Genomic DNA, 57,671 nt, shown 5'->3' on the forward strand with positions numbered 1-57,671 from the left:
TATAAATCAGAGCCTAAAACTCAGCGTGAGATCATGGGAGTGCCCACAGTGTCACACAACACATGATCGAGATATTAATGCAGCTATAAACATATTAACCGTTGGGATGGCGGGGCTAGCTTAGGGAGCGACTGGATCGGGGAGTGTGGCTATGCCAGACTCTAGTGAAAGCGTGTTGAACTAAGAATCTCCTTCCAGAATCAGCTTGCTGATTTGGTGGGAGTTATTCAATATTCGAAGGGCATTGTGCCAAGCCTACAGGCTTTTCAACAACAAACTATTCTCTAAATAATTACTATTTAGCTGTTTATTAATCAGTTTCGAAACCTCTGTCGTCATATCAAATTCATTAGCAATACCCGCAAAAGAGTGTATCGCATCAACCACTTCACAAAGCACTATTCTAGCCTGTTCCCAGTTTGCAAAATTGGCTTGTGCGGCCAGTTTTTGCATTACTTTTAAACTTGGCTGCCGACCAAAACCACCAAAAGCTGTTGCATGCTCACCGTAGGAAGAAGGGCTAAACGTTACATCATAAAATGGAGCTAATTGCCACTGCCCACAGTCCTGTTGTAAAAAAGCCCAGTTCTTACTATGATCGTCCTGGTTCAAAGCAAACAAATTAAATGCCATTCTGCGAAACATTGTTTGACCTGCGGCGGGACTGCGACAGATTAAGCTGCTTACTTTAATTAAATCTTCATAATCTAAACTTGGCATTCGATAATCTGCATCCAGTAAACCACTTGCACTGTGCATATGTAACCGGCCTTCATTACCATGCCTATTTTTGATCAGATCAAAACGTTTAACAGCCAACCACTGTCTTGCACCTGAAGCATTAGGAGCATCTAATAGCTTCCATTGTGGGACATCAATACCTGCTTGTTTTGCCATACTTAAATAAGCAGCTTCACATACTCCTTCATCATGGCCAAGCGCTAATTGTGAAGAGGTGAATTTAACTAAAAATGCTTCGCTATCATCTCTAGGAGTGGTGCTGCATAAATCATTGCTCTGGTTCAAATATAGCTGAGCTTTGGGCCTTGCTCCCCCGGAACTACCCGCATTAATTAATGCTTGCAACACTTCGGATGTTTGCCCATCAAAAATAGCTTGAGCCTGTAGCCCTAGTTGTGCGATTGATAGCGACTCCTGTTCTGTATTTTTCTTTAAGTCTGAAACAGGTAAATAAGACAATGCTCCCATACCACCTTTACCTACAAACGAAAGCCTATCCATCGCTGTAATTTGTGCTGGTAACATATTTTCTTTTCTAAAAACCCTATCCATCAACAGTAAGCCCCAACCATCGGGAAGAGAGTCTGAAAATGCGCCATGCAAAGCATTATGGGGCCGGTTAGGTGCGAGCTGTAGTGATGAATCAAAGTTAAGGTTAAAAGGAGATAGATTATGGTATTGTTGCAAATAACTTGCATCGTATTGAAAGTAAACGCCCTGCCTATTTTGCGCTAAGGTACCAACAGCAACATTAGTACCATCCGATAATTTACGAAAAACCTCTAATTTACTGATACGCCCATAGCCCATTATCTCAACACCTCTTCAATTGAGGTAGGGGCAGAATGCACAATTTGTTTTTGGGTAAGAGAGTTTAAACGAGATAAGTCATCCAAACTCTGCCAAAGCAAAATAAATTGACGAAAAGAGATTTGATCGGTGGTTTCAAACTTTTTAATCGTAGAAGCAGGTACCGTACTTAATTTAGCAAGTTGAGCTCTAGAAAGTTTAGCGCCCTTTCTTCTTGCAATAAGCCACTCGCATAGCCCTGACTGAACTTCATTAGCAGACAACAAAGACAACTTATTCATAAACCACCTAAAATAGACAACATGGTATCCATTATACAACAATATGAAACATTTTGGACACAATAGTAGCCACAAGGAATTAGCTATGTAAACTTTCTGATGATTAATAGAGATCATTCCTTCCATCGTGCTTCGCTGTTGCGGTCTTGCCAATACGACGCTTACCAACAACTACGCTCAGTTTCCCTTTGCTGTCAGCTATGTTGGCAGTGACACGTTGTAGCTCATTAAGCTCTGTTTCTCTATTGTAAATTTTTTGCATAATAATCCCCTAAATTACTTTAGTTGATTATCGTGCCCCACCTAAGTTAAGTTAAGTTAAGTTAAGTTAACTGAATTTAACTTAACTTAGGTTGCGACCTCTTTTTTTTACTCCACAGAATGAATAAGTGAGGAGGTTAACCATAAGTTAACAACACAGAAGTACAACAGAGCCAATTATATACAGCGCATTTTTTACAAGCGCGTAGTTGCTACGCAACTATGCCTTACATCCTAGCCATGAATGACGAGTTTTTTTTGGCTATAAAATAAACTTTAAATACGCGCCCTAATCATTGATTCTCATTTGGTAATGTCCTTAATCATTGCAATATGTCCTTAACAAGGATAATCTACTTACATTAAGGACAATTAATGAGTAGGCTATGAAACAAAATTCACTCACAATTGAGCAAGAACTTAAATTAGTTAAAAATGTTATTGATGGTGCACGGAAGCCCCTATCAAGAAGTGATATCAATAACTTATTGTCGATTGATATCACTGAAAAAACACTACAAAGACGCCTAAAAAATCTTGTTGTTAATTTGCAGGTTACTACAGCAGGCCAAAGAAGTGCCCTTAAATATATGTCCTTAGTCGAGAGTAAGGAGGTGTTATCTAAAAATATAGAAAATGCCCCGTTGAGTGACAACCTCATTTTATCTCAAGAGTCCTTAGAAAAGCTTACTGTCCTTGATAGCCCTTCTTATACACGTACTAAAGTCCCCTATGACATGACTTTGCTTGAGAATTATGTCCCTAATAAGACTCGCTATGTACCTGAAGAGACAGCATTCAAACTCAGGGCATTAGGCAAACGCTTTAACAATAAACTTGCAGCGGGAACCTACGCTAAGGACATAACACAAAGGCTGCTCGTCGACTTGTCCTTCAACTCTAGTCGACTGGAAGGGAATACATACTCAATTCTTGATACAGAGAAGTTACTGCAAATGGGTGAAGCAGCTAATGGTAAGTTCGATGAAGAAACTATTATGATCTTAAATCATAAAGAAGCGATCCTTTTTCTAATTGAAAATGCAGAAGAGATTTCCGTGACTCCCTTTGTGATCAGGAATCTACATCAACTTTTGTCGCAAGATTTACTCTCAAATAGCTCAGCATGCGGTAAAATAAGACAAATAGAGGTCAAAATAACCAAGACTTCATATATGCCGTTAAATGCTCCACAGCAACTCGAAGAGCTATTTATATTGCTACTAAGAAAGGCCAATAAAATTGAAGACCCGTTTGAGCAAGCATTCTTCTTGCTTATGCACCTATCATACCTTCAAGCGTTTGAGGATGTGAATAAACGTACTGCTCGCTTGAGCTGCAACTTACCTTTCATTCAAGAAAACTTGTGCCCATTAAGCTTTGTGGATGTCCCTAAAGATGACTATGTTAAGTGTTTAATTTATTTTTATGAGACAGGTGACCATATGCCTGCATTAGATGTATTTATTTGGGCTTACGAGCGTTCTAGCCACCAGTATGAGGTCGTTGAGAGATCTATTGGTGTAATCGATTCGTATAGAATCAAATACCGTAGTGAACGCAAACAAGCTATCGGAAAAATCATCAGAGGAATGATTGTGGGGGATGAGGTACAGGTTCAACTCGAGCAGTTTTGCGTTGAAAACCTAATTCAAAATGCAGATAAATTCATTTCTATTGCGACGGTTGAACTTGATAAACTCCATAGTGGAGCGATTGTGTCACTCGGTGTAACAGAGAAGTTGTTTCTTACTTGGAAAGACAAATTTGACGCGACTAAATAACGTAATTCATAATCTATGATGCAGTTTATCAGGCAGAGTGTAGTGGTTTAATACTACCGGACACTAGTAAAGACTTCAGTTAATATATCTAGTCGAGGTAGATTATGAATAAGAAAACAACACGTCCAATATTTACAGTAGAATTTAAACAAAGCGCAGTAAAGCTAGTTACAGAACAAGGATACATTAGGCAGGAAGCAGCCAACAACCTAGGTGTATCACTGAGTGCCATTACTCGTTGGGTCAGAACTGAAACGCAAACGGACTCAAAGCCAGGCGCTCGGGAAGGTAGAAAAACCAAAAAACCTTCAAATTTGAACCCACTATTCAAAAAACACAAAAGTGCCAAATATAAACCTAGAACCAATCATAACAATCAAAACAATCAAAACAATCAAAACAGTCAAAAATAAAACAAAAACTTTAATTTAATTAAAAAAAAACCTTATTTGAACCATTTCTATTTAAGCAATCTCTTATTTAAGCTAATATATGTTTATATACTAAAAAGAGGTCATTTATGATTAATAATTCAATTCTAAAAATGCGGAATGAAATTGATGAACTACACAAGTTACTTGTTGAAAAAGTTGACGAGCTAGAATTAAAATCCACTAACCCGAACGATGGCGTGGATCTCAATGAAATGAATGAACTAGCTGCACTAATGAAATATAAACGGAAAGAACTTGAAATTTCAATGGAAGACTTAGAGCTTCAAACCAGCCTTTCATACTCAACACTCAAACGTATTTTTTCTAACCCTTCGAGCGCCCGTTTTTCAAGCGTTATCATGGTACTAAAAGAACTAGGAATAAAATCATGGGCAGAAAAGTAAATGTTTTTATGTTTGGTGTTTTTGCTGGAATGCTCGAAGAAAAAGCCGATAAATATGTTTTCACTTACGATGAAAACTACAAAGGAAAACCTATTTCGCTAAGCATTCCTACCTCCACTCTTTTGCATGTAAGCAAAGAGTTGCACCCGTATTTCAAAAGCCTTACGCCTGAAGGTTGGCTAAAGAAAAGGTATTCAGAAATCCAGAAGATTGATGAAAGGGATACATTCGGATTTTTAATAGCAAATGGAACTGATCTCCTAGGCGCAATTACAGTTGAGTCCGTAACTGAGTAGTTCGGAACACAAAATATTAATGAAGCTAAATACTTAAGAGAAAACCATGAATTTAGATAGATGCCTAATTACGCTAAAGCCACTTAAAGGGAAAAAAGAGCTCGCGGAGGGATATACCAAAAAAGGTGTTAAATACCTGACAGGAAGCACCACTACAGACACCACGCTACCTTTCACTAGAAGGGGGTTTATTGAAGTGGGGCCAATTAACCAAAAAGGCATGAGCATATCTGGCTACCAACCAAAATTATCGCTATGTATCATAAATGACCAGTTTAATGTTGTGAAAAATAGTGCAACTTACATCCTAAAGCCATCTCCAGAGCAGTTCCCAATGCTTGCAGAAAATGAGCACGCAATAATGCTTGTTATGCAACAATTAGGATTTGATGTGCCCCCTTTCGGTCTTGTTGCGTTTTCAAAGGAGAAAGATGAAGATTCTGTAGAGTATGCTTTTATTATTAAACGCTATGATAGGGTTAACGAGTTAGAAAAAGTCCACCAAGAACAGTTAGACGCGGCGATGAACGTTGCTGATAAATATGGAAAAGTAGATGGTGTTGCAAAAGTTAGTTACGAACAAGCATGTAAGTTTTTAATTAATAACATCAACTCAAGCCTAAAGTTCAAACAAGACATTTTCTTGCGAATCATCTACGCTTACGTGCTTGGGAACAACGACCTACACTTGCGTAATTTTGGAATACTAGTGCCTAAAGTTGAGCCTGAGAGTTTAGCACCTGTTTACGACTATGTATCAACCATTCCTTACTTCGAAGGCGATCCACTCGCTTTACCGTTGTTAGCTCTAGAGGAAAATGAAACAGATTTAGCACCAGGCTTTAACACCGAACATGGCACCTACATAGGATATGATTTTATTTTATTTGCCAAGGCAATCGGTATTAACGAGAAAATGGCATTAAAACTACTTCATCGTGTAACCACCAAGAGTGCTTCCATCATTCTAGATACCATTAACGCCAGTTACATGAAAAATGAGCACAAAGTTAAAGTGCTCAGTTGTGTCAATATACGATTAAAAGCGATCAAAGAAACTGAGTACCAACCTCTTTAGAGAATTTAGCTTATTCGGTGGAAATTTCTACGCCACCGACGAAATGCAATATAGTTAAGCAATATTGGCCACAATACTTTGTAATTTTTTAACTCGAAATGATAAAAATAGGAGCAGTATTTCAAAGAAAATATGGATACAAGTAACACCATCTAGGTTTTGTGTTCACTCACAATATAGCGGTATTGACTTACATTCAAATAACAGCGTTTTTTCAATTAAAGATGAAATAGGTAATGTGATAACTCGACGAAAATTACCTAACGATTTAAGCCAAATTGACTAAAAAATGTCTTATGGCTGCTTAAGACATGTCTTATTAGGTGATTAATAGGTTGTTTTTAAAGAGGTTTTTAATGGGACATAATATTGGTAAGCACATTGTTTCACACTAATGAAAATGATAAACAGATAAGAAGCACTGAATGATACTTCGTAGGCAACTAGGTCCGACGCAAAATACAGGTATCAATGGGTTGTTAGTAATAGTGGGTAATATTCCATTTTTTGTTAACGCGGATCGTGCGTTATTAAATATTTTTAAAGCAAGGTTATTTTGCTTCGCATAAGCAGGCATAAATAGCTTGTGTTTGGTGGCTTGCTCAATATGATTGAGCCAATCTTGCTGTATTTTGGTCAGTGGTTTACTGCGCATAACGATTTCCTTTTAAGGTAAAAGGAAATCGTGTCAGTTAGTTGGAGGCTTTGTAAGATGGGTTTGTAGAGCGGTTACAAATAAAACACTAGCCCCGTCATTCCCGAATTATTCTATCGGGAATCTCAGAGCCAGCAACACAAGATCCTCGATAAAAGACTTCGAGGATGACGAAATAAAACACTAGCCCCGTCATTCCCGAGTTGTTTTGTCGGGAATGACGGGGCTAATAAAGAAAATAAAATCGACTCTATAGATGCATTAAATTCATTGCACTCTTAACCTTAAACTCATTTCAGCAATGAGTTTATATCTTATCTCACTTAGCATTCTTAGCTCACCTGCTCTATGAGGAATACCAGGTAACTCCTCTATATGTTTAATTAGAATATCGGCTTTTTCTTCTATCTTATTCAGCATATCATTTAACAAACCAAGGCTTAATTTATCTGGGAGGCCAAGCTGCTTTGCAAAAAATACAACATCCTCTCGCGTCAACTCCCCAAGGGTTTTAGCCTTCCCCATTGGTTGAGATAACTCCGCATCCAAGTGCCCTCTTTTATCCTCATAAATTGCCGTACATATCAAATCATACATAGGTGATAAAACGGCACCTTGCTCGTTCACTAAACATGATAGGTTTTTTAAATGTGCATCAGTATTTCCCACTATGGCATTAAAAATAGCCCAATTAAATATCGCTATTTTTGTTGCCCCTTTGTTTCTCATGCTATCAGCAAACCTATTTAATTGATCTACATTGCTCAGTGCATACTTGCTCGCTCTGCTTAGCCCTAAAGACTGGCAAGCATCAAGCGCATGAAGTCGAGTTTGCTTAGGGAAGCCCCCCTTTCTGTCAAAACGTTCAATAACATAAGCGGCTGCGGGAAAATAATAAACCTCTGTGACAGGAACATTGAAACCAAGTGACTTCGCTAAATTCATCACAAACCACTCATTTCTAACTGTTTGCCAATATAAATCAGGTTTGGAATGTTCTGGTTTTAAAATATGAGAGGAAGGAGTGCTACCAACTGGTTCAAAAAACTTACCATTTTCAAGAATAATAAGCATTTTGTGCTGAGCGCCAGCAATGGACATGCGCTTACTTTCAGCATTATTAAGCGGTATATCCGGCAAAGCAGATATTCTGTCGTTTAAATTATTATAAGAGAGGGGGATGAGTTCTAGTGTATTATCAAGGTGTTCTGTTGTTAATGTTATTGCACCAGCCGACTCTGAACCAACAACAGATAATATGCCAAACGAATCCGCTTCATTTACATTTATATCTCTTGCTAACAATGTTCTCGCACCTTCTTCTGGCAAAAGGTTATCAAAAAACCACTGAATATAACGCTTACTTGAGCCATCAATATGTGTCGCACTTGTAATAGGGATATTTGAACAAAGTGCATAGCAATCAGAGCGTTCAAGCCAACTTTGAGCGTATTGAAAGGACCATATATCTTCATTTTCAGACAATTTACCAATTAAAGCATCATTTATATATACTTGAAGCTCACGCATTATTTACCTTCTATTTTATCAATTTTGTCAAGATATTTTTCACTTACTCCAGGAGGGATATCTATCAATAATTCAATACCTAACTGGTCAAGAAGGCGTAAAACACGACCTATTTCAACTGTATCTTTGCCATTTTCAAATTGACTCATAAACGTTAAGCCATTACCGGACAACAAACCTGCAGTTGATTGATCTAAAGACTGTGCCTGCCTAACAATTTTAGCCAACTGGCCCAATTGCTTTGTATTATTTAGTTTCATACCCACCACCTATGCGTTCGCATAAATTTTACTTTAAAAAACAAAATAATCAATATATTTTATACGTACGCATAAAATATATAGCAAACTGAATGCTTTTCTTATTTTTTTATGCGAATGCATAAATTTAATATTGCTAACCTTATGTCCAAGGCGAGTTTTTATCATCATTTTTAGGATGACGGAGGCCCCTTTGAAATAGTTAAATCAAAGCAAGTGCTGACTGACTGAAAAGTGTCTTATGGTGCCTTAAGATGTCTTTTTAGTGGGAACCTTGCCTTATTCTCAACCACAAAGGGAAATCTAAAAACCAAAAACGATAAGACAGCCCTCGCATTATTCGTTGTGTCATGAAGCGCTCGCAACGATGATGATGAGATTCGGCCATTACTAATTTTTACTTAACTAAGCACGATAATATTCTTATTGTAAATATTTCGTCTAACGACACGTTAACATCACCCATCAAAAATCATTACAGAAACTTTTATTTCAATAACAAATAATGATTTATCTTCAAAAAAGGGACTATATTCCTATTTTACCTACAATAATGGGAACATAGTCCCGATCATGTGGTTTTTTGCTATAATGACTAAATATAAGATTTAAGGTGATGATATGGCAAAGCGCAACTTACACAACATCCTGTTTCCTAAACAGCGAAAAATATTGACTCACTTCGGGGAGGATTTAATTCTGGCCATGAAGCGCCGTGGTTACACAAAAAAGACACTATGCGAACGAACAGGATTCGACCCAAAAACAGTTAATAAGGTTTTTGCTGGAGATCCAGGGGTTGCGATCGGTACTTACCTAAAAGTTATGTCTGTGCTAGGAATGGATAATAATTTTACTGAAATTGCCGCCAAAGATGAAGTTGGCATCAAGCTGCAAAACATTAAGCTCATGGATGGCAAGTAATGGAACGCACGTCGTTGAATAACTCCCACCAAATCAGCAAGCTGATTCTGGAAGGAGATTCTTAGATGAACTACCCGTAGCTAAAGCTGATCGGGTTTCCAAGACAAAAACTAAGTTAATGTCCTTTGTTGTAAAAAAGTTTTGGTGCAAAGCCTGCCGTCTATTGACGGTCTTACGCCAGCTTACTTGCGAGCAAATAAGGGGCGCTCTCTAAAAGAGCGACTTCTAACTTTCCTGATTTTTTAACTGATGGCAATTCACCCACCAGTGGCGGAAACACCGCCTTTTTCTTGCGAATAGCTGTCTTACGAGGTTTTGCTTTCTCAGCAAACTTAGACTCTTTGATGTAAGAAACGGCTCTTTGTGCGATCACTATAGCTGCATTTTCGTCAGCAAAGTACCACATCCGTTGAGGCAAATTATTGCGGCCTGATTTGGCCTAGCAGTATTTTTGCCTTGGCAAACGTGGCATGTTCTTGATGTGTAAGCAGGGTTAACATGGACTACAGCCTTGCCGAAATCATTGGCTTTGTACGTGACAAAAACACCAAGCCTGCCCAGAGAAACATTAAGCATACTGCGGTTTAATCCGCTTTTTGCTCGTGCGTTGTTTTTGGTAAAATTACGCCCTGATGCATCACGCTTAGGTTTCGCTTTTCGTGTCATGTTTTTTAATTTTAAATCTTCCAAGCTGATAATAGCCTTGGCTTCTTGCACTATTTCCTTAGAAATTGTGTGACAAAAATTCTCTCTAATGTTGGCGTTTTTATTATCTAACTTAGCAATCTTATTGGCTAGCCTTTGTTGGCTGTTGGACTCGCAGCGATGCTTTTTTTTATTTTTATTCAAACGCTTTTTCTTAGCCAGAATACGCTGATAATACGCTTTTTTCTTTGCATTGGCTTTCAGGCTAGCAACTTGAATATTATGATGGAGAAGACTCACATGGGGCAAGTTATTTAGAAATAGCTGAATTTTTACAGAACAATGGCGCTCAGACTGAAGCAGACCTCGCTCAACTATGGCGCAGAATAATCTTTAACATCGCAGTTTCAAATACGGATGATCACCTACGTAACCATGGTTTTTTACTCACAGACAATGGTTGGAAGCTCTCGCCTGCCTATGACATCAACCCAATTGTTGGCAAACAAGGTCTTCATCTTAATATTACCGACAAAGATAATTCGCTAGATTATGAGTTAGCCTTCGAAGTAAAAGATTTTTTTAGATTATCAGATGCAAAAGCGGAAGAAATTCATGACGATGTATTGACTGCTGTAAAGAATTGGAAGGAGGTAGCTAACCGACTAGGGATTAATCGAGTTGAACAAGCACTAAAAGAACCTGCTTTTAATTTTTAGAAAACTAAGACCACAATTCCATTTGCAAGTGATTGCTAACCTGTAATCATATTTTAACATCCTTCGACGGAATTCTCCGACTATAGCTATTGAGCCAAAGCGAAATAGCTTGGTGCGAGATGGATAGTATACAGGACAAAGTCCTGTTTATGTTGGCCTATCTTGGTTGTTGATATACTCCTTTAGCACCTCAAGAGGTGCAACGCTTGGGTGTAAATCAAGCATTAGGTGGACATGATCAGATTCCCCGCTGAACTCCAAGAGTTCGACACCCCACTTTGCGCATTGCTCTGTAAAAATGCTTTCAAGCCTTAATAAAACTTCATCTGTAAAACACCTGTTTCTATATTTCGTAACTAACACCAAGTAACATTTGATGCTGTATACACAATGGTGACTTGCTCTCATAAACAGTTTGACCTCTTTCACCAAACCTGTGGCTCTGTTCCATTTCCGTGTTGGCATTCAGCCATCATTTAAATCTTCTATATCCCCTCCTTAGAACCAGAGGGTAAATTGCAACATACAATGTTGCAATAACCAAAGGCTGTTCTTATACTGTAGTCAAATATGAGGAGATTTCGATATGTTAGCAACGAATAGAGCGCAAGCTAAAACTACCAACAAAGACGAGTCGATAGTACTTGCAAAAGCAGTCACAAGGCTTTTTAAACATTGGGGGATATCACAGGACTCCCAATGTTCATTGCTCGGTATAAGCCTTTCGAGTCGTAAAAAATTAAAATCTATGGCTGAAGGCTTAGTTGGTATACCAACGGGGCGTGATTCACATGAGCGTGTAGGATACTTATTGGCAATCCATAAAGCTTTGCGATTACTGTACCCAAAAAACCCTGAGCTACTTTACGGGTGGATTACAATGCGTAACAAAAAATTTGAAGGCCGCACCCCGTTAGAAGTGATGATTGAAGATGGATATTTGGGCATTGCTAAGGTAAGTCGCTACTTAGATATGAGTCGAGGACGCTAATGTCATCATTGTTTGATAACATCACTAAAGTTCGTCACTTAGATGATGATGTTTACCGGAATATCGTATCACTTCGCATTAGTGAAAACTTGTTTGACGATCTTCTGGACGATATGGGTGATTTAGATTCTCATGATGTGTTGGTTAACTTTGAAATTGACCATAAAGAGAACACATGTCGTGCGGCAATTAGGGAGCGGTCATTTTATTACTCTACAGCTATCGAGTATCCATTTAATACAGACAACTTTATGAGTTCTCGATATTCAGATGCGACCTACCCAGCTTGGTATGGCTCTCTTGCTTTAGATACAACAATTTACGAGACGTTGCACTGGATGATTAGTGAAGGATTATCAGTAGAGCATGATTGGAATAGTGAAAATGGGATAATGCATCGAGAAAGAGCTATTTATCAGGTTCATGTTGAGTGCATGGCTTTCGATTTGATTGGTCTTGAAAAAGATATTCCAGAGCTAATGCACCCCTCTGATTACTCAATGACGCAGATGATCGGCAAGAGGCTGCATCAGGAAGGGGCTAGAGGTCTTGTATGCCCCTCTGTGCGCTCACCTTCTAAAGAGACTAATATCGTAATCTTTGATATTAATGCAATTAGTTCACAACCTAAGTTGCTGCACTACCTTACATATAAGGTCGATTTTATAAATCACGTTGCGAAAGTTTTCCGAGATCCTGATTTAGTTTATCTGGAATATCATTTCTAATACTAATGCGCTAGCTCACCTGAGTAGCGTAGCATCACTTAACAGCCAGGTTTTGGCAGATGGAAAACAGCAGCTTTACAGTCACCCAAAATAACATAAAAAACTTCTCACATATTGAGTTGAAGCGACTCAAACACCAAGTTGATGCTCAGCTATCTAAAGATCGAGTTAGACAGACAATTGCTGAACGAGAAAGTACAATTTCATCCTGTTCACACTGCAAAGGTAAAAGCTTTATTCGATGTGATGTAACTCGTCAAGGGCATCAGAGATATCGCTGTAAAAGCTGTAAGAAAACTTTCAGTTCATTAACTGGAATCTTATGGTGGCTTAAGATGTGTCTTATTAGGTGGCTAACTAATTATTTTTAAAGAGGTTGTTGAATAGGAGCATAAACTATTGGGGAAAAGTAAATCCATAAAGCTAACCCAATTACGTCATATTAAACACGACAGTCAACAAAATATGGTCATCATTATTGAGGGATCAATTATCTTTTATATTAACCTTAAATAGCTCCAACATTTCATCTGCAATAGGACTAAAATTATGATGTTTTATACTGAGCGCTTCAATGATTGGTAACACATTTAATTTAGCGCGTTCAACCTCATCTATCACTTGCGTAATTTCTTTATTTGAAAGTAAGCAGTGTTGCTTAGCAAATTTTACTAGCACTTTCCATTTTGGCCAGCGTTTAGATCCTGTTAAACTTAAGGCCATGGTATCGTTTTTTATATACGGAATGGTGCTTACAATATCAAATACGGGTGAAAAAACGACAGATACCTTAGGTAACTCCCCTATTTTATAATCCGCGAGATCTTCATAGAGCACGCCATAATTTTTTAAATGAGCATCACCATTTCTTAAAATAATATTGATAAGCGTCAGTTTAAAAAAATCATACAAAGCCGTTTTACAGTATTCTGGAGAAACAAATTGCCTGATCGTATTCGCGCAAGACTCTAAACTTGCATCATATTTCTGTTTCGTTGAACGGCCCTGTAATACACAAAAATCTTCAAAGCCTATTGGCTGATTTTCTTTGTTAATGTCAAAGCGTTTAGTTATCAACAACCGCGCATTTTCACTTAGGTAGAAAGGTGAAACAGTTAACCCCGCTTCTTTTGCCATACTTAAGCAAACAAATTCATTACAAGCCAATTCTGGATATTCTTTACCCCAACTTTTCACGATATATGAATCTAGCGGGTAGGTATTTTTGGGGTCAATTTCATCATGAGTTATCTGTTTAGCCTCTAACAATACTTTGGGCTGAACACCGGCAACCCCTGAACGCAATGCAAATCTTGATAATAACTCAGAGAATAGATCAACATCATCACTTTTAATAAGGTGCGCTAGGCTCAAATCAAAGTCACTTTCATCAACTAATTCTTGGTCTTCAAGTGCATACCGTATTGAACCAATCTGGTTATTGCCTAATAATGCTAATACCGTCAGGTCATTACTGCCATAATTTTTTGCTGTTGCTTTTTCAATTGCTAATCGTAATTCCCCTTCAGGCATATTCATCTGAAAAAAAGGATGTAAGCCTTCATATGAGTATGTTTCTAATCGAATAGGCATAGTAAGCGACAATGCATGCTTTGCGTTTAAGTCATAGGCGTAGTGATGGAGCTCATTTTTTTTCTCAAGTCTCCCTACTCTGCTTTTGTGATTATAGACATCAACATTAGCCATTATTAATCTCTTTTAATTGATCTAAAGTCGGCAAACCGGTGTCTGCCACTGTTAAGGATTTATTGAATAAATTAAGGATACGCTCGACTTTTCTTAAGCCAACGTCATCATAGTCATTGCGCTCAATTTTACCAACAGTCGTTCTATTAAGTCCGGCATAATCAGCAAGTGACTGTTGGCTCCATTTCCTTTTTTTTCTTTCGTACAGAATAATCTCTGAAATTTTAAATAATGAATTCATAGCCTCTCCTTTTGGTCACTATACTCACCAAAAACAACAAAAGGAACAAAAATGGTGACTATAACCACCAATAAATGAGTGATTTCCCATTAAGTATCACTCACGAGGTCTCGATAACAACCGTCGAACCGCCCATCACCAAGCGTAAAGGACTGTTTACAACAACGAAGCGATGAATTTTGTGAAGGGAATTATATTCTCTTGTGCACTGGCGACCTCTAATGCTTGCATATACTCATCTCGTCTTTCAACAGGTACTATTGTCCAAGAGTAGCCTCCCGATGCCATCATTAAATTCATGATGAAACGCCCCATAAGGCCATTACCATCAAAATAAGGATGAATATAAACAAAAATAAAATGTCCCAATACAACCCGAACAGCAGCGTTCTCTGTAAATCAAACAAAGCAGGCATCATTTCTCGAACCGCTTCTCTACTTGGTGGAGTATGTTTTGATTTTCTAATAAATACAGGCCCTGTTCGATAACCAGCTAGATCTGATTGTTTCACAATGCCGGATGAGACACTTGCACCAAACAAAGCTAAGTACCAACCTGCATGAGTTGCCTCTAATACTTTTCCAGCATTATTTCCGTTTAAAACTTGTTTTACTGCTAACTTTACTTTTTGAAATGAATTCCAATAGCCCTTTGCAGCCATCGCATCTAGGTGTTTTTTACTTTAACTTGATTGTTCCGGATTCCAATCACCAGAGCGAACATGTTCAATAAGATCATGCGTGACTCGGTAGCCTTCAATAGATAATGAGTGGTATGCATCGGTAACAAACTTATCATCCACTTCATCTAGATAACGATTGTGATCGACTAAATACAAGGGTGGCTTTGGAAAGTGCAGAATAATGTCATCGCGAATAGTTCTGTGACAACATTGATTGAAAATCCTGAGGGAGCAACACCACTTACCCCTGATAACATGCTTGGCCTAAAGCATAAGCATGTTAATACCCGTGAGCAATTGAATGAACTTGAAGCAGCAAACATACTTCAAGGTCAAATGTGGGCAAGTACACTTAAAAAACCAACACTAGATTCTATTTTTGATCGAGGCTTTGTGACTAACTTGCACAAAGCTCTTTTGGGAGAAGTTTGGGAGTGGGCAGGCACCTTTCGACAACGTGAGCTTAACATTGGCATTGATCCGAAAAATATCTCTGTTGATCTACATAACTTCCTCGAAGATGCGAAGTGTTGGGTTAAATTCAAACACTACGATAATCTTGAGCTTTCTGCCAGAATTCAGCATCGCCTACCCATTCGTTAACGGTAATGGTCGTCATTCACGTATCTTCACTGATATTGTTCGAATTTATCTACTCGAAGAGAAACCGATAAAATGGGCATATGCCAAACTTGAGGATGTAACTGAAGAGCGCTCCTCCTATATCTCCGGCCTAAGAAAAGCAGACAGTGGTGATTTCTCAGAGTTTATTAAATACCTTCAAAACTTAGGTAACTAAAATAACCTGCTTATAAGATTTTAAGTAATTACCACTCCCCTTTCCAGTCTGGTTCATCATCGCTAGCTTTGCTATTACGAGGTGTAATTTCAAAATCTAACTCAAGTGCAGAAAAAGTTTAAAAAGGTATCCATCTTGGTTTTTCCTGCGGTTAGCGGTTAGCCCGAAATTTGGAACTGTATCTTGGCGTATCCCAACCTTTTTAGTGACATCTGTTTGAGATAACTCATTATCTATACGAATATCTTTTAAGTATGCACAGAGATCAGGCCAATGACATATAAAAACCGGAAAAAGACGCTAAAGAAGAGTTTCACTTTCGTACCTTTTTTTGATGTGTTTGTTTCTAAGGTAAAGAAAGAGGGAGTTCAATAATAGGGATGACTATTGGCAGTAAATGAGATTGTCATGCTGTGTAGATACAATAAAAGCTGCTCCGTAGTATATAACCAAGTTTACTGGCTAATTCCTCAGTGTTGCCCCAAAAAACAAATGTGCCATTTTGACACCCTTGTTGAAAGATCCAATAATTAGAATATAATTCGTTTGTATCACGTTAACACTTAATGGAGATAATTATGGCTGCTACATTACCTCGTATTACTGCTCGTGTGGATCTTGATACGCAAGAGTTACTTGCACAAGCAGCGGCTATTACTGGCATGTCTAGCATTAACTCATTTGTGGTTAGTGCTGCTTTAGAAAAAGCAAAAACAATTATGGAACGTGAAAGATCCCTTCAATTAAGTCAGCAAGATGCAATGACTTTGATGGATGCATTAGACAAACCAGCAAAAGTAAATGATAAATTACAACAAGCTGCTTCACGTTATATGAACAAAACTCAATAATGAATACAGTCCAATTAGAAAAAGCTAAACATGACAGAAAGCGTTTTGATTGTGGCATTACCGCTCTCAATAATTACTTAAAAGTAATGGCAAGCCAACAAGCTAAAAAAGACAATACTCGTACCTTTGTGCTTGAAGATGAACAATGCCCTGAGCACATTATTGGTTTTTACACATTAACGATGACACCAATTAATATTCACGATTTACCACCTAAATTACAAAAAAAACATCACAGTGTAACGTCTGGTGGCTTGATCGCCAGGTTAGCCGTTGATCACAGATACAAAGGCAAAGGTTTCAGGGAGTGGCTTTTAATTGATGCACTTAGAAAGTTATTAACAGCAAGTGAAACTGTCGCATTTCCTGTTGTCATTGTTGATGCAAAAGATGGGGCTGAGTATTTCTATGAAAAATATGGTTTTACGACATTCAAAGATGCAGACAACAAACTCTTTATAACAATTGCTGATATAAGAGCTAGTATCGTTGAATATGGCAATTAAACGAGACAATGAGTAAGGTGCTATGGGAGCCAAATTTATAGTCTGAAAACACGCTTACAGCTAGTTTAATTGTTATAACAGAACAGCTTAATACAACACATTAAATGACAATCATGGCTAATAGAGGTGACTATTCAATATTGGTTGTCTTATGCTAGATGAGCGCATCTACTTTATTGGGGAGACTAGTTGAGGGACGACACAAAGCCAACTTTTTAGCTGACTGTAGATTACTCAAAGCAATATATTCAGCAATATCGTTAAGATCTTCTAAAGCTGGGTTTGTCCAAACTATTTCAACCATTTATTCATTTTCTCTTTAGCTTCAATATTAGACATGGTTTCACCACGACTTATTGCCTGCTCACCTTTTGCAAGAGCCTCAAGAATTTGCATACGTTTTTGCATAAATTCAAAGTCATCAACATCTACTAAGTATGCAGATGGTTGTCCATGTTCCGTTATTAACACAGGCTCTTTAGTAGAATGAAGTTCAGATAAGATCTTCGTTGCTTGACGCTTAATGTTGTTACTAGCTCTACTCTCATACTAACCTCCAAAAATGTATCACTATAGTAGCACTTGATAGCTAATTTGGAAAAGATGTGTGACACGCTTTATGAAGTATTAAGTCGCGTGATGACAAGTAAAACAGATGACTCCCCTTTTGTATTTACTACCCCTAAAGGCAAACCTATTGATACGCACTATATTAGTCAAAAGCTGTGGTATCCAACACTTAAAAAGGCAGGGCTAAAACGTCGTCGTCCTTATGAAACACGCCATACAGCGGCAGTGCTACATATCGCGGCACATGAAAACCCTTTATATATCTCACAGATGCTTGGGCACAGTGATACGCGTTTATTGTTTGACGTATATGCACCTTATGTTGCAAACGCTTCAAGACGAGATGGCAGTGCATTTTCGAAGATGATGATGGAGGGAAATTTACAATAAGTAATAAAGCAAACAGAGTAAAAATATGATACCTATATCTGTCACCATTAATTTAATAGTGACAGATATAGTGCCAAATAGACTTAATGGTGCCATAATAGTGTCACTATCAATCTGACAAAAGTGCCTTCGCCATGCCTAATAGCTTTAAAATACAACAAAGTATATTAACTTCCCATGTGCCATTGTCGCTATCTAAATTATTAACACTCCATCCTAGTATAAGCAGGCGTACGGTTCAGCGTAGCTTGAGTAAGTTAATCAGCAATGACACCATTATTGCAATTGGTGCTGGCCGTTCAAGGAAATATATAGCGGCTAGCTCACAACAAGATTCAATAACTACAACACAAGATAATAATGTTGACGAAACCATTGCCGATAAATTTCCCGCATATGTCCCGTTATCTGCCGACAGCAAAGATATTTTAAATTATATTGAGCAACCGTTAGAGGCTCGAACACCGGTAGGTTATCAACGTTCACTGATTGATGATTACGAACCTAATGTAAGTTTTTACTTATCCGAACCAATACGCAGACAGCTTGCCCGAATGGGTAACACAGGAAAAACATCACAGCCTGCAGGCACTTATGGCAGAGATATATTAAGCCGATTGCTCATTGATCTGTCTTGGGCATCAAGCCATTTAGAAGGTAATACCTATAGTCGACTTGATACTATTGAGCTCATAGAACAGGGTAAAGCAGCGGCCGGAAAAGCAAACATTGAAACCCAGATGATCTTAAATCACAAAACAGCGATTGAATTGCTAGTCGATAACCCCGAATCTATCGGCTTTAATCGTTATACGATTTTAAATTTACATAGCATATTATCTGAAAACTTATTACCAAACCCATTTGATGAGGGACGAATTCGCCAACACCAGGTCGATATAGGAAAAAGTGTATTTAGGCCACTTTCCGGTGATGTGTTGATTGCCGAATTACTCGACTTATTGTTAAGCAAGGCAGATTTAATCGCAGATCCATTTGAACAATCATTTTTTATGATGGTACATATTCCCTATCTACAACCCTTTGCAGACGTCAATAAACGTACTTCTCGGCTAGCCGCTAATTTACCTTTAATTCGTGCTAATTTATGCCCGCTCACATTTTTAGATGTACCCGAAGAAGCTTACAGTCGTGCAACTCTCGGGGTTTATGAGATGAATAGAATTGAACTATTACGCGATCTCTATGTATGGGCCTATGAACGATCAACAAAGGAGTATATAGCCCTGAAACAGCAATTAGCTGAACCGGATCCTATGCGTTTAGAATATAGAAATATAATTAAGCAGGTCATATATCAAGTCATCACTCACCCAGATAATGATCCCGAGGATGAGATCCGCAAAGGCCTCAACACAGAGTTAGTGAGCACTGAATTAGAAAATTTAACATCACTCATTATTGAAGAGTTAAGACGGCTTCATGAAGGTGTATTAGCAAGATACGGCCTTAGACCATCGCAATTTAAAATATGGAAAAATAAACAATAACCTGCACTGCAACAATAAGTCTTCTCGAGTAGGTTACTCATAGGATAATTTAGATATTAATAACCCTGAAGTTCCTTACGATATCCCTTCCTTACCTGTCGATGGTATCGAGACGGTTAAAATCCTGAAGAAAGTAACACCTGCAGCGAGAGCACTATCTTTTAGAACTCATGTCTTACGACACAAACGACTTTTTGCCGTTTTTATCAGCCATTCAAAGCTAGTACAGACTGACTAAAAAGTGTCTTATGGCGGCTTAAGAAGTGTCTTATTAGGTGGCTAACTGATTATTTTTAAAGAGGTTGTTGAATAGGAGCATAAACTATTCGGGAAAAGTCCCCTTATAAGTAAAAATATCTTTTATTATCGCTTTTATCGTCGCGCAATTCACTCCTAAAACACCTTCATGACAGTCTCACTCCACTTTCATCTCATTCATGAATCAATGACGCCATAACGAAGGCCAACAACGTATTTGATCCACTGTATAAAAGCAAAAAAGACATCGCCACAAGAAACCGCAAAAGATTGATGTAAATATAACAAATCAATATACAGCACATTAAATGTCACGCCGCAAAATAATTTACTCACAAAATATTCAGTTCATTCTCCCCTACTTCCCTTACAAAAAAAAACTTATGTAACAACAATAGAGTGAAATAAATGATTAAAAATAACATTGTCTGCTATTGAATAATTTGTAAAAAGAACAACCGCTTAAAAATTTACCACGCAACTTTCTACTACTCTTTAATCTAAATAACACAGGCCTTCCAAGCAAATAAAACCGTCAAACACAAATCACAAATAATTCACTTTTAAATTACCAGGCCACAATTAAATTAATACAAAGTCTTACACCTTCAACAAAAACAGTTCTAAATCAACAACTTGACCAAAACAAACAAGCCTTTCACACTCATATTTGTCACATCTCAATTTATTCGAACAGCACCGACATGAAAGGCAAATAAACATGAAAAATTCACATGTACCACAAAAAAATTTCGTTAAGAAAAAAAAAACACATAATTTTATGTATTTTATGTGGTTTCAATATTATCCCACTAATATCTTTATCCATTTCAATTTGTGGATAGCGAAGATGAAAATAATCTTCGAGCAGTCTGAAATAGAAGTAATGAGTAAAAGCAAAAATTTAAAATCAGAAGCGTTTAAGATGAAGCTTGAGTTATATGAAAAAAAATTTGGCTGTACGATCGTCAAAATGGGAAAAGAGTGGTTTATTACTCAATGTGATCGCCACCGAGCAGCATACTCTGTTGAAGATATAAATGCGGGAAAAATAAGTCGTACAGATTTGAGCAGGAAAATAGTTGCACAAGAGCCGGTTTGCGCTTGTTGTTATAACGAGTTAAACGGTAAAAGAAGTGCCCTTCACTTAGGTGCCAGACTTTATCAATTTATAGCCGTTCATCAAGTTAAATTCCCTAAAAACATAATATTACCCAAGCGTTCAGATATAACTGATAGGCGCAAATATACAGAGATTATTTGCCCAAGATGCAGTAATCCAGCAAAAAAATCGTATCGAGATGTAATGTCAAAGAGAGCGGAAGGTTGCAATGGAAAAGGCTGCAGTGCTGATATTGGCGCTGAAAAAAATATTAAAGAAACACTTAGTACTGCACTTCCTAAGATAACAGCGCTTGGCTTTAACATTGAGTATATTTTAGTTGGTAGCGTAACCCACTTACCACCTTTTAAGGGTATTCCAAACGATAAAAAGCTATCTGGCTCAACAGAGATTAAGCTCACATGCTCAGTGACAGAGCATAACTGGAGTGTTAAAACAAATATTCAAAATGCTAGAAGTGGTGTCAACGGTTGCACGCTGTGTGCGAAACAGGACTCTCGAAATGAAAAGGTTGTCCAAAGTGTTTTAGCCTACTTTCTTAGCCCTGAACAATATGAAAGATCATTTACGCCAGATTTTTTTAACAATAAAAGTATGCATTTAGATTTTTACATCAAGGAGATAGATTTAGCGATAGAAGTGCAAGGTACGCAGCATTATGAATTTACCCCTGCTTTTCATGCCACAGAGGAAGATTTTCATACACAAGAGCAAAATGATACATTCAAAAAGCAAGAATGTATGGATAATGGCCTGCATTTGATCCAGTTTGATGCGCGCGAACTAGAAAAGATTAACAGAATAGATAAAGCAATTATCTACACTGCAAGGCAGTTGATGCCACAACTAGAAAAGATAAACTCTACATTATTTCCAGTTTTATCTGACTGCATAATATTGTCTAGACAACTAGAGATTATTAAGCATGTATTTCGAGATGAAAAGATAGCTAAATATAATAAAGGCTACAAAAGGTTGATAGAATTTTGCAACAACAAGGGAATTACTATTTTGGATACATTTCCTTATATTAATTCTACAACATGCATGGCGTTCCAATGTGAACATCAGGAATCACCTGTTTTGGCGACGCCAAGCGCCAAAATGCAGGCTAAAGGAGGCAGATGCTGTACGGGTGAAAAAGCGAGTCAGACTCGAGCTTTAAAAGCAGCGGCGAAATTTGGCTTATTCGTTTCAATGGATTCAACACAAAAAGAGCACTCTTGGCCCCCTAGAAAAGTAGGAAAAGACAAGTTTTCTGTTTTCTGCATAGGTCAATGTACGAAAACTGCCCCTTTATCAATCAATACGTTATTACGAAAAAATACTAACAAGCCAATTAATTGTAAGTGCATTGATCTAAGTGTAGAGGAGATCATGTCTGTTTATAGTAAAGATAAAGCCGATAATTACGTTATCGATCGTAACATGTTGAGTGAGCTTCAAGCTAAAAATGCACCTATTAAGGCTAAACAAGCAGCGAATGAAGCTGCATTAGAAAAATTAATTTCTGATAATCCAGGGATAGGTCGTGATTCTATGCTAAAGCTAGCACAACACGCTGGTATATCAACGACAGCACACACTGTAAGGAAGAAAATTAAAGAGCTAAATAGTTGTTTTGGAAAGTTAATAGATGACTCATTAAATAGCTATATTTAGGATTTTTAAAAAAAGAAGGAAGGTATACTCTGATATTTTTCAGGCGTCAGCATGGTTAATGCCCGAGTACTTCCTACCTTCGACTAGTGGTAGCCAGCTTTGAATGACAACACCTCGCCTCCCAACCTATTTAACGTGATTTAGTATGTAATTTACTCTCTGGGCTATTAAAAACAGTGCTGCCGCCTATTTATGAGGAGTGATAGCTAAAAATTACGAGGGCAAAAATAACAGCATAGCAAGCATGAGCGGATTAATGATTATTCCTTCATTTTCATTGCCTTTAACCAGCAAAGTAGCCCTATCGCCATCGAAAAGATAAGATTGATGACAATCGAGTCATCGGTGCTTTCGACCACTAAGTTTGATATCAATAACGAACTACCGCCAATCAACATCACTAAACCGAACCATTTTAAAGGGGCTGATTTTTTATAATGAATGGTGATACTCAGCATTACCATTGAAATGATAAAGATAACCAACAAATCAAACATAAAATGATCCCTCTTTAGTCGTATTTTAAATTCCTTCAATTATATACCGACTTACCAATCACCTCCATGCGCCAACTTGAAATAGAGAATAATTTGTAAAAACAGCCAATTTAAGTGCTATACCTCACAACCCAAATCAGAAATAGTAATTTTCACCCTCCCAAAAAAAACAAAATAATAACGCAAACCATTGTTTTTAAAAGCTAAGATTATCAACGGTGATTACCCCCCCCTATAAAGAAGGAGTAAATCGTCACAGCTAAAATCTGCATCCGTTAAGCTCCTACTGACTGGCTAAAACAACAATATCCTTTTAAAAAAAAGAAACCGTTGCGATGAAATACAGCCTCCCAAATGACCTTAGCCATTTTGGAAAATCATTTCATCTTGATAGCCTAATAGTAAATGGTTGAAATGCGGAATATTAACAACCTCGCTGACACACTTAATTAAATATACAAACACAATAAGCAGAAGGAATGATCTAATGGGAATAAGAGTAAAAAGTAGAGCACTGAGTAAACTTAATCTTCGCTATCACCCTGGCGTTGATCAAATAACCAATCAAGATAACTTAGCCTTGGATAGCGTTGTTGATATTCACACATTATCGCTTCATATGGCTCAAACCTTACTGAGCTTATCCCCTTTGATTGTCTGTCAATCAGCTGAAGATAAAAGCACCGATTGGCAGCTCAATCTCAATCCAATAGTTGCCATTTTAAAACAACACCCTGACGCACATAAGCTGAACGCCACACTACATTACGTCCCAAAAAACAAGCTAACTGAGGTAATGATAGCTACGTTACTGCTCGCGCCTGCGTTTAATTATCGTCAACAAAAGGGTGTACTCACTCATTTATTTCACCGTAGTGAGCAAGCTAAAAACATACTCACCAAGTGCCCATCAAAAAAAATATTAGCTGAATTTGCTGGCATTAACTCTTCAGCGATCAGAAAAGAGAAACGAGCTAATGAGACTAAAGGAGTGAGTATTCAACATGGGTAAGCTCACAGCAATACAGGCAAGAAATAGGGGTAAAAATGCGGGCGGTGTGATGCCAAATACTCATCAAACGGCAGCCTCATTAGCGGTTGCCTTTAAAAAGTTCACTAAATCAAGCATGCTATCAAACGATGACAGTCACCGCGCATTATTGTTGTTTCTCTATCTCTGGTTAACGGATCAACTCGATAACATCACCAGCCTGAAAGATATTCCAGATCTGCTACGCGCGAGCACGGCAGATAAATGTGAAGCACACTGCTTGCGTAACTTTAAGGATGGTAATATTTCTTGGACTGAGTACGCACAGCCCTACCACACTCAGCAAGGCACTCTTTACCTTTGGCAGCCACTACCGACAGCACTGCAAGTTTTATTTCAGCCACTTGTCTCTTCTTTAAGTTACCAAACACCCATGCTCAATCAGCAAGAAAAGAAACACTTTTATGACGAATTACAAAAATGCAGGAATACACCGCTGTTACTCCGCCGTTGTCACCGCAATAAACGCGATGTGTTCTACCGCTACTTTTCCTACTGTATTCAGGTAGATGCAGGGTTATCTTCGCTCGCTAAAATGGTCTTACTGGGCCCTGAACGACTGCATCATAGAAATGCGACCGCCTATCAAGTTGAGGAAACAGACCGATTGCGCAAAAAAATATTTTTAGCACAAAATCGTTACTTAGAAAGGATCATCATCGCGATTAAACAGCTTGACCTTAGTGAACACTTTACTGCGCGCCTACTTGGGCAACCTAAAAACCTCTCAGAGCCGACAATTAACATTGCAAATTACCTTAAAAAAAACGGCATCATCACGGTTTACCAACTTAAGACCCAAAACGGCAGTAAACAGTATGAAGCGATCCCGTCAATACAAATCGGCAGTCAACGTAGCCTTGCTGAGCATGACGTGGTGGTCTTTTTTAACGCGCTACACGATAAAGTAGAAGCGCACAATCTTGCAAAAAACATGACACTTGAGCAACATCGTCTTTACTACAACTGGCGAACGATTCAGCTGGCTTTTCTGTTTATTACCTTAACGGGCGTACGACCGACACATGCGATCACGATTGAACGTCGTCGCTGTTTTGCTGGCGAGAAAGTGTGTGTGTTTGATAAAGGGCAATGGCGCCCTGTCATACTATGTAGCTACCTTAAAACGCAAATCACTGAGTACGTAAAGCTACAAAAAATGCTCACCATGCAGTTCCCACACCACCAACCAAATCAAGCAATGTGGCACTTGATTGACGAGCAAGGTGAACAACAGCTGCTGACTGCCCGCATTTTACGTACAAAGATGCATTCGTTATGGCCGGGTGTTGTGCCTTATCAGTTACGTCACTTTTTTGCCCAATGCGCGCTAACGAGCCTACCGCCTCACCACCTTGCTACGCAGCAAATTGATCGACTAATGGGGCATAGTAATTTAGGTGAACACCTCGGCAGTGATAACCAATTCCCTCTCTCGCTTATGCCATTACACCATTATTTGGAGCACCTTGTTAAGCGATTAGGCTTGCTGACATTGCGCAGGCAGGGAGTGGTTGTCGATGAATAATATTTTGAAGTTAGCGCCCAATACGGTACTGACCTACCTTGAATACAGTCATAATAACAGTGAAACGTTATTACCTTATCAACAACACGCCCTCACCCCAGAAGATTTTCACTGGGTACTCGCACGATGGCCAGATAAAAGCGTGCTGCTGCGTACATTAACCTATGAACATTACCTACAACTCAACCAAGCGATCAATCAAGTGCCCACGGGCAAACGAAAGCACTACCGGCAAGCACTGAACGCCATCTTCATGTACCTCTATGATATTGCCCAGTGGCAACTGCCCAAGCGTACTGAAAAGCTGTTTGTTGATCGTGACTTAGTTTGGTTTACCCGCTTGAGTGAACAAGCTGCACTCGCCTATGACCTTTGGCAAGGCTATCAGGAAGCGCAAGATAACGTCCTGAAAAATCAGGCTCCCCCCTGCGCTGCACAGGCGGCATTGACGATTGCACTCGAGGTTGCACCACTGTCACTCAACCACCTTACTGCGATCTTAAATAATCCAGCCTGTCTTGAGCGTACAGGCCAGCAAACACAACTCAAGGTGTTTCATTACCAGCCACCATCAACCACCTATCAAGAAACAGAGGCTACTTTTACGCGCTATCATTTAACACTACACAGTTATTGCTTTTTAGATAAATATTACCAAACAAAACCGCCATCACTCACGCGGCGTCAGCTACTCAATCAATTGAACGAGCACATATCAACAGCGCCTTATCACTTAGGGGCATGTAGCGCACCTCAATGGCATACTTTATTTCAATCGCTGTGGCATCATCGCGATAACGTACCGCCAACCTTGCTCAAGGATATCTCACAGCCCGAGCGCCATGTGGATTTTGATGTGACGCCCCCATCGCCAAAACAGCAAAAGAAACTGCTTGCAGCACTCTATCAGCAGGATTGGTTAACGGATAAAAAACGCAATGCTATCGCGGTGAGCAGTAAGCCTCGTTGGCCACAACGCCAATTAATCAAGCAACGGTTTGATAAGGGCAATACCTCCAGTTGTGTTATTCCCGATTTAAAGCCTGATAATGTGCTTGAACATTACCTCTTCCTCTATTGTCGAGAGCTGATTTTATACGGTGGTGTACAACGAGAGTCACTCTCTAAAGCAACCATTACAAAATACTGTAATATTGAGGTGTGCTTTAATGATGAGCCACTCTCCTATGAAGTAGCTATCGACCAAGAACAACTGCAGCAATGGGCTAAACGGGTCTATGAGAAGCAAGAAAGTGACACGCACAAGGGATTAGTGCATTACTTTTTTCGTTTTCTGACCACACAAGCCCTCACTGACCACCTTGATATCGATGCGTTTGAAAGTCCTAGTCTCGCCCCGACGGTCGATCCTTTTCGTATTCCTTTAACAGCCTTGCACGAAATAGTAGATGCCTTATTGACCCATTCAGAGGGCACATTACTGCAGCGGTTATATTGTGCGGTGAGTGCGATTATTGCTTACTTTGCGATGTTGCGTCGCGGGGAAGCCTTAAGACTGCGCATCAAAGATATTATCCCTTTATCTGACAAATCAACTGCTTTTCGCATAACTGTTATGAAGACAATAGAGGGCGACACAAAAAACCACAAAGCACGTACTCTTGATGTTGTATTACCAGAATCAATGGCAATATTAATACATATTGCTATTCAGCTTAAGAAAGGGTGTCACTCTCATGTGCCGTTAATTGGTTTTGATAAAGAGACAATGAGTTCGCGCCAGCTTAATTATCTGTTACCCGTCACCAGAGCGATAAAAGTGAACTGTGGTCAAAAAGCCCGCTATCACCACCTGCGAAAAAGTGGCATTCACTTATCTAAGCAGCAAATGCTACAACTCGCCTATCTGCACCCAACACATGACTTAGGTGCATACGCTGACTTAAAACCGATGCTATCACCAGAGATAGTTAGAAAAAAGTTTAACTACTGGCTTGAGGGGCGTGATGACAGAGAAATTAACGACAACCTTTTGTTTGATCAATTCACGCGTCAAGTTGGACACCAACATTATGCCACAACACGCTGGTCATACTTGCATGGCACGCAGTGGCTTTTTCCCTACCTGCGGCCCCAACAAGCAAGCTCTGCACAACAAACTTTTTCACATGCACAGTTACGGTTTTTATTTGGCTTATCATCGGATTCTAACGATTTATCACGTCAACTTGCTTTGTTGAGTGAGCACTACAGCAACTTATCTATCAGCGATAAGCAAAAACACCCATTACAGCTTAGCGAACACGCATTACGTGCTTATTTATGGCCCACTAAAACTAATCATAACTCAGAGTCAGTCGCTGAAAAGGCGAATGAAAACCCTAAATATTATTATCAACAATGGGGACAATCAGCGACTAAACAGCACGCGAGCTTTATTGACCAACTCTTTCTTAATATGCGCATGAAAAATTATTTTAATTTTAATGTATTAAGTCAGGTTTGGGCGGGCGCAGGTAAACATAGCCCTCGCTCGCTCAGCAAAACACAGCGCACTGCTCTCTCTGGGCTTGGCACCATTACGTTGCTATCGGGAAAGAGAGAGGTTACAGCGCCTAACGACAGGGACAACAAAGGTAGCCTAATAGCATCAGACCAGCCTCCCCGTTCTTCGCTACAAATACAGGTTGCAAGTAACGCCCGTAATGCCGGTTATTTTGAAGCGGTCTTTCGTCAACCAGAATGGCAATGGTTAGCCTGCTCTTTTGCATTAACCGTGAACCGTAAAACAAAAGTAGCGCGATTACTGAACTTAGTGAATACAAGTTATGCCAAGGGCAAAGAGAAGGTTACCGTCATTAAACAACCCGAGGGAGCAAGCCATCTCAGTATTACGCTTACGCCAAAATTTCCAGTACCGGAGCTTGTACTTCAACAAGCTTTACAAACGTTAACATCATAGGAGAACAACCAATGCATGAAATACTCATTATTGATGATCAATATCGCGATAAAATGGCTAAAATCAGTAACAAACTTGATAAAAGAGGATCAGATTGTTGCGTCAGCTTTATTATTGACCCAAAGAAAAACACTTTGCAGTTAATTGGCGGCCATGCACCTCAATACCTACACTTTACTCTCCCTTTAGCGAAAAACCATCAATTAAAGAAAAGACGCTTTACCGTTGATGGTGAATATTTCAGTCAGATCCCTACCTATGCAGGCAAAGGAAATTCGATGCTCCTAAAGCTCATCGATGCTCAAGATTCGCCTAATTTGATGGGGATATCCACCGATAAAAATGAGTTTTTAAGCTGTGAATTAGCACCTTTTTGCAAGGCACATAAGGCGTTTATTCAAGAATCAGTAGAATATGTGTATGAAGATGTTAGAGCGCTTGAGGTATCAAGGTTGCTGCATGAAGTGACCCCACATGCTCCCGTTCAGTTTGTTGCTTTTGATAAAGAGAATAAAGAGATGCGCGTGCAAAGCGATAACAATCTGGAGCTGCATGACATTCCCAGTGATGTTCCAATACCTACTTCAATGGTGTTGACGCAAGCAGCGGCAGATGATCTTAAAACACTATGTGATGATATGGGCGACAATCATATTCAAATCGCTCAACACGGTGAAAACATCACCTTTAAGACCGATAATATCACTATAACGCATTCACTAACTGGTGTTGATGAATTTTATAAAAACGAGCCTAAAGCTTATAAGCTGCTAGGTTATATGGTCATGGATATTAATCATTTAAAGAAGCGTGTGGGGCATTTCCATTATAAATATAGCAAAATCAAACAAGCAAACCAAAGCCACCTGTTGATAGAGCCAACACAGTTGTATTTTATCAACTTTGTTAAACCTTATGAATTTGAAATACCTATCGCTACAGATGCAATTTCATTTACTGAAACACAACTATACATGCTGCACCTAAGAGATATTATTCCAATTAAAATTAAAGATGTAACGACTTCGGATAAAATAAAAATCGCCATACTTAAAGAAATTGGGCAAGAAAGTGAATATAAACTTGGTTTTTATAAAGACATAACGCACAAGTATCCCTATGCGAGTATTGCGATTGACCCTGCACCCGATGATATGAGCCAGGCACAAGCCGTAATAAAAAATGCTAAAGATAGTGAGGGAGGAGGATCGCACAGAGAGGGTGATGGGCCGGATGATGATTTGTTTGGATTTCATGTGTAGCTTTGATGTGCGACCAGGCTGTGAACATCTCAACTGAACGGGCAATAACAAAAAGAAGGTTATAGTGAAATAAACATAATCTTCATTTTGAAAAAATGAGACAGAAACAACTGGACAAATAAACAGGTTGAATTATAGTGACTAAGTGTACAAATTTTCATCGTTATTATTAACGGATGTTTCTTTGTACCTACTAAATTGCAGTTGAGACGAAGTGGCGGCAACCACTTCGCCTCGTACCGGCTGCCACAGAGTTTAAACCGAACCCAGCCGATGGCGTCATTATACGTGATCCATCGGATAGGGATAGATCTATTTGATGGAGAGTACTATGGCGCATATCCGCATCCGCCCGAACGGGCGTATTCAATTCGATTTACATCTTTATGGTCAACGTTTTCGTGAAGGCACGAAAATGACGGCTACCCCTAAAAACCTAAATCATGCGAAAGCACAGCTTAAAAAGATGAATGCTGAGATTGATTTAGGCACCTTTCAATACCGTGACTATTTTCCAGATAGTAAAAAAATAGGTAAGTTTGAATCGCTACAACGCGCGAAACACCCTGACCGTTGTTATCCTTTTTTTGATAGTTTTGCTGATGAATGGTTTGACCGCCAAAAATCAAAATGGAAAAACAGTTATAAAAATACGGTACGCCTGAACATTGAAGGTTATTTAAAACCTATCTTTGGTAATACGTTGATTAATGAAGTGACCTTGGCACAAGTTGAATATTACCGCCAAGATTTGATGGAGCTGTTGAAAAGTGACGGTAGCCGCAAACTATCTAACCGTCGCATTAACAATATTTTTTGGCCGTTGATAGCCATGATAAGTTTAGCGAGTGATGAGTATAAGTTTGACTATCCACTGCGCCGTTACAAAGCATTGAAAGAAGAGAGTGCGGATTCACATCCGATGACGATAGAGGAAGTTGAGCGTTTTTTAGCGGCCGTACCAAGTGAATGGCATGATTATTTTGTATTACGCTTTTGGACTGGTATGCGTAGCTGTGAAGTGCACGGGCTTTATGTTGAACATCTCGATTTTGACCACCGCTTAATTCGTATCAGGCAGAATTATGTGAATGGTGAAATCTGCGATGTAAAAACACCTAAATCAAGACGTGATTTAAAAATGTGTGACACACTCTTTGACGTATTGAGCCGCGTGTTAAAAAGTAAAACTGATGACTCCCCTTTTGTATTTACAACACCGAAGGGGAAGGGAATTGATACGCAGTATATCAGCAAAAAAATCTGGTATCCCACACTTAAAAAAGCAGGGTTAAGACGCCGACGCCCCTATGAAACTCGTCATACAGCAGCGGTATTACATATCGCTGCCCATGAAAACCCATTGTATATTTCGCAAATGTTAGGTCACAGTGATACGCGTTTGTTATTTGATGTCTATGCGCCTTATGTAGCGAATGCGTCAAGACGAGATGGCAGTGCATTTTCGAAGATGATGATGGAAGCAAGTGCGCAGTAGGAGATAAAGCAGAGGGAAATAGATAATGAAAATTACGTTGTGTCTGCATGTTATTTTTGCAGACACAATATTTTAAAACGAATCGCCTATATTGGTTATTTTAATTTTATAGGTTGGTCGTTGTGCTAACAGTCGATGGTTTAAATTGGATAAAACACAGGATAAGTCAGCACCAACTCACACCATTTTTATAGGGAATTAATCCGAACCAAACAAGTCACGTGTATAAACCTTATCTGCTACATCATCTAACTCAACACACATGCGATTAGATACAATGACATCAGCAACAGCTTTAAAGGCTTCTAAATCTTTATGTACCTTAGAGTGGAAGAATTCATCTTCATCATAAGCAGGCTCATAAATAACCACTTCAATGCCTTTCGCTTTAATGCGTTTCATGATGCCTTGAATACTTGATGCTCTGAAATTATCAGAACCCGACTTCATGATTAAGCGATAGATACCAACTACTTTAGGGGTCTTAGCAAGAATGGAATCGGCTACAAAATCTTTACGTGTTGTATTTGCATCAACAATCGCGCCAATTAAGTTATTTGGTACATCTGCATAGTTTGCACGTAATTGCTTAGTATCTTTTGGTAAGCAATAACCACCGTAACCAAACGAAGGGTTACAGTAATGGTCGCCAATACGTGGATCTGAACCAACACCTTCGATGATTTGACGAGAGTTGAGATCATGTGTCTCTGCATAGGTATCTAACTCATTAAAGTAAGCAACACGTAGTGCAAGGTAGGTATTAGAGAACAGTTTAACCGCTTCTGCTTCTGTTGAATCAGTAAACAAAATATCGATATTTTCTTTTACTGCGCCTTGCGCTAATAAATTAGCAAAGATTGTTGCGCGCTCACTCTGCTCACCCACAATGATACGAGATGGATGTAAGTTATCGTATAATGCACGCCCTTCACGCAAAAACTCAGGTGAGAAAATAATATTCTCGCAGCCGAACTTGGCTTTAACTTCCTTAGTATAACCAACAGGCACTGTTGACTTGATAACCATCACAGCAGTTGGGTTAATCGCCATCACTTCTTTAATAACCGCTTCTACAGAATTGGTATTAAAATAATTAGTTTCAGCGTCATAATCTGTTGGTGTTGCGATCACCACGTAATCAGCATTTTTATACGCTAATTCTTTGTCTAGCGTCGCTGTAAACTTTAAGGCTTTATTAATAAGAAAGTCTTCAATCTCAACATCTGCAATGGGTGATTTTTTATCATTAAGTAACGCTACTTTTTCTTCGATGATATCAACGGCAACCACTTCATTGTGTTGCGCTAGTAACATTGCGTTTGAAAGACCTACATAGCCCGTTCCTGCAATTGCAATTTTCATGTTTTTCCATATTAAGTTTGTTAATTATATTTACGAAAAAAGAACTTTGGTAGCCCTTTATCACTTTTGATGAAGTGTTAATTTGAAATTTTTAAAAAATCTAACAGAAGTGCTATCACAAAAAGAGCAATTTAAAATCTCAAATTAATCAAGCAGCGCTGTAGTTTAATTTATAATAAAGTCAGCAATCTCATCTGCTTTAAAAAAACCCTCTTTTAAATAAGGAATATATTTAAAAGTACTGCTCTGTGAAATGTTTTCACCTAAAGCGGATAAATCATCACAAATTAAAGCATGCTGGTTATCACCCATATATTTAGCGATATCTGTTTGATGGGTATCAATACGATCAACGTTTGGGATAATGATAATTTTTTTTCTTAATTCAAGTAATCTAAAAATGCTTCCAGCGCCAGCGTGAGTAATCACTAGGTCATGCTCTCGATATGCTTCTTCAATAGTACTAAGCATTGTCACATAAGTATTACTCTTAGGTACATAGACCCCATCTGCAATTTGGAATAGCACTTCATGGTGAGAAAAGGCCTTCTGAGCAAATAGTTCATCTAAGGCCTTAATCATTGCATCAAACTTAGTCGTTCCTACTGTAACAAATACTTTCACAGAACCCCCGCATAAATAGCTTTAGGATAAATACTCAATAAAGATTTATGCTGAACATAAAAACGATCGGCTAACAAGTACATCACTCTCCCTGTAAGGGATTTTGTGGTAAAACGAGACCATGTTTCAACATGAACAACTTTTATTCCATAAACCTTAAACAAAAGTGCAGCAATAATTGCAATACCAGGGCCTGTCGATATCATTGCTTGAAAGTTATTATTTTTTATTGCAGAGCGTAAACTTTTAACTATTTTAAAAGGGCCATTATTAAATAAAATATCTGAGTGCTTATGCTTACCTCGTAACTCGCCTGTAACAATATGTCGAGCAGACCATTCAGGTTTCTTTTTCACATCTGAAATAGAAACCAAATCAAAATCCGATAAAGGCTCAATAAGCTTTGAAACTAACCTATTCATTTGAGCTGTATGCCCCCCTTCTCCAAAACAAAGTAACACACTTTTATTTGAATACATCTTTTAAAACCTTATCAACCATCTTATGGGAGTATATTGAATTAACTAATTGTTTATTATGGGTTATAGATAAATTAAGCTCATCTTCAGAGCTATCATATAATTTTTGAATGCTATGTTCTAAACTTGTTACATCCGCGACTCGACTACTATTAAAAGTAAAACCAACTTCTCTCAAATCCAGAAATGCAGGTATTTCAGATAATATAACATGTGTACCGCAAGCCATTGCCTCAATAGGAACCAAACCTAAGCTTTCACTGCTAGAGGGGTAAACTAAACAATTAATCTGATTAAACCACTCAGATAAATCTTTTTGAGATTTACCTTTTAAGAAGCTCACTTGATTAGATAAATTGAGTTCTTCAACAAGTTTTTTTAGGTTCGCTAGCTCTTCACCTTCTCCGACTATCTCTAATTTTAAAAACGGGAATTTTTTAAGTGATTGTATTAACAAGCTAACATTTTTTGACTTGACTAAGCGCCCAGCATAACCAATAACATCTTTTTTCTTCAGTATTGCAAGTTCTTTAAACACATCAATATTAACACCTCCAGACGGATAAATAACAATGTTATCAAAGGAGCCATAATGCTCTTGTAGGTATTCGGCATAGTGCTTTGAAGGAACAATGATTTTGGTGGATATTTGTAATATTTTTTTTACGACTACTTTTTTAATCGAAAAGAAAATACGATTTCGACCTTCTAGGTATTTAATATCACCACCATGAACATGGGTAACGATATTAAACTTCATTCCTAACATAGTTAATAAGATGACAGGTAATGAGCTATGTGAAGCAAAATGTAAATAAATGAAATCAAACTTCTTTCGCATTAATGTTTTGATAATTGAAAAATAAAAAGAGCAATAGCTTAATATTTTTTTTATTTTTGATGTCGTCTTATAATCTATAACATTCAATTCGACGCTATGTACATTAGCTAAACTAGAAGTAATATTTTTTACAAAAGCGCCTAAACTAGGCTCACTTTCAGATGGGTACATGTTACTGATTAGTAGTATTTTTTTCATAGATTACATTCATTATTTTTACAAAATTAGTTTTTAATCGGTGAGTTTTATTTCAGATAAACTATTTGAATACCAAAAAGGTAAGGAGAGAAGTACGCTCCAGAAAAAAGTTACCACACCATTTAAAAGAACATGCCCCGAAATAACAGAAATAATAACTAATACAATAGAAGCAACAACTGAGGAGTTACTAAGATCTTCTGCAAATTCATCGATTTGATTACCTGGAAAAGTATAATTTTTTTTCAAAAGAGAAAATAAACCAATACCGTAGATAATAGTTGGAATAAAACCAAATTGAAATAACATATCAAACCAGTCCATTTCAACAAGGGGCTTTTCGAAAACAGATAATCCACCGGAACCTAGGCCAAATAAAAGCTCCAGATATGAAGAATTCATAAAATATGGGTAAATATCTTCCAAAAATGCAACTCGTCCTGAGAGTAAGGCTCCCCAAATACCAGTATTTTCATAGACAAATATAAATCTATCAAAAAATGGAGTTGTCAATAGGAATTCATAAACTTTAATAGCAAGAATAAATATGAGAAACAACATCAGAGAAACTGCACTAATATTCTTTAACGTAACTTTAAAGGTCGAGCACAATACAAGTAATCCAACAATTAGAACCCCTAACATTCCACTTTTAGTCCCGACCATTAGTGCGATAACGAGAAAAATACTCAAAGAAACAAAAAAAATACCCCTGCTTTTTCTAAGCGCAAAATGTAGACAGAAAGAACTCAATAATATAATTATGGACGAGAGTGAATTACCAGCTTGAAAAAAACCCTTTGCTCCAAAACTTGAATATGCCGAATTACCGTAACCCATTTTTGTTGCAAGTATATTTATCAGTAAGATAATGATATTAATTGAGATAAATAATTTTATAAATTTTTTCACATCATAATTATGAAATTGTGAGAAAGTATAAAATACAATAAATAAACTGATTACTTTCAAACTATCGCCAAGATCTCTGATAGCATAAGATGTTGCATTGGTAATATTTTGAGAAACAGACCAAATAAGTGCCGATAACATCAGAACTAAAACAATCTTGTAATTACTTTGATTTGCAGAAAAACAATAAACTAGGCAAAGTAACAAAAAAAACATTTTATACATAAGAGAAATATTTGAATTGAAGTGATAACTAAATAAAATATATCCTGTAAATGCGTCAACAAACAAAAGCCCAAATGACATAAATATTAATGTATTTTCAACAACGCTTTTCTTAAGTTTCATCATTCATTTTTCTCTGTTATATCTGAATATAAATTTTCCCATGTATACCTATTTATTACATACTCCCTTGTTATTTTAGCTAAACTTTCATCTGCACAGTGTTTTTCATAAGCCAATTGAATATTTTTAGCATATACCTCTGCACTTACTTCATTGGCGTAAAAGCCATGCTCACCAAGAATATCACGAGTAGATGTATTAACTATTGTAGAATCAAATGATACAACTGGAAGCCCTGACACTGAGGCTTCTAATATCGTTTGCCCGAAAGGCTCATAAATCGATGGTAAAAGAAACACATCCGAAGAACGATACAGTTCTTCAGGCTTGCTCTGCTTCCCTAAAAAAGACACTCTATCTTCTAGATCTAACTTTTTACACAAACCTTTGAGAATTTTATCATCAGGTCCATCCCCAACAATCTGTAATTTATAATGACTTGGTAAGTATGCCATTGCTTCTATTGCGTAATTAATCCCTTTTGCAGAAACCAATCTGGAGACTGTAAGTAGGTTCACTGTATTTTGGCTTGGATTAAAAGGCTTCATTTCAAAACGAGAAAAATCAACACCGGGACTTACTTGCTGCACTGAAATATTGCTACAAACTTCTGTGACTTGATTTTTCATTGACTTACTAAACACAAAAATATTTGATGAAATTTTTAATGCTAGCTTTTGAATTAAGTGCTCAACGATAGAACTAAATTTTTTAATATCTTTTCTATTTTTTTTGTTATTTTGAAACTTAACAACCCCAGGTACAACATACCTAATATCGCGAAAACCAGCTAAAAATGCGAAGATCACATTCCAATGATAGCGCGCTATAATTATTGTATCTTTAGACTCTTTATACCCATCTCGATAAGTCTTTATTGCTGAGTGAATATACTGAAAGACCCTAATAACCTTATTACCCGAGCTTGAAGTATTATACCTTCTAACTTTAAACCCATTATTTAACTCTAAGCCTGAAGGCAAATTATCATTGCCTTCAAATATATTACTAGTAATAATAGTTATTTCATCTCCTTTAGAAGCACCTACTTTAGCCAAAGCATTCAAAGAGTTTTCAATTCCACCTGTATTTGGAAGGTACATATTACTGGTTAATATAACTTTTAAGGACATAACTAAAAACACCTATTACTTTATTTAAACTTACTTTAAAAAGATTCTGGTTCTGTATCGAGTAACTTACGATATTTATCAGTAAAAGATTCTATGGTTGATATTTTTTTAGCGGGATTTCCTGCATAGACACCAGATTGAGATATACTTTTTGTAACAACACTGCCAGCTGCAATAACACATCTATCCGCAATCTCAATACCAGGTAAAACGATACAGCCAACACCTATAAAGACATTGTTCCCAATCTTGATTGGTTTTCTGTAACTCTGTCTAGAAAACGGAAGTATTGGATGTTTATCAGTAGTTAATTCATCAATAAAAAGACTAGGTGAAGCATCATGCCCTAAAAAGGTCACGCCAGTACAAGTTGTATTATTACCAATATGGAAAGTATCCCCTTTTGATGAACGAGAAAATTTACAATCATAAACTAGAGAGTTATCACCTATAAAAACCGATCTTCTTTTAAAAAATTCTTTATTAATTTCATATAATTCTAATTTTATTTTTTCGCTTTTATTTAGACGAAAAATAATAGTGTATATAATTTTTTTTAGAAGCAACATTTTATTATTTCCAAGTCCGAGTTAATTTTAAATAAATTATTTATATTAGTGGTAATTCCGATAGCATTAAACGAACTAGATCAACTTCTCCACAACGCCCAAGGCATAGAATATAATCTTGCACTTAATGCCCATGTACCTATAAATCGCAATACATTTGCTATCAAAAAAGCTAATGCGGCGCCACTAATGCCATAAGATGGGATAAGTAGAAAAAGCAAAAGAACATTTATCAAACCAGAAAAAATTGTTACGTATGACAAATACTTGGTTTTTTTCACATAAAATATATAGTTGGTAACCATAAAATACATACCAAAAAATACTTGCCCTATTAGCAAAATTGGTAATACTTCAGCAGCTTGGTAAAATTTTTCTCCTACCATAACTTTTAATAATGGTGGAGCAATAAAAAATGCTAAAAGTGACATCACAAGTAAAAATGCAAAATATAGATAAGTTTTTTTGACGATATCTATTTTTTTATTAAAATCATTTTCTTTTAAGCGAGCAAATAGCCAAGGGGAGTACGCTTTATTTATACTATTAAAAATAATATTCAATGCAGAGCCTAAGCTAAATGCAACCATATAAACCCCTGTCATCTCCAAACCAAGCTCTTTATTTATCAACAACCTATCAACTGACAATAATAAAAAACCTCCTAAAACATGAGGGATTAAAGGAATACCAAATGACAGCGCCTCATTAATATCTTTCCTATTATATTCAAATAGAAAAAGTTTATCCTTAATTAGTGTACAATAGGAAATAAATCCTATAATTACACCAGTTAAAATCATTCCATAAATTCGCCCTTCAGCCCCCAAATGTAAGACAACAACAAACAATATGCTGAATGATATAACAACTAGTGAATTTGTTACTTGTAAAACACCATACAATTTAGCTTTACCTCTGATCTGCCATTGCCCTAACCGCAGAGTTAATAAAAAAGAGCAACAAACATTTAATATACCAAAATAAATCCAAACTGGAGGGAACCCCAAATAATTAGCTATCTGTGAATAAAAAAAAGAAAACACAAACAAAGCAAAGACTGTACTACTTAATAAAATAAATAGGCAATTACCATTAAACCTTGCTAACTGAGTATTCGTAACGTCTTTGTCAAAAAAACGCCGGTTTGCAGCACCATGTACACTTAAACCAATAATGGAAGCTAATCCAGCAGTAAACATATTAAACATTGCCACTTGACCATATTGCTCAGGAGATAGATAGCGAGTCAACACAGGCAACAATAAGAATGGAATAGTAGCACTCAATATTGAGCTAAATACGTAAATAGAGCTTGTTTTAATGAAATTACTCATATTATTGAATTTTCTTATTTTCTGAAGGTAGTAGCAAATAATGTAGTTGGGCACTAGAACCATCTTTAACTATTAATACATATTGTGTTTATATAATTAGATTATCCAATCTAGCTATACTTTTAAACATCATTAAAAACAGTTATTAGGATTCATGTGTAAGTTTCTTGAGGGGTTTGTACCTCAGGTACTAAGTATTACTTTTATAACATTTACACCATTATCATTTAAATAGTCATAAACATGACGGGTGTTCTCTCTTGTTTTTTCATCCTCTATATACTCAGACAAATCAAAGCTAAGCACACCATCAATTCTAAACAAACTAGGTAATGTAATAATGCTAGTTGTATAAAACCCCCCGATAAATTTTGGGGCATATTGGTGAACTTTAAAATAAACTTCACAAGGGGAAGCTAAACGTTTTACTTCAACACCTAAAGCTCTAATAGCTTCTAGTTTTACATCTGAATCATCTCGATGTGCCATGTAACTTATAGGTTTCCCGTATTTATTTCTAATAAAAGCAAAAGAAAATTTTAGTAACTCAAGCTCAACTTCAAGAGAAAAAATACCAGCTTCAGAATACTTTGCACCAAAAAAACAAAAACAATCCAAAGTCTTTACATCGTAAGGAACATCTGCAATTCTTTCATTTATTTGCCCAATTGAAAGCCATTTATTTAGATTAAAGCTGCTAAATAAATCAGGAGCAGAGTCATCAAAGTTGAAAGAAAACAAGTAGCTATAAATTAAAAACGTCGTATAAGAGTTATTATTTTTATAATAAGTACGCAGTCCCACTCCCTTACTAAAATACTTTTTCTGCAACATTAGAATTACAGCACCATCATCAAGTAATGTTTCTTTCTCTATTGATATCACTCTTGCAAGTAAACAGAATAAAAAACTTCTATATTCACCAATATAAGCTTTTGTTTTCCTATTCTTAAATTTAAATTTAAATTTAAGAGCATAATACAAAATGAGAAGATGATTGATATATTTATTACTTAATAGATGAATCCTATACACTTTATCCCAAGAAGATGACCCTACTAATTTTTGCATTTGCTGCTTATTTTCTAACCTATTGTGTTGACCGTAATTGATAATTAAAAAATTATTGCCAATATTGGTCGCTTTTGCTTCTATAGCAGACATTAACTGCGTAGGGGATGCTACAATGTATACATTATTTAACATATTTTTTTGCTTAATAATAATTCAGCTACTTGAAAATCTAATTCTGTATCAATATCTACAGAGTTAACGTTACTCATTTTGCAGGCATAAGACTCTTTCGTATAACAAATTTTTCCATACCTCTGTAACTTTTTAATATCAAAAATATAGATTGCACCATTTAATCGATAAAAGTTATCAAGATCTTGTGACCGTCGTAAATTTTCATTATTAATAAAATCTTTCATATTAGAATCAATAGGCAAGGTATTTGACCATAATGGAGAGTGCTCACAAGAAGTAACCGAAACGACAGAAAATGCATGTTTTTCTACAAAGAGCTCAACTGCATTATCGATATCATCTACTGTTCGTAATGGAGATGTAGGCTGAAGAAGAATAACAACATCGTAATTTTCACCATATTTATTTAAAGTATAAAGAAGCATACTCTCAGTGCTTGCCGTATCTGAAGCTAATTTTTTTGGTCTTAGCTCTGGTACATTAGCACCGTATTTGAGTGAAATAGATTGAATTTCTTCATCATCAGTGCTTATAAATACAGTGTCAATATATTTGCTACTTTTGGCTGCATCTATACTCCAAGAAATTAAAGGCTTACCAATCATAGGTAAAATATTTTTACGTGGAAGCCTTTTGCTTCCTCCCCTAGCAGGAATAATCGCTAATATTCTTTTATCATTAATCATCATTACAACCCTAAAGTATGAATATCAGCTTGCGCACGTTGATAATCTTCCATGCGACCTATATCAAGCCAATACTCATGAATTGGAAACATCATTACATTGCCTTGTGCTTCTATTTGTCGTTCCAGTAGTGTCGGCATATCTACTTTTTCATTTTCCTTAACCTGCTCAATCAGATCCGGATTTACAACATAAATGCCGGCATTAATATGAAATATCTGTGTTGGCTTTTCGACCATACTGGTTATTTTCCCAGCATTACCTTGAATAACGCCATAAGGGATTTGGTATTCATATTCGCGTACGCACATTGATGCATCAGCAGACTCATTGTTATGAAAGTCTAATAACTTTTGAAAATTAACATTAGTTAATACATCACCATTCATCATAATGAGGGGTAACTTGGGTAAGTTACTCGGCAATAAACCTAATGCGCCACCAGTGCCAAGAGGAGAGTCCTCATAAACATAGGTGATATTCACCCCCCACTTAGCGCCATCACCGAAATAATCCATGATCATTTCTGGCATATAATGGGTAGAAATATAAAAATTCACAAAACCCGATTTAATAAAATTAAGTAAAGTGATTTCAAGAATAGGCTTATCACCCACTTTTAACAGCGGCTTAGGGCAATTATTAGTTAAAGGTCTTAAACGCGTGCCAAAGCCCCCCGCCATCAGGAAAATAGGGTTTTCTAAGCGCGGTTTATGTAAAGATTCATGCAGGGTCTGCAACCCAACAACGATACCGTCTTCAATCAGGGGAATCGATAGAATTTCTTTAGACTCCATCAATTCAATTAATTGCTGCCTACTAGATTGTGGCGTCGCTGTGAATGGCGTAGCATTCATAACTTTTGCAACACTTTCATCTAATGAAACCCCAGCTAATAGTCCTCTGCGAATATCGCCATCACTAACCACACCTAATAATGTATTAGCTTGGTCAACAATCACAGCGCCTCTCAATGCTTCTCTATCAATAACTTCCAGTGCTTCTCTAATTGTACTATCTGGACCGATTAAAGTATTTTGCCACTTATGACTCATTATCTAGCCTCTTATTATGAATTACAGTTCGCGCCCCAAAGACGGTACTCGCAAACGGAACATGCTTAGTGACAATGGCGCCAGCGCCAATTACCGCTTTATCTCCAATAGAGATGCATTGTATTATATTGGCACCAGTACCGATGTGTACATAATCCCCTGTTTTAACTTGCCCACTTAATGTTGCCCCAGGCGCAATATGGTTATGTGCCCCAATAATGCAATCATGCTCAATGATTGCGCCCGTATTAATAATGCTATTATCTCCGATAACAGCCCCCGCTTGAATAATTGCGCCAGGCATAACTTGAACACCTTTCCCCAAAATTGCAAAATCAGAAATACAAGCGTGTTTAGAAACAACCTGCTGAAAAGAATACCCTTGCTTAGTAAACTTTTTATATAGTTTTGTTCTTAAGTTTGAGCCGGGTAATGAACCTAGACCATTAACAATACTGACGGTATTGCATTGCTCTTCAAAAATTTTGTTTTCGTTTTCAAAGAACGGAATTCCAACTAAAGCAGATCTTACAAAATCAATATCAGGGCTAAAAATCCCGGATATTGTATGTTGATTCTGTTTTAATATATCGACTAAAACGCTTGCGTGACCACCGGCCCCTAAAACAACTATTTTATTACCCAAAAATAACCTCACCTTCGCGGTAAGATTTTGTTGATGGCGTATTTATTAGTTCCCAATATTGATAAGGGCTAACACCATTTCCGGGACGCTTTATTTCTATATTTTCAGCATTAAATAATTCATCCACAGCAATATCTTTAGCTGCAACTAAACTTTTTCTCGCGATTGCCTTATTTTTAACCTCAGAGGGCCTAGGACCTTTTACACCATCGCCAATTGCTAATTCAATATCTCGAATTGCTATCACCATATTAGCCAACTCGGTAGGCTCTAATGACGCTTTATGATCCGGCCCTTCCATCTCTTTATCTAATGTAAAATGTTTTTCAATAATCTTCGCGCCTCTCGCCACTGCTGCAATCGGCACACTAATACCTGCACTGTGATCCGAATATCCGATTTCCAATTTAAACGCGTTAGCAAGTGTATCCATGGCCTTCAAGTTAATGTCTTTCATTGGTGCAGGATATTCAGTTGTACAATGAAGTATTGTCACTTTGTTTTTCAATAAGGCTTGCCCTTCTTCTGAAAAATAAGCAGCCTGAAAAGCATCAAGTGAAGGAGCTACATCATCCTGAGCTAAATAACCAAATGCAATCACACCTAACGCAGACTCAATTTCTGCTAAGGTTGCCATACCTGTGGATACAATTAAATCAGCCCCGGTTTGTGCGTGTTGCAGCACTAAGGGGGCATTGGTTAATTCGCCCGATGGTATTTTTAGTCGTTTCAAGCCCAAATCATTCACTAAAAAATCTAAGCTTTCAGAATCAAATGCTGTTGATAGAAATTCAATACCGAGATTATTACAATATTTGACCAATTCATGATGAAATTCGTAACTTAACTCCAAACGGCTTAACATCGCCAATTGAGATTCTACTTTTTGGGTGTTTTCTATTTGATATTCTGCTTGTTTAGCATCTGCAGTAACTAGTTTTTTTGCTTTGAAGGTTTGGAACTTAACAATATCAACACCCGCTTTGTAAGCAGCATCAACCAGCTCAAACGCAAGCTTTTCACTGCCATTATGATTAACACCAGCTTCCGCAATTATTAATGTCATAGAAGATCACCACTCGTTATATCGTAAAATGTTTTTATTGAAGTACTTTCAAGTGATTTAATCATATCGATGACTTTACCGCTTGCATCTCCAGCACCATATGGATTAAGAATACGCTCATTTTCTTCTTTGTAATCCCTGTTGATCGCATCATTGATAGCACTTGTTATTGCTAATTTATCTGCAGAGCAATTAAGTACACTTTTAGCCGCTAAGCGGCCTTTTTGTCTCATGCCAATATCAACAGTAGGTACATCAAATGAAGGAACCTCAATAATACCGCTTGATGAGTTACCTATAACGGCATCGGCATATTTCACCGTGCTTAAATAGCGCTGCTGACCAAGCGATTTGATAGCAAGTACACGTTTAGGTGCATTGCTTGCATAGGCTTCTAGCATTGGAATAATCTTTCTGCCACCATCATCAGCATTGGGATAGGTGATAATCACTTGATGGTTAGGAAATGTATCTAGGCTATCCAGAAGTGCCTGAAATGACGCTTCAGGATCTTCTTCTGCAAGTGTTACAGGGTGATAAGTAACGAGAAAATACGGCTGAGATAATTCAAAGTTTAGGGAGTCTGAAATTTGTGCGCGCGTTAGCATCTCACTTCGCAACAAATGATCTAAGCCAATCGCGCCAACATTTTTGACACGATTAGGGTTTTCCCCTAACTGAATAACTCGCTGTCGATATGTATCGGTTGACGTTGCGTGCAAGTAACTAAGCTTTGAGATAGAATGACGAATAGCATCATCGTACGCGCCTTCAGTAATTTCACCACCATGTAAATGAATAACGGGAATTTTCAGAATCATCGCTGTTTGTGCCGCGGCTAACGCTTCAAAACGATCTCCTAAGATAACCAATGTATCAGGCTTTAATCGATCTAATGCATCAGCAAAACCTAACACACCTAAGCCCATACTCTTAGCAACACCTACAGCAGAATCTGAGGATAATAATATCTCTATTTTCTCATCTATTTTAAAGCCATCTTTTTCAATTTGAGTATACGTACAACCAAACTCGGGCGACAGATGCATACCTGAAACCAGTAATTTCAGATCTAATGCATCATCGGATTGGATATCTTTCAACAACCAGTAAAGCAAACCGTACTCAGCGCGAGTACCCGTGAAGACCGCAACCGTTTTAGTCATTTTATTAACCTATTTTAACAGGAGAGCTAGGTAGGTTAATTAAATGCTTTTCAACCCATTCAGATACACGTAAATCGCCTCTAAGGGCATTTTTAAACATAGGCAAACGATGCATTAACTGCCAGATTGGTCTAGTCATAACACCTTGCTCATTAGTTTCTTTTAGCAATAAATTACGGCTTTCTGTATCAGGGCAAATAATCGCATTTAGCCAATAATTTGATTGTGCATAGTCAGGCTCGGTAACAAATTGAAAGTCAGAATCTGCGAATAAAGTCTGATATTGCTCTGCCAACACTCTTTTTTGTTTTAAAAACGCAGGTAATACTTCCATTTGCGCGCAACCAAGTGCAGCGTTCAAATTGGGTAATCGGTAATTAAACCCTGGCTCATCATGATAGAATTCATAAGGGTGCGGCACTTTTGCCGTTGTAGTGACATGACGAGTATGTTTGCCAGCCTCTAAATTGCGGCAAAGTACCATACCACCACCACCAGTGGTGATGACTTTATTACCATTGAAACTAATCGCTGAAAAATCACCTATAGTGCCGGTATGTTTACCTTTATAAAATGAGCCTAAGCTCTCAGCAGCATCTTCGACTAAAACAAGGTTCCACTTTAAACACACTGATAATAACTCATCAAGTTCAACAGGGTGACCAAAGGTATGCATAGGAATAACCGCTTTGATCCTTTGTCCCGTAACTTTATGAGTACACTCACCATCACTATTTATTTTCGCATTCGTTTCGAGATACTCTTGTGTTGCTTTAGGACATAAACCAAGACTTACTTTAGAAACATCGACAAAAATAGGCTCAGCGCCCATATGGTAAAGCGCATTACAAGTAGCAACAAATGTCAGTGCCTGGGTAATAACTAAATCGCCCTGCTTTACCCCAGCCATATACAGCGCAGTATGCAATGCAGCGGTACCATTCACGGTTGCTACCGCTTTTGTCGCGCCAGTATAAGTTTCAATATGTTTTTCAAAGTTTTCTACGTATTTACCAACACTCGACACAAAAGTACTATCGATAGTATCTGTTACATATTTTTTTTCATTACCTGCAAATGTTGGCGCATGTAATGGTATAAAGTCATTGGTTTGATAAGTATCTCGAACAAAACTAATTAATTTATTATTCATCTTGTTTTTTTCCTAAAATAAGCCTTACATTTTACTGTCTAGGTACTTACCGGTTTCTTTATGCCCAAAGTCAGGGATCATTTTAAAGAACAGCTCAACTATTTGATCTTTTTCCCACTGTTTAGCCGACTTCATCTCGCCTATTTGTTGCTCAAAAAGGGTAACTAATTCTGCATCAAATATCGGCTCGTTTTTAATAACACCCAGATTTTCAAAACGCTGCATATCGAGTGTTTCTTTATCAGTGAAAAACTCTTCAAAATCTTTCTCACCGGTTGTATCACTATCAGTGAATAAACAAGGCCATTTACCTTGTTCAGGTAATGTTTTAGCTAATTCTCTCGCTTCATCTTCTGATTCACAAAGGTGAGGTTCATAACCTAATTGTTCAAGGTATTTTACAGCAATATCTGCAAACGAAATAAGATGTAACGCTTCGCTTAACTTAGGAAAGAAAATGTCTCTATTTTCACCAAAGATACACGACATTAAACAAAGTTCGCCAGACTCTTGTGGCGTAACAAAGTAACGTTTGATATCTTTAGGTGCAACAATGGGTTGTCGTTTTTGAATGCGTTGATTAAACCCATGAAGCAAAGAGCCATCAGAAAACGCGACATTAGCAAATCGGGCAGTAGAGATAGTAATATCAGCACTGCGACGCATTAAAAACATTTCCATAATACGTTTTGAAGCGCCCATCATATTAACTGGATTAGCAGCTTTATCGGTCGACACACAAAAATATTTTTTGGCACCTTTAGCGGCAGATTGTAATAATGTTTTTTCAGTATTAAAGATATTTACATCAATCATACGCATAAGGGTGAAGGGGTCTTTTTCACTGCGAACATGCTTAAGTGCCGATAGGTTTAACACATAGTCGTATTCACCATCTGCCTTAATGAACGCATCGTACTCAATCGAGCCAATATCCAAAGCAAAAGTTTGAAAATCGCCATCGATATAACCAAACGAACTACGAATATCACGAACAAGCTCAACCATGTTGTTTTCACTGATATCAACAGCATGTAATTTTTGTGGGTTTCTTTTGAAAATTTCTTTAGTCACAGCTTGTCCAATTGAACCTGCTGCACCAACAACTAAAAAACGACTTGCTGAAACTATTTTGGACAACTCTTTTTCGTGAGTGTTAATATCATTTGAAAAAAGTTCTTTTTCGCGGCCAATAAGTGACAAGATTGAGCTCATTTTCTGTTACCTTTGAATTTTATTTGGGAAATAACTGGAGTAATAATATGACTATTCTTTAGTCATTTCATTTTCAATATCATTGAAAACTTGAATATATTGGCTTTTATATCTCAGTAATTAAAACACCACCGAGACACTTTACATTCATTTTGAGACAGGCTGATGACTATCAGCCCTTATAAAACCTACGCTTTACTAAACTTTTCAAAAAGGCCCCAATAGGTCGCCAAAAAAAAATACTAAGTTTTATCGCTCGTGTAGCTGTAGTTGTAGTAACCGTAACCATATGAGCTACTTGCTTTTTTCTCAACGGCATTAAGAATAAAGCCTTTTACTTCAATACCTGCCATTTCGAAGCGATGTAAAGCGACTTCAACTTCTTTTACCGCTGTTTGGTCGAAGCGACCGACCATTAAGGTTGTACCTGCTAATGCGCCTACAATACTTGGATCGGTTACTGCTAATACGGGTGGTGTATCGATGATCACCAACTCGTACTCTTTAGATGCCCATTCAATAAAGTCTTTAAAGCGTGGGTGCATCAATAGTTCAGAAGGGTTTGGTGGAACTTGACCACGGGTAATCAAATCTAGATTATTGATGCCCGTTGATTTAACAATCTCTTTCATTTCCAGTTTACCTGATAATAAATCAGATAGGCCATCCTCAATCGGTAAACCAAAATGACGCTGCAAATAACCTTTACGCATATCGGCATCGACAACTAATACTTTTTGTCCCGCTTTAGCGACCACGGCAGCGAGATTAGCAGATACAAATGATTTACCAATACTCGGTGCAGGGCCGGATATCATCACGACATTGTTTTTTGCTTCCATCATCGCAAAGTGCATGCTGGTTCGCAGCGCACGTAAAGCTTCTATGGCGAGATCTGCTGGGTTTGCTTCCGCGAGTAGTATATTTTGTTTATTACGTTTTCTGTTGATGCGTAATTTTTTTAGTTTAAAGTCTATTTTACCCTGCCATTCAGACAATGGGATACTTGCATAAACAGGTAGGCCTAATGCTTCAATTTCTTCTGGGCTTTCAACGCCTTTATGAAAGGCAGCTCTTAGCAATACAAACGCTACAGATAACATGCCACCTAATAATGTCGCTAATACAACAATTAACGGCTTCTTAGGTTTGATTGCATTGGTATAAACTTGTGCTTCATCTAATATGCGTACGTTACCCACAGTGCCTGCTTTTAAGACACTTAGCTCTTGCACTTTATTGAGCAGTTGGATATAAATTTGCTGGTTTACTTCAACATCACGTGTCATACGTAATACTTGACGTTGTGTTTTAGGTAGCTTAGCAATTTGTGCGTTTAAACGCTCTTTTTCGCCCATTAATACTGAACGCTTGTCTAACAGTGATTTATAAGCAGGATGATCTTTGGTAAAGCGTTGACTGACGTCACTCTCTTTAAAAGTTAGTTCATTGAGTTGTGCTTCTAATTCTACCATCACTGTTAATGTAGATTGTGCTTCTAAGCCTAAATCGATCGATTCATTCTGTTGACGATAATTATTTAAAATATCTTCTGCAGATGTTAGTTCTACTTTAATGTTTGGCAAGTGTTGTTTTAAAAACTGTAAGCTCTTTTCTGCTTCTGCAGAGTTTCGCTCTACATTTTGTAAAAAATAATTCTGGCTTACATTGTTTAATACTCTTTCAATCAGCTGTTTATTTTCACCGCTAAACGAGAGTGATAATATGCCAGTCTGCTTACCACGTTCGCTTACCGCAAGATTAGTCTGAAGCCACTGAATAGCATCTAATTTTGAACGCTTATTGAGTATGAATTGAGCACCATCTTTCGCATCTAAGTGAACAACAAAAAGACGTAAACCACTTTGTTCAGTTAGCTCTCCTACTTTACCCGAAGCAAGTTTTTTACCTTCGAGGGTAAAAACAGAGTAAAGGCCCTTTTCGTTATCATCAAGTACTAACTCTACGCTATTTTCTTCACTGTATTCAGGAAGTTCAAAGCGTGAAACATTGATGATGGATTGCTCACCTTGTAATCGTGCTAACCCTTTACCAATAATTGGCATATAAACAGGTGTTGCTTGAATAGTCAGGTTAAGCGTATCAACCGTTTTACCTAAAATCATACGTGACTTGATAATCTCAACTTCAGTTGTTGCAGATGAGTCACTAGAGAACATATCCCCCATGTCGCCAACTAATGCAGACATGCCTGAGCTTTTTGTTTCTACTTGTAATAATGCATCGGCCTTATAGATTGGCGTAGCAAGCAATGCGTAGGCGACGCCTACAACAGCAAAAAAAGTCGTCACTAACATTATCAGCCATTTGCTGTCTAATAATAAACCAAGCAATTTGCCCAAGTCGATAACATCGGCGTTCGTTTGTTTTGTTTGGTTTGCATTTTGATTAGATAAATTGCTCATGCTTCTCTTTTTCATGGTTAAAGTTTATGTATATAAGTTATTAATTCAAATGAAAAACGTCGAGCTAAAGCACGACGTACAATTAACAACTAAGCCGATGGCTTTGTGTTTTGACCTTCGCCACTCGTCGCACGAGGCTTGAAAATCTGTCGGGCTAAAGCCACGACCTACAATTGGTAACAATTAATTGAGTTTTGTTGCCCAAGCTTGACAAGATGCTTCTATCAATTTGTATGCGTGGTCAAAGGCTTCTTTGCTTTGACGGTACGGATCAGGAATATCCTCTTTTCCGTTCCAGTGACTGAGTAACATGGTTTTACCACGCGCTTCTGGTGCGATATTGGTTACCGCTTCGATATGTCCCTGTTCCATGACAAGAATGAGGTCATAATCACGACAGATTTCACTGCTCAACTGTTGCCCTTTATGCCCTTCAAGTGAAATGCCATTTTCTAATGCAACTTGTGTGGCCATTTTATCAGCAGGTTTTCCTACTAATGCGCCAACACCAGCTGAGGCAATCTCTTTATTTGGTAATAACTGTTTAAACAGGTATTCCCCCGATGGAGAGCGGCAGATATTACCCACACAAACCACTAAAATTTTATTAAACATATTTTTCTCTATATCTATAGAACTAATTACCAATTATGAATGCGCAGTGCACCTTCAGTAATTTCATTAAATGCTGTTATAGAAGGTAACAACTGACGAATGACACGGTTATAACGTTCAATCGGCGCAGCAGTTACGTAAACAACATCATAAGGCTCTAGTTTGAAGTTAGTACCAATCATCAGGCCAGCTGCATCTTTAATATTTAGCTGGTAGATATTTGCCACAATCGTCTCTGGACGGTTATTGGTTTTATTTTGCTGATTTTTTTCTTTAGGTGCGTTATCACGTACCGATTGTAAAAACGGTTCATTTACTGTATCACGCTGACCACTGCGCACTACAAAGATACCCGTTGCATCAGCAGAAAGTTCATTAATACCACCCACACTGCTTAGCGCCTCTGTCAATGTCATACCTGCACGATCAATTTTTAACATTTCAGGGGTTTTAACATCACCTAATACAAAGACTTTCTGATCATCGTTGCGTGGCACATGCACGATATCGCCCTTTTTAATCAATCTATTTTGGGTCAGATCTCCCTTCTGCATTAATCGATATAAAGAGAGCACTTCTGTTTCGCCATTTCGCGTTAGTGTAACATTACGCCAATCAGCATCACCTGTTAACCCACCAGCATTATTGATTGCATCAAGCAGTGTTAGTGGCACATTATTAATCGCTTGTTTGCCTGTCGTTTTTACTTCACCGGTAATATAAGCATTTTGAGAGCGAAATGCAGCGATGTTAACATCGACCTGCGGGCTTTCAATATACTTCGAAAGGCGCTTTGAGATGTCAGCGCGAATCTCTACAACAGTTTTCTCTTCGACACTTACAAACCCGATATAGGGATAAAATATTTGTCCGTCTGCATGTACCCAATGACCAGCTTCTGTTGCGCTACGGTATGAACCAGCTGGAATAGTTAATTCTGGGTGATCCCAAATAGTGACATTAAGAATATCGCCAGTACCAACAAAATACTCATAATTTGAGATTGCTTGATCTAATTCTGGGTTTATACGTGTTGCGCCTTGTGCTGCGCTATTTTGTTGTGCATAAGCTGAAACAAACGCATTTGATAATGGGTAAACATTGACTTGCTCAACAGGAATCAATCGCTTCTCTGCATCGCTGAGATCTTCGATATTTGGTTCTGATATTATATTTTTATCATCAAAAGAAAGATGCGAACCTGGCGTCACACAGCCAGTTAATAACATTAGCAATGATAACGGTAAAATTATTTTTGGGGATTTCAACATTTGATTTCTACACTTATTAGTGTTTAGGACTTAAATAACAAACTCGCTATATTGCTTTTATATAAATTTGTTATTGTGATTTTTATCGAGGATTTTTTCAACAGGCAGGAAATGTCATACAATTTAGGCACGCTACCGCCCATCGACAGTCCTTTAGTCGCACTACAATTCATCCCATATTTTGGAAGGGATGATACCCACATAATCATCATTTCGCAATAACTTCATGACTTTTTGCCTTTCATCACAAAATAAAGTCAAAAATTTACTCTGCCTACATTTATGGTTCTGATTCTTTTGAGATTTTCGATTATTTTGTAATTACATTATGTTATTGCACTGGTATTGGTTAAAATACGTTTCTATTTTACAACTGCTTTATATTAGAGGAACTTCCCCAATGACAGTTAAGACTCGTTTTGCTCCCAGCCCGACTGGATTTTTACACGTAGGTGGTGCACGTACTGCACTTTACTCTTGGTTATATGCTAAAAGCCAAGGTGGAGAATTTGTATTACGTATCGAAGATACTGACCTTGAACGTTCTACTCAAGAAGCGGTAGATGCAATTTTAGAAGGCATGAGCTGGTTAGGTCTTGATTGGGATGAAGGTCCGTACTACCAAACAAAACGTTTTGACCGTTACAATGAGATGGTTGAGCAACTGCTTAACGACGATAAAGCATACAAATGTTACGCATCAAAAGAATTACTTGATGAAATTCGTGCAGAACAAGAAGCGAATAAAGAGATGGCGCGTTACGATGCAAACCACCCTAAAATTGTTGCCGCTAATGCAGCAGCAACCGATGGTGAACCTTGTGTTATCCGTTTCCGTAATCCTAAAGAAGGCACGGTTATCTTTAATGATGAAATCCGTGGCAACATTGAGATCGCAAACAGTCAGTTAGATGATTTGATTATCCGCCGCACCGATGGCGCACCAACTTATAACTTCTGTGTAGTTGTTGATGATTGGGATATGGGTATTACTCACGTTGTTCGTGGTGAAGACCATATCAATAATACACCTCGTCAAATCAATATTTATGAAGCATTGGGTGCTCCTGTCCCGACTTTTGCACATTGCGCAATGATTCTGGGTGATGATGGTGCGAAACTTTCTAAACGTCATGGCGCAGTTTCTGTCATGCAATACCGTGATGAAGGTTATTTACCAAATGCGTTAAATAACTATTTAGTGCGTTTAGGCTGGTCACATGGCGACCAAGAGATCTTCTCTGAGCAAGAGATGATTGAACTGTTTAGCTTAAGCAATGTAAGTAAGTCTGCGTCTGCGTTTAATACTGATAAGTTGTTATGGTTAAACAACCATTACATTAAAACATCTGATCCTGAATATGTTGCTGGTTACCTACAATGGCATATGGATGAGCAAAAGATCGATACTACTAATGGCCCAGCGTTAACAGAGGTTATTACTGCGCTTTCTGAAAAAGTGAAAACCTTAGTTGAATTAGCAAGCTCAAGCCGTTATTTCTATGAAGGTTATGAAGAATTTGATGCTAATGCCGCGAAGAAACACTTACGCCCTGTTGCAAAAGAGGCGTTAGCATTAGTACAAACAAAACTGCAAGCCTGTGAAGATTGGTCTGATGAAGTTTTACATGACATCATCCAAGCAACTGCTGATGAACTTGAAGTGGGTATGGGTAAAGTGGGTATGCCTCTACGTGTTGCGATTACAGGTGCAGGCCAATCACCATCACTTGATATTACGTTACGTTTAATCGGTAAAGAACGCAGCATCACACGTATTTCACGTGCACTTGAGTTTATTGCTCAGCGTGAAGCGGCACAATAGAGTAAAAGCAGCTGTTAGCTTTAAGCTGTCAGCATTCAGTAAGTTCAAAAGCAGCGCCGTTGGCGTGTCGGGATAAATCGCCGACCTACAGGTGCAATTTGTAGGTCGCGGCTTTAGCCCGACAAATTAAATGCAGTTGTTAGTTATTAGCTGTTAGTAAGTTCAAAATCAAAACAGCGCCGTTGCCGTGTCGGGATAAATCGCCGACCTACAGGTGTAATTTGTAGGTCGCGGCTTTAGCCCGACAATTAAAAGTAGTTGTTAGTTATTAGCTGTTAGTAAGTTCAAAATCAAAGCAGCGCCGTTGGCGTGTCAGGATAAATCGCCGACCTACAGGTGTAATTTGTAGGTCGCGGCTTTAGCCCGACAATCATCATAAAACCTGCAAAACTGATGGCCTAAAGGCCAACCTACGAAAACCCCATTCCCTGTAGGTCGCGGCTTTAGTCCGACAATCATAATAAAACCTACAAAACTGATGGCCTAAAGGCCAACCTACGAAAATCTAATTACCTGTAGGTCGAGGCTTTAGCCCGACAAGCATCATAAAACCAGAAAAACTGGTTACCTGAAGACCAACCTACGAAAATAGAAATTCTCTGTAGGTCGCGGTTTTAGCCCGACAAGCATCATAAAACCACAAAACTGATAACCTAAAGGCCAACATACAAAAATCCCATTCCCTGTAGGTCGTGGCTTTAGCCCGACAATCATCACCCGAAACTAAAAATTATTGGCATAAAAAACAACATGTGACTATATGTAAATGAATCTACTAATCAGATGAACTTACATTTATAACGTTCAATATAATAGGGTGCCTTATGTCATGGAATAACTTACGCACTGGGCGACACACACAAAATAATGCAGAATACTTTATTACCTTTAATACAAATAATAGGCAGGCTATTTTCAATGATTTCATCATAGCCCAGCTATTTTGCCAGCAAATCGCTAAAAATGAACATAAGCATCATTGTCTCTGGCTTACTTGGGTTTTAATGCCAGATCACTTCCACGGTTTATTGCAGTTGGGAGAAGATGCAAAAACCTTGGCAACAGTCATTGGGGAGTTAAAAGGTTCGACCGCTCAGTTAATCAATAAAGAATTAAATCATAAGGGAACATTATGGCAGCCATCTTTTTATGACCATGCTTTAAGAAGTGAAGAAAATCGCACCAATATTGCTCGTTATATTGTGGCGAACCCGTTGAGAAAACAGTTAGTGAAAAATGTCCGTGATTATCCATTCTGGGATTCTGTGTATTTGTAGATTGAAAACCGTTGGCCTGAAGACCAACCTACAATATTTCCCTTGTAGGTCGCGGCTTTAGCCCGACAAACACCATGAAACCAGCAAAACTGATGGCCTAAAGGCCAACCTACGAAAATCAAAATACCCTGTAGGTCGTGGCTTTAGCCCGACAAGCATCATAAAACCAGCAAAACTGATGGCCTAAAGGCCAACCTACGAAAATCCCATTCCCTATAGGTCGTGGCTTTAGCCCGACAAGCATCATGAAACCAGCAAAACTGATGGCCTAAAGACCAACCTACGAAAATCCCATTACCTGTAGGTCGTGGCATTAGCCCGACAAGCACCATGAAACCAGCAAAACTGATGGCCTAAAGGCCAACCTACGAAAATCAAAATTCCCTGTAGGTCGTGGCTTTAGCCCGACAAGCATCATGAAACCAGCAAAACTGATGGCCTAAAGGCCAACCTACGAAAATCCCATTACCTGTAGGTCGCGGCTTTAGCCCGACAATTATCACTAAAACCAAGATCGTTGGCATGAAAACCATCCACACCTTTTATTACCCATCCATTTTTTTTACTATATTATTATCACTAATATACAAAATAAATACTAAACATTGTTATTCTTTGAACTTATCGCATAGTATTGAATCTAAGCAAACAATCCAAATTGTATAAGGCTCCTTAATGAATAAGCTCCCCGTAATACGTAGTTTCGCTATTTTCCCGTTGTTATTGGTACTTTCTGCCTGTAATGATGTTGCTGTAACACAAACAGCGCCACCACCTCCAAGTGTTGTTGTAGAAACAACGCAAAAAAGTAATATAAAGCCAGAAATTTCATTTATTGGGCGAACTGAGGCAACGGAAGATGTGTCGATACGATCTCAAGTTGAAGGGGTATTATTAAAGCGTCATTTCACTGGTGGTGATAATGTCCAAAAAGGCGATCTATTATTTGAGATTGACCCTATCCCTTACCAAACTGTTGTTAATCAACAACAAGCATCATTAAAACAAGCTCAATCAGCACACAAAATTGCAATTACTCGTTGGCAACGTGGTACGAGACTCGGTAAAACTGGTGCTATGTCGGAAATGGATATCGATGAATTAACGGCGAGCATGAGCCAAACAGAGTCTGATGTTGCTATTAAACAAGCTGCACTTGAAACTGCGCAATTAAACCTTTCATACACAAAGATTATGGCACCAATTTCAGGTCGAATTAGTCGTTCACAAGTAAGTACGGGTGATTTGATAACAGCAAATACGATAGAACTGGCTACGTTAGTACAATTGGATCCTATTTGGGTTAACTTTCAAATTTCTGAAAAACTGTTAACGCAAACACGTGATGATCACCAGGATGGTAGTACCCTTTCACCTGAAGATCTCATTGTTACTATTGAATTAAGTGAAAAAACCAACTACCCGCACACGGGAACGATTGATTTTATTGATAATCGAATCGACCAAAGTACGGGTACATTAGCCATTAGAGCAAAATTCATTAATCCCGATGCGCTGTTATTACCCGGCCAATATACAAGTATCTCGATATTATTACCTAATGAAAAAAGTGCCATGCTTATCTCACAATCTACCGTGCAAGAAGAGCAACAGGGACGCTTTGTATTAGTCGTAAATAGCGATAATATCATTGAAAAACGCATGGTCACGTTAGGCAACCGTTATGGCGTACGCTGGGAAGTATTAGATGGTTTAGAGGTTGGTGAACGAATCGTAGCAGAGGGATTACAAAAAGTACGAGTCGGTATTGCGGTTAATGCAACAGAGCAAACTGATGCTCCTTTTTCTTCAAACAATGAAAAGTAGATTATCACTATGATTAGTAAATTCTTCATACATCGACCGAAATTCGCTTTTGTTATTTCAATTATATTAACCCTCGCAGGGGCATTGTCGATTCCTTTATTATCTGTGGCAGAGTTTCCTGAAATTGCGCCACCACAAGTGAGTGTTTCTACCTCTTATCGTGGTGCTAATGCCGAAACGGTGAAAGCAACGGTCGCACAGGCGATTGAATCGTCAGTTAATGGTGTGGAAGATATGCTTTATATGTCTTCCAACAGTGCTAATGATGGTAGTTACTCACTCAGCATCACCTTTGAAGTCGGCACCGATCCCGATATGGCACAGGTTAATGTTCAAAACCGTGTGACTAAAGTGATGTCAAAATTGCCGGCAGAGGTTCAGCAGTCAGGGGTAACGGTTGCTAAAAAATCATCTGATATGTTATTAGTGGCAAACTTAAACTCACCTGATGATTCCTTTGACTCTCTGTTTTTAACCAATTATGCCAACATCAATATTAAAGATTCACTTGCTCGCCAGCCCGGTGTTTCGGAAGTGAAAATTATTGGTGCGATGGATTACGCAATGCGTATTTGGTTAGACCCGAATAAGATGGCAAACCTCAACGTGACGACTGAAGATGTTATTGCTTCAATACGAGAGCAAAACATCCAAGTTGCTGCGGGTCGTGTAGGCGCCTCTCCCTCTTCAAAAGATCAACGTTTTCAATACACGTTACAAACTAAAGGCCGTTTTCAAACCTCAGAAGAATTTTCTAAAATAATGATTCGCGCCAATCCAGATGGCTCTAAAGTTTATTTAAATGCGGTTGCACGTATCGAGCTTGG

Annotated in this window: 60 protein-coding genes and 3 pseudogenes (2 of these 63 cut by a window edge); 27 read left to right on the forward strand and 36 right to left on the reverse strand. The window is 37.9% G+C overall.

Features of this window, described 5'->3' with window-relative positions; translation table 11 throughout:
* Positions 1-124: the end of an RNA-guided endonuclease TnpB family protein gene (locus QQK09_RS00285; RefSeq protein WP_284202109.1), read on the forward strand. It extends 977 nt beyond the left edge of the window; the window shows 124 of its 1,101 coding nt (coding positions 978-1,101); the start codon falls outside the window, past its left edge; the stop codon is at positions 122-124.
* A 131-nt stretch (positions 125-255) separates the two neighbouring features.
* Here the strand turns inward: QQK09_RS00285 and QQK09_RS00290 are convergent, their stop codons facing one another.
* From QQK09_RS00290 to QQK09_RS00300, 3 genes are all read right to left on the reverse strand, one after another.
* Entirely contained in the window at positions 256-1,551 is a 1,296-nt protein-coding gene (locus QQK09_RS00290; protein WP_284202111.1) for a type II toxin-antitoxin system HipA family toxin, read from the reverse strand.
* Positions 1,551-1,832, reverse strand: a complete 282-nt coding sequence (locus tag QQK09_RS00295) for a helix-turn-helix domain-containing protein (protein WP_284202113.1) — start codon at positions 1,830-1,832, stop codon at positions 1,551-1,553. Before QQK09_RS00295 ends, QQK09_RS00290 begins: the two co-directional genes overlap by 1 nt.
* 103 nt (positions 1,833-1,935) lie before the next feature.
* On the reverse strand, positions 1,936-2,094 hold the full coding sequence (locus QQK09_RS00300) for a hypothetical protein (protein ID WP_284202114.1): 159 nt from the start codon (positions 2,092-2,094) through the stop codon (positions 1,936-1,938).
* A 385-nt stretch (positions 2,095-2,479) separates the two neighbouring features.
* Here QQK09_RS00300 and QQK09_RS00305 point away from each other — a divergent pair, with 385 nt between their 5' ends.
* The 5 genes from QQK09_RS00305 (at position 2,480) to QQK09_RS00325 (ending at position 6,089) form a co-directional block, all read left to right on the forward strand.
* Positions 2,480-3,877: a Fic family protein gene (locus tag QQK09_RS00305; protein ID WP_284202116.1), complete on the forward strand. Its 1,398-nt coding sequence runs from the start codon at positions 2,480-2,482 to the stop codon at positions 3,875-3,877.
* 104 nt (positions 3,878-3,981) lie between these two features.
* Entirely contained in the window at positions 3,982-4,290 is a 309-nt protein-coding gene (locus QQK09_RS00310; RefSeq protein ID WP_284202117.1) for a transposase, read from the forward strand.
* A 107-nt stretch (positions 4,291-4,397) separates the two neighbouring features.
* Positions 4,398-4,715, forward strand: a complete 318-nt coding sequence (locus QQK09_RS00315; RefSeq protein WP_284202118.1) for a helix-turn-helix domain-containing protein — start codon at positions 4,398-4,400, stop codon at positions 4,713-4,715.
* Complete coding sequence (locus tag QQK09_RS00320; RefSeq protein WP_284202119.1) at positions 4,700-5,011, forward strand: HipA N-terminal domain-containing protein; 312 nt, start codon at positions 4,700-4,702, stop codon at positions 5,009-5,011. Before QQK09_RS00315 ends, QQK09_RS00320 begins: the two co-directional genes overlap by 16 nt.
* Before the next feature lie 46 nt (positions 5,012-5,057).
* Entirely contained in the window at positions 5,058-6,089 is a 1,032-nt protein-coding gene (locus tag QQK09_RS00325) for a type II toxin-antitoxin system HipA family toxin (RefSeq protein WP_284202120.1), read from the forward strand.
* Between the two features lie 391 nt (positions 6,090-6,480).
* Here the strand turns inward: QQK09_RS00325 and QQK09_RS00330 are convergent, their stop codons facing one another.
* The 3 genes from QQK09_RS00330 to QQK09_RS00340 all read right to left on the reverse strand — a co-directional run bounded on the left by QQK09_RS00330 (position 6,481) and on the right by QQK09_RS00340 (position 8,534).
* Entirely contained in the window at positions 6,481-6,744 is a 264-nt protein-coding gene (locus QQK09_RS00330; RefSeq protein WP_284202121.1) for a hypothetical protein, read from the reverse strand.
* Positions 6,745-7,011: 267 nt separating this feature from the next.
* Positions 7,012-8,274, reverse strand: a complete 1,263-nt coding sequence (locus tag QQK09_RS00335) for a HipA domain-containing protein (protein WP_284202122.1) — start codon at positions 8,272-8,274, stop codon at positions 7,012-7,014.
* On the reverse strand, positions 8,274-8,534 hold the full coding sequence (locus QQK09_RS00340) for a helix-turn-helix domain-containing protein (RefSeq protein WP_284202123.1): 261 nt from the start codon (positions 8,532-8,534) through the stop codon (positions 8,274-8,276). The genes QQK09_RS00335 and QQK09_RS00340 overlap by 1 nt, the downstream gene beginning before the upstream one ends.
* A 621-nt stretch (positions 8,535-9,155) precedes the next feature.
* Here QQK09_RS00340 and QQK09_RS00345 point away from each other — a divergent pair.
* Complete coding sequence (locus QQK09_RS00345) at positions 9,156-9,458, forward strand: helix-turn-helix domain-containing protein (protein ID WP_284202124.1); 303 nt, start codon at positions 9,156-9,158, stop codon at positions 9,456-9,458.
* Positions 9,459-9,630: 172 nt separating this feature from the next.
* Here the strand turns inward: QQK09_RS00345 and QQK09_RS00350 are convergent, their stop codons facing one another.
* Both QQK09_RS00350 and QQK09_RS19305 read right to left on the reverse strand, forming a co-directional pair.
* Positions 9,631-9,831, reverse strand: coding sequence for a hypothetical protein (locus tag QQK09_RS00350; RefSeq protein ID WP_284202125.1), 201 nt, complete (start codon positions 9,829-9,831; stop codon positions 9,631-9,633).
* Positions 9,831-10,124, reverse strand: a complete 294-nt coding sequence (locus QQK09_RS19305; protein WP_348532698.1) for a zinc ribbon domain-containing protein — start codon at positions 10,122-10,124, stop codon at positions 9,831-9,833. Before QQK09_RS19305 ends, QQK09_RS00350 begins: the two co-directional genes overlap by 1 nt.
* 248 nt (positions 10,125-10,372) lie before the next feature.
* Here QQK09_RS19305 and QQK09_RS00360 point away from each other — a divergent pair.
* A pseudogene (locus QQK09_RS00360) lies at positions 10,373-10,822 on the forward strand (type II toxin-antitoxin system HipA family toxin); the annotation flags it as partial.
* 147 nt (positions 10,823-10,969) lie between these two features.
* Here QQK09_RS00360 and tnpA read toward each other — a convergent pair.
* Positions 10,970-11,287: an IS200/IS605 family transposase gene (gene tnpA / locus QQK09_RS00365; RefSeq protein WP_348532695.1), complete on the reverse strand. Its 318-nt coding sequence runs from the start codon at positions 11,285-11,287 to the stop codon at positions 10,970-10,972.
* Between the two features lie 121 nt (positions 11,288-11,408).
* Here tnpA and QQK09_RS00370 point away from each other — a divergent pair, with 121 nt between their 5' ends.
* The 3 genes from QQK09_RS00370 to QQK09_RS19350 are packed head-to-tail and all read left to right on the forward strand — an operon-like array spanning position 11,409 to position 12,912.
* The gene (locus tag QQK09_RS00370) at positions 11,409-11,813 is read left to right on the forward strand and encodes an antitoxin Xre/MbcA/ParS toxin-binding domain-containing protein (protein ID WP_284202127.1); all 405 of its coding nucleotides are present in this window, start codon (positions 11,409-11,411) and stop codon (positions 11,811-11,813) included.
* The gene (locus QQK09_RS00375; RefSeq protein ID WP_284202128.1) at positions 11,813-12,541 is read left to right on the forward strand and encodes an RES family NAD+ phosphorylase; all 729 of its coding nucleotides are present in this window, start codon (positions 11,813-11,815) and stop codon (positions 12,539-12,541) included. The genes QQK09_RS00370 and QQK09_RS00375 overlap by 1 nt, the downstream gene beginning before the upstream one ends.
* A 59-nt stretch (positions 12,542-12,600) precedes the next feature.
* Complete coding sequence (locus QQK09_RS19350; protein ID WP_431312569.1) at positions 12,601-12,912, forward strand: IS1/IS1595 family N-terminal zinc-binding domain-containing protein; 312 nt, start codon at positions 12,601-12,603, stop codon at positions 12,910-12,912.
* A gap of 115 nt (positions 12,913-13,027) precedes the next feature.
* Here the strand turns inward: QQK09_RS19350 and QQK09_RS00380 are convergent, their stop codons facing one another.
* The 5 genes from QQK09_RS00380 to QQK09_RS00400 form a co-directional block, all read right to left on the reverse strand.
* Positions 13,028-14,248, reverse strand: a complete 1,221-nt coding sequence (locus tag QQK09_RS00380; RefSeq protein WP_284202130.1) for a type II toxin-antitoxin system HipA family toxin — start codon at positions 14,246-14,248, stop codon at positions 13,028-13,030.
* On the reverse strand, positions 14,241-14,489 hold the full coding sequence (locus tag QQK09_RS00385) for a helix-turn-helix transcriptional regulator (protein WP_284202131.1): 249 nt from the start codon (positions 14,487-14,489) through the stop codon (positions 14,241-14,243). The genes QQK09_RS00380 and QQK09_RS00385 overlap by 8 nt, the downstream gene beginning before the upstream one ends.
* 156 nt (positions 14,490-14,645) lie before the next feature.
* Positions 14,646-14,858 (reverse strand): Fic family protein, encoded by a 213-nt coding sequence (locus QQK09_RS00390; RefSeq protein ID WP_284202132.1) that lies wholly within the window; start codon positions 14,856-14,858, stop codon positions 14,646-14,648.
* A complete protein-coding gene (locus QQK09_RS00395) occupies positions 14,786-15,151 on the reverse strand; it encodes a hypothetical protein (protein ID WP_284202852.1) in 366 nt (121 codons plus the stop codon). The genes QQK09_RS00390 and QQK09_RS00395 overlap by 73 nt, the downstream gene beginning before the upstream one ends.
* 21 nt (positions 15,152-15,172) lie before the next feature.
* A complete protein-coding gene (locus QQK09_RS00400) occupies positions 15,173-15,328 on the reverse strand; it encodes a hypothetical protein (RefSeq protein WP_284202133.1) in 156 nt (51 codons plus the stop codon).
* Positions 15,329-15,343: 15 nt separating this feature from the next.
* On the opposite strand from QQK09_RS00400, the gene QQK09_RS00405 reads away from it, so the two are divergent.
* From QQK09_RS00405 to QQK09_RS00420, 4 genes are all read left to right on the forward strand, one after another.
* Positions 15,344-15,775, forward strand: coding sequence for a hypothetical protein (locus tag QQK09_RS00405; RefSeq protein ID WP_284202134.1), 432 nt, complete (start codon positions 15,344-15,346; stop codon positions 15,773-15,775).
* Positions 15,732-15,971, forward strand: a complete 240-nt coding sequence (locus tag QQK09_RS00410; protein WP_284202135.1) for a hypothetical protein — start codon at positions 15,732-15,734, stop codon at positions 15,969-15,971. The genes QQK09_RS00405 and QQK09_RS00410 overlap by 44 nt, the downstream gene beginning before the upstream one ends.
* A 578-nt stretch (positions 15,972-16,549) precedes the next feature.
* Complete coding sequence (locus QQK09_RS00415; RefSeq protein WP_284202136.1) at positions 16,550-16,822, forward strand: type II toxin-antitoxin system TacA family antitoxin; 273 nt, start codon at positions 16,550-16,552, stop codon at positions 16,820-16,822.
* Positions 16,819-17,328: a GNAT family N-acetyltransferase gene (locus QQK09_RS00420; protein WP_284202839.1), complete on the forward strand. Its 510-nt coding sequence runs from the start codon at positions 16,819-16,821 to the stop codon at positions 17,326-17,328. The genes QQK09_RS00415 and QQK09_RS00420 overlap by 4 nt, the downstream gene beginning before the upstream one ends.
* 208 nt (positions 17,329-17,536) lie before the next feature.
* Here QQK09_RS00420 and QQK09_RS00425 read toward each other — a convergent pair.
* Together QQK09_RS00425 and QQK09_RS00430 are read right to left on the reverse strand one after the other, a co-directional pair.
* Positions 17,537-17,632 (reverse strand): annotated as a pseudogene (locus tag QQK09_RS00425) (type II toxin-antitoxin system RelE/ParE family toxin); the annotation flags it as partial.
* A pseudogene (locus QQK09_RS00430) lies at positions 17,620-17,876 on the reverse strand (type II toxin-antitoxin system Phd/YefM family antitoxin). The pseudogenes QQK09_RS00430 and QQK09_RS00425, both read right to left, overlap by 13 nt.
* 55 nt (positions 17,877-17,931) lie before the next feature.
* Here QQK09_RS00430 and QQK09_RS00435 point away from each other — a divergent pair.
* From QQK09_RS00435 to QQK09_RS00445, 3 genes are all read left to right on the forward strand, one after another.
* On the forward strand, positions 17,932-18,288 hold the full coding sequence (locus QQK09_RS00435; protein WP_284202137.1) for a site-specific integrase: 357 nt from the start codon (positions 17,932-17,934) through the stop codon (positions 18,286-18,288).
* 248 nt (positions 18,289-18,536) lie between these two features.
* Positions 18,537-19,799, forward strand: a complete 1,263-nt coding sequence (locus QQK09_RS00440) for a Fic family protein (protein ID WP_284202138.1) — start codon at positions 18,537-18,539, stop codon at positions 19,797-19,799.
* A 979-nt stretch (positions 19,800-20,778) separates the two neighbouring features.
* Positions 20,779-22,842 (forward strand): hypothetical protein, encoded by a 2,064-nt coding sequence (locus QQK09_RS00445; protein WP_284202139.1) that lies wholly within the window; start codon positions 20,779-20,781, stop codon positions 22,840-22,842.
* Between the two features lie 260 nt (positions 22,843-23,102).
* Here the strand turns inward: QQK09_RS00445 and QQK09_RS00450 are convergent, their stop codons facing one another.
* Complete coding sequence (locus tag QQK09_RS00450) at positions 23,103-23,339, reverse strand: hypothetical protein (protein ID WP_284202140.1); 237 nt, start codon at positions 23,337-23,339, stop codon at positions 23,103-23,105.
* Between the two features lie 487 nt (positions 23,340-23,826).
* On the opposite strand from QQK09_RS00450, the gene QQK09_RS00455 reads away from it, so the two are divergent.
* The 5 genes from QQK09_RS00455 (at position 23,827) to QQK09_RS00475 (ending at position 31,601) form a co-directional block, all read left to right on the forward strand.
* Positions 23,827-24,351 carry a hypothetical protein gene (locus QQK09_RS00455; RefSeq protein ID WP_284202141.1) on the forward strand — a complete coding sequence of 175 codons (525 nt, stop codon included), beginning with the start codon at positions 23,827-23,829 and terminating at the stop codon, positions 24,349-24,351.
* Positions 24,344-25,918 (forward strand): hypothetical protein, encoded by a 1,575-nt coding sequence (locus tag QQK09_RS00460; protein ID WP_284202142.1) that lies wholly within the window; start codon positions 24,344-24,346, stop codon positions 25,916-25,918. Before QQK09_RS00455 ends, QQK09_RS00460 begins: the two co-directional genes overlap by 8 nt.
* A complete protein-coding gene (locus tag QQK09_RS00465; protein WP_284202143.1) occupies positions 25,911-28,841 on the forward strand; it encodes a site-specific integrase in 2,931 nt (976 codons plus the stop codon). The genes QQK09_RS00460 and QQK09_RS00465 overlap by 8 nt, the downstream gene beginning before the upstream one ends.
* A gap of 11 nt (positions 28,842-28,852) precedes the next feature.
* Complete coding sequence (locus tag QQK09_RS00470; RefSeq protein ID WP_284202144.1) at positions 28,853-30,103, forward strand: hypothetical protein; 1,251 nt, start codon at positions 28,853-28,855, stop codon at positions 30,101-30,103.
* 331 nt (positions 30,104-30,434) lie between these two features.
* Positions 30,435-31,601, forward strand: coding sequence for an Arm DNA-binding domain-containing protein (locus tag QQK09_RS00475; RefSeq protein WP_284202145.1), 1,167 nt, complete (start codon positions 30,435-30,437; stop codon positions 31,599-31,601).
* A gap of 198 nt (positions 31,602-31,799) precedes the next feature.
* On the opposite strand, the gene QQK09_RS00480 is transcribed toward QQK09_RS00475, so the two are convergent.
* The 19 genes from QQK09_RS00480 to QQK09_RS00570 form a co-directional block, all read right to left on the reverse strand.
* On the reverse strand, positions 31,800-32,966 hold the full coding sequence (locus tag QQK09_RS00480) for a nucleotide sugar dehydrogenase (protein WP_284202146.1): 1,167 nt from the start codon (positions 32,964-32,966) through the stop codon (positions 31,800-31,802).
* Between the two features lie 165 nt (positions 32,967-33,131).
* Positions 33,132-33,590 carry a PssE/Cps14G family polysaccharide biosynthesis glycosyltransferase gene (gene pssE / locus QQK09_RS00485; RefSeq protein ID WP_284202147.1) on the reverse strand — a complete coding sequence of 153 codons (459 nt, stop codon included), beginning with the start codon at positions 33,588-33,590 and terminating at the stop codon, positions 33,132-33,134.
* Entirely contained in the window at positions 33,587-34,069 is a 483-nt protein-coding gene (gene pssD / locus QQK09_RS00490) for a PssD/Cps14F family polysaccharide biosynthesis glycosyltransferase (protein WP_284202148.1), read from the reverse strand. Before pssD ends, pssE begins: the two co-directional genes overlap by 4 nt.
* Complete coding sequence (locus tag QQK09_RS00495) at positions 34,056-35,108, reverse strand: glycosyltransferase family 4 protein (RefSeq protein ID WP_284202149.1); 1,053 nt, start codon at positions 35,106-35,108, stop codon at positions 34,056-34,058. Before QQK09_RS00495 ends, pssD begins: the two co-directional genes overlap by 14 nt.
* Positions 35,109-35,141: 33 nt before the next feature.
* Positions 35,142-36,371 carry an O-antigen ligase family protein gene (locus tag QQK09_RS00500; RefSeq protein ID WP_284202150.1) on the reverse strand — a complete coding sequence of 410 codons (1,230 nt, stop codon included), beginning with the start codon at positions 36,369-36,371 and terminating at the stop codon, positions 35,142-35,144.
* On the reverse strand, positions 36,368-37,501 hold the full coding sequence (locus tag QQK09_RS00505) for a glycosyltransferase family 4 protein (protein ID WP_284202151.1): 1,134 nt from the start codon (positions 37,499-37,501) through the stop codon (positions 36,368-36,370). Before QQK09_RS00505 ends, QQK09_RS00500 begins: the two co-directional genes overlap by 4 nt.
* 35 nt (positions 37,502-37,536) lie before the next feature.
* Positions 37,537-38,070: an acyltransferase gene (locus tag QQK09_RS00510; protein WP_284202152.1), complete on the reverse strand. Its 534-nt coding sequence runs from the start codon at positions 38,068-38,070 to the stop codon at positions 37,537-37,539.
* A gap of 80 nt (positions 38,071-38,150) precedes the next feature.
* Complete coding sequence (locus tag QQK09_RS00515) at positions 38,151-39,407, reverse strand: lipopolysaccharide biosynthesis protein (protein ID WP_284202153.1); 1,257 nt, start codon at positions 39,405-39,407, stop codon at positions 38,151-38,153.
* A gap of 183 nt (positions 39,408-39,590) precedes the next feature.
* Positions 39,591-40,613 (reverse strand): hypothetical protein, encoded by a 1,023-nt coding sequence (locus tag QQK09_RS00520; protein ID WP_284202154.1) that lies wholly within the window; start codon positions 40,611-40,613, stop codon positions 39,591-39,593.
* Positions 40,607-41,305: an acylneuraminate cytidylyltransferase family protein gene (locus QQK09_RS00525; RefSeq protein ID WP_284202155.1), complete on the reverse strand. Its 699-nt coding sequence runs from the start codon at positions 41,303-41,305 to the stop codon at positions 40,607-40,609. The genes QQK09_RS00520 and QQK09_RS00525 overlap by 7 nt, the downstream gene beginning before the upstream one ends.
* A complete protein-coding gene (locus QQK09_RS00530; RefSeq protein ID WP_284202156.1) occupies positions 41,305-42,357 on the reverse strand; it encodes a nucleotidyltransferase family protein in 1,053 nt (350 codons plus the stop codon). Before QQK09_RS00530 ends, QQK09_RS00525 begins: the two co-directional genes overlap by 1 nt.
* Entirely contained in the window at positions 42,347-43,003 is a 657-nt protein-coding gene (locus tag QQK09_RS00535) for an acetyltransferase (protein WP_284202157.1), read from the reverse strand. The genes QQK09_RS00530 and QQK09_RS00535 overlap by 11 nt, the downstream gene beginning before the upstream one ends.
* Positions 42,996-44,069, reverse strand: coding sequence for an N-acetylneuraminate synthase (gene neuB, locus QQK09_RS00540; RefSeq protein ID WP_284202158.1), 1,074 nt, complete (start codon positions 44,067-44,069; stop codon positions 42,996-42,998). Before neuB ends, QQK09_RS00535 begins: the two co-directional genes overlap by 8 nt.
* Complete coding sequence (neuC, locus tag QQK09_RS00545) at positions 44,066-45,235, reverse strand: UDP-N-acetylglucosamine 2-epimerase (RefSeq protein ID WP_284202159.1); 1,170 nt, start codon at positions 45,233-45,235, stop codon at positions 44,066-44,068. The genes neuB and neuC overlap by 4 nt, the downstream gene beginning before the upstream one ends.
* A gap of 4 nt (positions 45,236-45,239) precedes the next feature.
* A complete protein-coding gene (locus QQK09_RS00550) occupies positions 45,240-46,388 on the reverse strand; it encodes a LegC family aminotransferase (RefSeq protein ID WP_284202160.1) in 1,149 nt (382 codons plus the stop codon).
* A 24-nt stretch (positions 46,389-46,412) separates the two neighbouring features.
* On the reverse strand, positions 46,413-47,603 hold the full coding sequence (locus QQK09_RS00555) for a UDP-N-acetylglucosamine 4,6-dehydratase (RefSeq protein WP_284202161.1): 1,191 nt from the start codon (positions 47,601-47,603) through the stop codon (positions 46,413-46,415).
* 242 nt (positions 47,604-47,845) lie between these two features.
* Positions 47,846-50,029, reverse strand: coding sequence for a polysaccharide biosynthesis tyrosine autokinase (locus QQK09_RS00560; protein ID WP_284202162.1), 2,184 nt, complete (start codon positions 50,027-50,029; stop codon positions 47,846-47,848).
* Positions 50,030-50,212: 183 nt separating this feature from the next.
* Complete coding sequence (locus QQK09_RS00565) at positions 50,213-50,644, reverse strand: arsenate reductase/protein-tyrosine-phosphatase family protein (protein WP_284202163.1); 432 nt, start codon at positions 50,642-50,644, stop codon at positions 50,213-50,215.
* A 26-nt stretch (positions 50,645-50,670) separates the two neighbouring features.
* Complete coding sequence (locus QQK09_RS00570; RefSeq protein ID WP_284202164.1) at positions 50,671-51,915, reverse strand: polysaccharide export protein; 1,245 nt, start codon at positions 51,913-51,915, stop codon at positions 50,671-50,673.
* Positions 51,916-52,315: 400 nt separating this feature from the next.
* Here QQK09_RS00570 and gltX point away from each other — a divergent pair, with 400 nt between their 5' ends.
* The 4 genes from gltX to QQK09_RS00590 form a co-directional block, all read left to right on the forward strand.
* Entirely contained in the window at positions 52,316-53,740 is a 1,425-nt protein-coding gene (gene gltX, locus QQK09_RS00575) for a glutamate--tRNA ligase (RefSeq protein ID WP_284202165.1), read from the forward strand.
* An 824-nt stretch (positions 53,741-54,564) separates the two neighbouring features.
* Positions 54,565-55,017 carry an REP-associated tyrosine transposase gene (locus QQK09_RS00580; RefSeq protein ID WP_284202166.1) on the forward strand — a complete coding sequence of 151 codons (453 nt, stop codon included), beginning with the start codon at positions 54,565-54,567 and terminating at the stop codon, positions 55,015-55,017.
* A gap of 675 nt (positions 55,018-55,692) precedes the next feature.
* Complete coding sequence (locus tag QQK09_RS00585) at positions 55,693-56,844, forward strand: efflux RND transporter periplasmic adaptor subunit (protein WP_284202167.1); 1,152 nt, start codon at positions 55,693-55,695, stop codon at positions 56,842-56,844.
* A gap of 9 nt (positions 56,845-56,853) precedes the next feature.
* A protein-coding gene (locus tag QQK09_RS00590) for an efflux RND transporter permease subunit (protein ID WP_284202168.1) crosses the window boundary here: on the forward strand, positions 56,854-57,671 show its 5' portion. It continues 2,320 nt past the right edge of the window; only the first 818 of its 3,138 coding nucleotides appear in the window; its start codon is at positions 56,854-56,856; its stop codon lies beyond the right edge, outside the window.

Source organism: Psychromonas marina, assembly GCF_030161115.1.
Taxonomy (GTDB): Bacteria; Pseudomonadota; Gammaproteobacteria; order Enterobacterales; family Psychromonadaceae; genus Psychromonas; species Psychromonas marina.

What these genes read in the sequence shown, in the direction of transcription:
- QQK09_RS00500 (WP_284202150.1), bottom strand. Translation starts at nt 36,371, where the DNA reads ATGATGAAACTTAAGAAAAGCGTTGTTGAAAATACATTAATATTTATG.
- QQK09_RS00495 (WP_284202149.1), bottom strand. Translation starts at nt 35,108, where the DNA reads ATGAAAAAAATACTACTAATCAGTAACATGTACCCATCTGAAAGTGAG.
- QQK09_RS00330 (WP_284202121.1), bottom strand. Translation starts at nt 6,744, where the DNA reads ATGCGCAGTAAACCACTGACCAAAATACAGCAAGATTGGCTCAATCAT.
- QQK09_RS00455 (WP_284202141.1), top strand. Translation starts at nt 23,827, where the DNA reads ATGGGAATAAGAGTAAAAAGTAGAGCACTGAGTAAACTTAATCTTCGC.
- QQK09_RS00480 (WP_284202146.1), bottom strand. Translation starts at nt 32,966, where the DNA reads ATGAAAATTGCAATTGCAGGAACGGGCTATGTAGGTCTTTCAAACGCA.
- QQK09_RS00395 (WP_284202852.1), bottom strand. Translation starts at nt 15,151, where the DNA reads ATGGCTGCAAAGGGCTATTGGAATTCATTTCAAAAAGTAAAGTTAGCA.
- QQK09_RS00520 (WP_284202154.1), bottom strand. Translation starts at nt 40,613, where the DNA reads ATGTTAAATAATGTATACATTGTAGCATCCCCTACGCAGTTAATGTCT.
- neuC (WP_284202159.1), bottom strand. Translation starts at nt 45,235, where the DNA reads ATGACTAAAACGGTTGCGGTCTTCACGGGTACTCGCGCTGAGTACGGT.
- QQK09_RS00295 (WP_284202113.1), bottom strand. Translation starts at nt 1,832, where the DNA reads ATGAATAAGTTGTCTTTGTTGTCTGCTAATGAAGTTCAGTCAGGGCTA.
- QQK09_RS00315 (WP_284202118.1), top strand. Translation starts at nt 4,398, where the DNA reads ATGATTAATAATTCAATTCTAAAAATGCGGAATGAAATTGATGAACTA.
- QQK09_RS00460 (WP_284202142.1), top strand. Translation starts at nt 24,344, where the DNA reads ATGGGTAAGCTCACAGCAATACAGGCAAGAAATAGGGGTAAAAATGCG.
- QQK09_RS19350 (WP_431312569.1), top strand. Translation starts at nt 12,601, where the DNA reads ATGGAAAACAGCAGCTTTACAGTCACCCAAAATAACATAAAAAACTTC.
- QQK09_RS00435 (WP_284202137.1), top strand. Translation starts at nt 17,932, where the DNA reads ATGTGTGACACGCTTTATGAAGTATTAAGTCGCGTGATGACAAGTAAA.
- QQK09_RS19305 (WP_348532698.1), bottom strand. Translation starts at nt 10,124, where the DNA reads ATGACACGAAAAGCGAAACCTAAGCGTGATGCATCAGGGCGTAATTTT.
- QQK09_RS00345 (WP_284202124.1), top strand. Translation starts at nt 9,156, where the DNA reads ATGGCAAAGCGCAACTTACACAACATCCTGTTTCCTAAACAGCGAAAA.
- QQK09_RS00445 (WP_284202139.1), top strand. Translation starts at nt 20,779, where the DNA reads ATGAAAAATTCACATGTACCACAAAAAAATTTCGTTAAGAAAAAAAAA.
- QQK09_RS00450 (WP_284202140.1), bottom strand. Translation starts at nt 23,339, where the DNA reads ATGTTTGATTTGTTGGTTATCTTTATCATTTCAATGGTAATGCTGAGT.
- QQK09_RS00335 (WP_284202122.1), bottom strand. Translation starts at nt 8,274, where the DNA reads ATGCGTGAGCTTCAAGTATATATAAATGATGCTTTAATTGGTAAATTG.
- QQK09_RS00415 (WP_284202136.1), top strand. Translation starts at nt 16,550, where the DNA reads ATGGCTGCTACATTACCTCGTATTACTGCTCGTGTGGATCTTGATACG.
- QQK09_RS00305 (WP_284202116.1), top strand. Translation starts at nt 2,480, where the DNA reads ATGAAACAAAATTCACTCACAATTGAGCAAGAACTTAAATTAGTTAAA.
- QQK09_RS00585 (WP_284202167.1), top strand. Translation starts at nt 55,693, where the DNA reads ATGAATAAGCTCCCCGTAATACGTAGTTTCGCTATTTTCCCGTTGTTA.
- QQK09_RS00375 (WP_284202128.1), top strand. Translation starts at nt 11,813, where the DNA reads ATGTCATCATTGTTTGATAACATCACTAAAGTTCGTCACTTAGATGAT.
- neuB (WP_284202158.1), bottom strand. Translation starts at nt 44,069, where the DNA reads ATGACATTAATAATTGCGGAAGCTGGTGTTAATCATAATGGCAGTGAA.
- QQK09_RS00505 (WP_284202151.1), bottom strand. Translation starts at nt 37,501, where the DNA reads ATGTCCTTAAAAGTTATATTAACCAGTAATATGTACCTTCCAAATACA.
- QQK09_RS00510 (WP_284202152.1), bottom strand. Translation starts at nt 38,070, where the DNA reads ATGTTGCTTCTAAAAAAAATTATATACACTATTATTTTTCGTCTAAAT.
- QQK09_RS00580 (WP_284202166.1), top strand. Translation starts at nt 54,565, where the DNA reads ATGTCATGGAATAACTTACGCACTGGGCGACACACACAAAATAATGCA.
- QQK09_RS00555 (WP_284202161.1), bottom strand. Translation starts at nt 47,603, where the DNA reads ATGAGCTCAATCTTGTCACTTATTGGCCGCGAAAAAGAACTTTTTTCA.
- QQK09_RS00465 (WP_284202143.1), top strand. Translation starts at nt 25,911, where the DNA reads ATGAATAATATTTTGAAGTTAGCGCCCAATACGGTACTGACCTACCTT.
- QQK09_RS00560 (WP_284202162.1), bottom strand. Translation starts at nt 50,029, where the DNA reads ATGAGCAATTTATCTAATCAAAATGCAAACCAAACAAAACAAACGAAC.
- tnpA (WP_348532695.1), bottom strand. Translation starts at nt 11,287, where the DNA reads ATGCCAACACGGAAATGGAACAGAGCCACAGGTTTGGTGAAAGAGGTC.
- QQK09_RS00310 (WP_284202117.1), top strand. Translation starts at nt 3,982, where the DNA reads ATGAATAAGAAAACAACACGTCCAATATTTACAGTAGAATTTAAACAA.
- QQK09_RS00515 (WP_284202153.1), bottom strand. Translation starts at nt 39,407, where the DNA reads ATGAGTAATTTCATTAAAACAAGCTCTATTTACGTATTTAGCTCAATA.
- QQK09_RS00340 (WP_284202123.1), bottom strand. Translation starts at nt 8,534, where the DNA reads ATGAAACTAAATAATACAAAGCAATTGGGCCAGTTGGCTAAAATTGTT.
- QQK09_RS00570 (WP_284202164.1), bottom strand. Translation starts at nt 51,915, where the DNA reads ATGTTGAAATCCCCAAAAATAATTTTACCGTTATCATTGCTAATGTTA.
- QQK09_RS00550 (WP_284202160.1), bottom strand. Translation starts at nt 46,388, where the DNA reads ATGAATAATAAATTAATTAGTTTTGTTCGAGATACTTATCAAACCAAT.
- gltX (WP_284202165.1), top strand. Translation starts at nt 52,316, where the DNA reads ATGACAGTTAAGACTCGTTTTGCTCCCAGCCCGACTGGATTTTTACAC.
- QQK09_RS00565 (WP_284202163.1), bottom strand. Translation starts at nt 50,644, where the DNA reads ATGTTTAATAAAATTTTAGTGGTTTGTGTGGGTAATATCTGCCGCTCT.
- QQK09_RS00530 (WP_284202156.1), bottom strand. Translation starts at nt 42,357, where the DNA reads ATGAGTCATAAGTGGCAAAATACTTTAATCGGTCCAGATAGTACAATT.
- QQK09_RS00385 (WP_284202131.1), bottom strand. Translation starts at nt 14,489, where the DNA reads ATGAATTCATTATTTAAAATTTCAGAGATTATTCTGTACGAAAGAAAA.
- QQK09_RS00525 (WP_284202155.1), bottom strand. Translation starts at nt 41,305, where the DNA reads ATGATGATTAATGATAAAAGAATATTAGCGATTATTCCTGCTAGGGGA.
- QQK09_RS00320 (WP_284202119.1), top strand. Translation starts at nt 4,700, where the DNA reads ATGGGCAGAAAAGTAAATGTTTTTATGTTTGGTGTTTTTGCTGGAATG.
- QQK09_RS00290 (WP_284202111.1), bottom strand. Translation starts at nt 1,551, where the DNA reads ATGGGCTATGGGCGTATCAGTAAATTAGAGGTTTTTCGTAAATTATCG.
- QQK09_RS00470 (WP_284202144.1), top strand. Translation starts at nt 28,853, where the DNA reads ATGCATGAAATACTCATTATTGATGATCAATATCGCGATAAAATGGCT.
- QQK09_RS00370 (WP_284202127.1), top strand. Translation starts at nt 11,409, where the DNA reads ATGTTAGCAACGAATAGAGCGCAAGCTAAAACTACCAACAAAGACGAG.
- QQK09_RS00475 (WP_284202145.1), top strand. Translation starts at nt 30,435, where the DNA reads ATGGCGCATATCCGCATCCGCCCGAACGGGCGTATTCAATTCGATTTA.
- QQK09_RS00325 (WP_284202120.1), top strand. Translation starts at nt 5,058, where the DNA reads ATGAATTTAGATAGATGCCTAATTACGCTAAAGCCACTTAAAGGGAAA.
- QQK09_RS00380 (WP_284202130.1), bottom strand. Translation starts at nt 14,248, where the DNA reads ATGGCTAATGTTGATGTCTATAATCACAAAAGCAGAGTAGGGAGACTT.
- pssD (WP_284202148.1), bottom strand. Translation starts at nt 34,069, where the DNA reads ATGTATTCAAATAAAAGTGTGTTACTTTGTTTTGGAGAAGGGGGGCAT.
- QQK09_RS00300 (WP_284202114.1), bottom strand. Translation starts at nt 2,094, where the DNA reads ATGCAAAAAATTTACAATAGAGAAACAGAGCTTAATGAGCTACAACGT.